General features: G+C 71.6%; 45 protein-coding genes (2 of these 45 running past the window's edge). 12 read left to right on the forward strand and 33 right to left on the reverse strand.

Annotated elements, in window-relative coordinates; genetic code table 11:
- Positions 1–2,552: the beginning of a HAMP domain-containing protein gene (locus EMA17_RS19835; RefSeq protein ID WP_126638407.1), read on the reverse strand. It extends 3,142 nt beyond the left edge of the window; 2,552 of the gene's 5,694 nt are visible here — the first part of the coding sequence; it begins with the start codon at positions 2,550–2,552; its stop codon lies beyond the left edge, outside the window.
- Positions 2,553–2,870: 318 nt separating this feature from the next.
- On the opposite strand from EMA17_RS19835, the gene EMA17_RS19840 reads away from it, so the two are divergent.
- Positions 2,871–5,393 (forward strand): SpoIIE family protein phosphatase, encoded by a 2,523-nt coding sequence (locus tag EMA17_RS19840; protein WP_126638408.1) that lies wholly within the window; start codon positions 2,871–2,873, stop codon positions 5,391–5,393.
- Between the two features lie 352 nt (positions 5,394–5,745).
- On the opposite strand, the gene EMA17_RS19845 is transcribed toward EMA17_RS19840, so the two are convergent.
- The 6 genes from EMA17_RS19845 to EMA17_RS19870 form a co-directional block, all read right to left on the reverse strand.
- Positions 5,746–6,267, reverse strand: coding sequence for a GNAT family N-acetyltransferase (locus EMA17_RS19845; RefSeq protein ID WP_126638409.1), 522 nt, complete (start codon positions 6,265–6,267; stop codon positions 5,746–5,748).
- A gap of 19 nt (positions 6,268–6,286) precedes the next feature.
- The gene (locus tag EMA17_RS19850; RefSeq protein ID WP_126638410.1) at positions 6,287–7,207 is read right to left on the reverse strand and encodes a type IV toxin-antitoxin system AbiEi family antitoxin domain-containing protein; all 921 of its coding nucleotides are present in this window, start codon (positions 7,205–7,207) and stop codon (positions 6,287–6,289) included.
- A gap of 172 nt (positions 7,208–7,379) precedes the next feature.
- Positions 7,380–7,811 (reverse strand): peptidoglycan-binding domain-containing protein, encoded by a 432-nt coding sequence (locus EMA17_RS19855; protein WP_126638411.1) that lies wholly within the window; start codon positions 7,809–7,811, stop codon positions 7,380–7,382.
- Between the two features lie 500 nt (positions 7,812–8,311).
- On the reverse strand, positions 8,312–10,000 hold the full coding sequence (locus EMA17_RS19860) for a ribonuclease J (protein ID WP_126638412.1): 1,689 nt from the start codon (positions 9,998–10,000) through the stop codon (positions 8,312–8,314).
- A 127-nt stretch (positions 10,001–10,127) separates the two neighbouring features.
- Complete coding sequence (dapA, locus tag EMA17_RS19865; RefSeq protein ID WP_126638413.1) at positions 10,128–11,027, reverse strand: 4-hydroxy-tetrahydrodipicolinate synthase; 900 nt, start codon at positions 11,025–11,027, stop codon at positions 10,128–10,130.
- A gap of 368 nt (positions 11,028–11,395) precedes the next feature.
- Entirely contained in the window at positions 11,396–12,118 is a 723-nt protein-coding gene (locus EMA17_RS19870; RefSeq protein ID WP_126638414.1) for a hypothetical protein, read from the reverse strand.
- A 174-nt stretch (positions 12,119–12,292) separates the two neighbouring features.
- Between EMA17_RS19870 and EMA17_RS19875 the strand changes: the two genes are divergently transcribed.
- Positions 12,293–12,838 (forward strand): GNAT family N-acetyltransferase, encoded by a 546-nt coding sequence (locus EMA17_RS19875; protein ID WP_126638415.1) that lies wholly within the window; start codon positions 12,293–12,295, stop codon positions 12,836–12,838.
- A gap of 170 nt (positions 12,839–13,008) precedes the next feature.
- Positions 13,009–13,737, forward strand: coding sequence for a TetR/AcrR family transcriptional regulator (locus EMA17_RS19880; protein WP_160161473.1), 729 nt, complete (start codon positions 13,009–13,011; stop codon positions 13,735–13,737).
- 9 nt (positions 13,738–13,746) lie between these two features.
- Here EMA17_RS19880 and EMA17_RS19885 read toward each other — a convergent pair whose 3' ends face one another.
- From EMA17_RS19885 to eccD, 6 genes are all read right to left on the reverse strand, one after another.
- Entirely contained in the window at positions 13,747–14,205 is a 459-nt protein-coding gene (locus EMA17_RS19885) for a hypothetical protein (RefSeq protein WP_126638417.1), read from the reverse strand.
- A 5-nt stretch (positions 14,206–14,210) separates the two neighbouring features.
- A complete protein-coding gene (dapB, locus tag EMA17_RS19890; protein WP_126638418.1) occupies positions 14,211–14,963 on the reverse strand; it encodes a 4-hydroxy-tetrahydrodipicolinate reductase in 753 nt (250 codons plus the stop codon).
- Between the two features lie 123 nt (positions 14,964–15,086).
- Positions 15,087–16,448 carry a M16 family metallopeptidase gene (locus tag EMA17_RS19895; protein WP_126638419.1) on the reverse strand — a complete coding sequence of 454 codons (1,362 nt, stop codon included), beginning with the start codon at positions 16,446–16,448 and terminating at the stop codon, positions 15,087–15,089.
- Positions 16,445–18,670, reverse strand: a complete 2,226-nt coding sequence (locus EMA17_RS19900) for a polyribonucleotide nucleotidyltransferase (RefSeq protein ID WP_174861397.1) — start codon at positions 18,668–18,670, stop codon at positions 16,445–16,447. The genes EMA17_RS19895 and EMA17_RS19900 overlap by 4 nt, the downstream gene beginning before the upstream one ends.
- Positions 18,671–18,996: 326 nt before the next feature.
- Positions 18,997–19,284, reverse strand: a complete 288-nt coding sequence (rpsO, locus tag EMA17_RS19905; RefSeq protein WP_020553079.1) for a 30S ribosomal protein S15 — start codon at positions 19,282–19,284, stop codon at positions 18,997–18,999.
- A 144-nt stretch (positions 19,285–19,428) separates the two neighbouring features.
- Positions 19,429–20,829, reverse strand: coding sequence for a type VII secretion integral membrane protein EccD (gene eccD / locus EMA17_RS19910; RefSeq protein WP_126638420.1), 1,401 nt, complete (start codon positions 20,827–20,829; stop codon positions 19,429–19,431).
- Between the two features lie 272 nt (positions 20,830–21,101).
- On the opposite strand from eccD, the gene eccCa reads away from it, so the two are divergent.
- The 3 genes from eccCa to EMA17_RS19925 all read left to right on the forward strand — a co-directional run bounded on the left by eccCa (position 21,102) and on the right by EMA17_RS19925 (position 28,606).
- Positions 21,102–25,052, forward strand: a complete 3,951-nt coding sequence (gene eccCa, locus EMA17_RS19915) for a type VII secretion protein EccCa (RefSeq protein ID WP_126638421.1) — start codon at positions 21,102–21,104, stop codon at positions 25,050–25,052.
- Between the two features lie 172 nt (positions 25,053–25,224).
- Entirely contained in the window at positions 25,225–25,626 is a 402-nt protein-coding gene (locus tag EMA17_RS19920; protein WP_126638422.1) for a hypothetical protein, read from the forward strand.
- 1,693 nt (positions 25,627–27,319) lie between these two features.
- Positions 27,320–28,606 carry a S8 family serine peptidase gene (locus EMA17_RS19925; protein ID WP_126638423.1) on the forward strand — a complete coding sequence of 429 codons (1,287 nt, stop codon included), beginning with the start codon at positions 27,320–27,322 and terminating at the stop codon, positions 28,604–28,606.
- Between the two features lie 65 nt (positions 28,607–28,671).
- Here EMA17_RS19925 and EMA17_RS19930 read toward each other — a convergent pair whose 3' ends face one another.
- The 7 genes from EMA17_RS19930 to eccB form a co-directional block, all read right to left on the reverse strand.
- Positions 28,672–29,118 (reverse strand): hypothetical protein, encoded by a 447-nt coding sequence (locus EMA17_RS19930; RefSeq protein ID WP_126638424.1) that lies wholly within the window; start codon positions 29,116–29,118, stop codon positions 28,672–28,674.
- A gap of 65 nt (positions 29,119–29,183) precedes the next feature.
- Entirely contained in the window at positions 29,184–30,887 is a 1,704-nt protein-coding gene (locus tag EMA17_RS19935) for an alpha/beta hydrolase (protein ID WP_160161475.1), read from the reverse strand.
- 2 nt (positions 30,888–30,889) lie between these two features.
- The gene (locus EMA17_RS51870) at positions 30,890–31,471 is read right to left on the reverse strand and encodes a hypothetical protein (protein WP_160161476.1); all 582 of its coding nucleotides are present in this window, start codon (positions 31,469–31,471) and stop codon (positions 30,890–30,892) included.
- A gap of 104 nt (positions 31,472–31,575) precedes the next feature.
- Positions 31,576–32,832, reverse strand: coding sequence for a type VII secretion-associated serine protease mycosin (gene mycP, locus EMA17_RS19940; protein ID WP_126638426.1), 1,257 nt, complete (start codon positions 32,830–32,832; stop codon positions 31,576–31,578).
- A gap of 226 nt (positions 32,833–33,058) precedes the next feature.
- Entirely contained in the window at positions 33,059–33,346 is a 288-nt protein-coding gene (locus tag EMA17_RS19945) for a WXG100 family type VII secretion target (RefSeq protein WP_026218771.1), read from the reverse strand.
- A 136-nt stretch (positions 33,347–33,482) separates the two neighbouring features.
- Positions 33,483–33,788 carry a WXG100 family type VII secretion target gene (locus EMA17_RS19950; protein WP_020553087.1) on the reverse strand — a complete coding sequence of 102 codons (306 nt, stop codon included), beginning with the start codon at positions 33,786–33,788 and terminating at the stop codon, positions 33,483–33,485.
- Between the two features lie 276 nt (positions 33,789–34,064).
- On the reverse strand, positions 34,065–35,543 hold the full coding sequence (gene eccB, locus EMA17_RS19955) for a type VII secretion protein EccB (protein ID WP_126638427.1): 1,479 nt from the start codon (positions 35,541–35,543) through the stop codon (positions 34,065–34,067).
- Positions 35,544–35,710: 167 nt separating this feature from the next.
- On the opposite strand from eccB, the gene eccE reads away from it, so the two are divergent.
- The 3 genes from eccE (at position 35,711) to EMA17_RS54155 (ending at position 41,993) form a co-directional block, all read left to right on the forward strand.
- Positions 35,711–36,997 (forward strand): type VII secretion protein EccE, encoded by a 1,287-nt coding sequence (gene eccE / locus EMA17_RS19960; protein WP_246126774.1) that lies wholly within the window; start codon positions 35,711–35,713, stop codon positions 36,995–36,997.
- Between the two features lie 40 nt (positions 36,998–37,037).
- The gene (locus EMA17_RS19965; RefSeq protein WP_126638428.1) at positions 37,038–37,868 is read left to right on the forward strand and encodes a hypothetical protein; all 831 of its coding nucleotides are present in this window, start codon (positions 37,038–37,040) and stop codon (positions 37,866–37,868) included.
- 204 nt (positions 37,869–38,072) lie between these two features.
- A complete protein-coding gene (locus EMA17_RS54155; RefSeq protein WP_246126775.1) occupies positions 38,073–41,993 on the forward strand; it encodes a MinD/ParA family ATP-binding protein in 3,921 nt (1,306 codons plus the stop codon).
- Between the two features lie 52 nt (positions 41,994–42,045).
- Here EMA17_RS54155 and EMA17_RS19975 read toward each other — a convergent pair whose 3' ends face one another.
- The 9 genes from EMA17_RS19975 to rimP all read right to left on the reverse strand — a co-directional run bounded on the left by EMA17_RS19975 (position 42,046) and on the right by rimP (position 51,668).
- Positions 42,046–42,996 carry a bifunctional riboflavin kinase/FAD synthetase gene (locus tag EMA17_RS19975; protein ID WP_126638429.1) on the reverse strand — a complete coding sequence of 317 codons (951 nt, stop codon included), beginning with the start codon at positions 42,994–42,996 and terminating at the stop codon, positions 42,046–42,048.
- A gap of 234 nt (positions 42,997–43,230) precedes the next feature.
- Positions 43,231–44,124, reverse strand: coding sequence for a tRNA pseudouridine(55) synthase TruB (gene truB, locus EMA17_RS19980; protein ID WP_126638430.1), 894 nt, complete (start codon positions 44,122–44,124; stop codon positions 43,231–43,233).
- Positions 44,121–45,251: a DHH family phosphoesterase gene (locus tag EMA17_RS19985; RefSeq protein WP_246126776.1), complete on the reverse strand. Its 1,131-nt coding sequence runs from the start codon at positions 45,249–45,251 to the stop codon at positions 44,121–44,123. The genes truB and EMA17_RS19985 overlap by 4 nt, the downstream gene beginning before the upstream one ends.
- Positions 45,248–45,742: a 30S ribosome-binding factor RbfA gene (rbfA, locus tag EMA17_RS19990; protein ID WP_126638431.1), complete on the reverse strand. Its 495-nt coding sequence runs from the start codon at positions 45,740–45,742 to the stop codon at positions 45,248–45,250. Before rbfA ends, EMA17_RS19985 begins: the two co-directional genes overlap by 4 nt.
- Before the next feature lie 166 nt (positions 45,743–45,908).
- A complete protein-coding gene (locus tag EMA17_RS19995; RefSeq protein WP_078977441.1) occupies positions 45,909–46,202 on the reverse strand; it encodes a DUF503 domain-containing protein in 294 nt (97 codons plus the stop codon).
- A gap of 224 nt (positions 46,203–46,426) precedes the next feature.
- Entirely contained in the window at positions 46,427–49,600 is a 3,174-nt protein-coding gene (infB, locus tag EMA17_RS20000; protein WP_126638432.1) for a translation initiation factor IF-2, read from the reverse strand.
- 98 nt (positions 49,601–49,698) lie between these two features.
- Positions 49,699–50,067: a YlxR family protein gene (locus EMA17_RS20005; RefSeq protein ID WP_126638556.1), complete on the reverse strand. Its 369-nt coding sequence runs from the start codon at positions 50,065–50,067 to the stop codon at positions 49,699–49,701.
- Between the two features lie 8 nt (positions 50,068–50,075).
- Positions 50,076–51,098 (reverse strand): transcription termination factor NusA, encoded by a 1,023-nt coding sequence (gene nusA, locus EMA17_RS20010; protein WP_078977439.1) that lies wholly within the window; start codon positions 51,096–51,098, stop codon positions 50,076–50,078.
- 3 nt (positions 51,099–51,101) lie between these two features.
- Entirely contained in the window at positions 51,102–51,668 is a 567-nt protein-coding gene (gene rimP, locus EMA17_RS20015) for a ribosome maturation factor RimP (RefSeq protein WP_126638433.1), read from the reverse strand.
- Positions 51,669–51,900: 232 nt separating this feature from the next.
- Here rimP and EMA17_RS20020 point away from each other — a divergent pair, with 232 nt between their 5' ends.
- The 3 genes from EMA17_RS20020 to EMA17_RS20030 are packed head-to-tail and all read left to right on the forward strand — an operon-like array spanning position 51,901 to position 53,767.
- On the forward strand, positions 51,901–52,371 hold the full coding sequence (locus tag EMA17_RS20020; protein ID WP_126638434.1) for a hypothetical protein: 471 nt from the start codon (positions 51,901–51,903) through the stop codon (positions 52,369–52,371).
- Positions 52,368–52,853, forward strand: a complete 486-nt coding sequence (locus tag EMA17_RS20025; protein ID WP_126638435.1) for a ferritin-like domain-containing protein — start codon at positions 52,368–52,370, stop codon at positions 52,851–52,853. The genes EMA17_RS20020 and EMA17_RS20025 overlap by 4 nt, the downstream gene beginning before the upstream one ends.
- The gene (locus tag EMA17_RS20030; protein ID WP_174861398.1) at positions 52,850–53,767 is read left to right on the forward strand and encodes an aminoglycoside phosphotransferase family protein; all 918 of its coding nucleotides are present in this window, start codon (positions 52,850–52,852) and stop codon (positions 53,765–53,767) included. Before EMA17_RS20025 ends, EMA17_RS20030 begins: the two co-directional genes overlap by 4 nt.
- 64 nt (positions 53,768–53,831) lie before the next feature.
- Here the strand turns inward: EMA17_RS20030 and EMA17_RS20035 are convergent, their stop codons facing one another.
- From EMA17_RS20035 to EMA17_RS20050, 4 genes are all read right to left on the reverse strand, one after another.
- Entirely contained in the window at positions 53,832–54,359 is a 528-nt protein-coding gene (locus EMA17_RS20035; RefSeq protein WP_126638436.1) for a GNAT family N-acetyltransferase, read from the reverse strand.
- Positions 54,360–54,423: 64 nt separating this feature from the next.
- Complete coding sequence (locus EMA17_RS20040; RefSeq protein WP_371863021.1) at positions 54,424–55,281, reverse strand: GNAT family N-acetyltransferase; 858 nt, start codon at positions 55,279–55,281, stop codon at positions 54,424–54,426.
- A gap of 102 nt (positions 55,282–55,383) precedes the next feature.
- Positions 55,384–56,880 (reverse strand): alpha/beta hydrolase, encoded by a 1,497-nt coding sequence (locus EMA17_RS20045; protein ID WP_160161477.1) that lies wholly within the window; start codon positions 56,878–56,880, stop codon positions 55,384–55,386.
- Positions 56,877–57,671: the 3' portion of an alpha/beta fold hydrolase gene (locus tag EMA17_RS20050; RefSeq protein WP_126638438.1), read on the reverse strand. It continues 486 nt past the right edge of the window; only the last 795 of its 1,281 coding nucleotides appear in the window; the start codon falls outside the window, past its right edge; its stop codon occupies positions 56,877–56,879. Before EMA17_RS20050 ends, EMA17_RS20045 begins: the two co-directional genes overlap by 4 nt.

Raw genomic sequence — 57,671 nt, forward strand, 5'->3', positions numbered from 1 at the left:
GCCATGACGTTGACGTTGTCGGTCAGGTCCTTCCAGATGCCGGAGACCCCGCGCACCCGCGCCTGCCCGCCGAGGCGGCCCTCGGTACCCACCTCGCGAGCCACCCGGGTCACCTCGTCGGCGAACGCGGACAGCTGGTCGACCATCGTGTTGACGGTCTCCTTCAGCTCCAGGATCTCGCCCCGGGCGTCGACGGTGATCTTCTTGGACAGATCGCCCGTGGCCACCGCCGTGGTCACGTCGGCGATGCTGCGCACCTGGCCGGTCAGGTTGCCGGCCATCACGTTGACCGACTCGGTGAGGTCCTTCCAGGTACCGGAGACGCCCTTGACGTCGGCCTGCCCACCGAGGCGGCCCTCGGTACCCACCTCGCGGGCCACCCGGGTCACCTCGTCGGCGAAGCCGGAGAGCTGGTCGACCATGGTGTTCACGGTGTTCTTCAGTTCGAGGATCTCGCCTCGGGCGTCGACCGTGATCTTCTGCGACAGGTCGCCCCGGGCCACGGCGGTGGTCACCTGGCCCAGGCTGCGCACCTGTTCGGTGAGGTTTCCGGCCATCGAGTTGACCGAGTAGGTCAGGTCGCGCCACACCCCGGCCACGCCGAGCACCTGGGCCTGCCCGCCCAGGCGGCCCTCGGTGCCCACCTCGCGGGCCACGCGGGTGACCTCGTCGGCGAACGCGGACAGCTGGTCGACCATCGTGTTGACGGTGTTCTTGACCTCCAGGATCTCGCCGCGCGCGTCCACGTCGATCTTCTTGGACAGATCGCCGCGCGCGACCGCCGTGGTCACCTCGGCGATGTTGCGGACCTGTGCGGTGAGGTTGCCCGCCATGAAGTTCACCGAGTCGGTGAGGTCGAGCCACACGCCCGCGACGCCCGGCACCACCCGGGCCTGGCCGCCGAGACGCCCCTCGCCGCCGACCTCGCGGGCGACCCGGGTGACCTCGGAGGCGAACGCGGACAGCTGGTCCACCATGGTGTTCACGGTGTTCTTGAGCTCCAGCATCTCGCCGGAGACGTCGACCGTGATCTTCTGCGACAGGTCGCCCCGGGCCACCGCCGTGGAGACCTGGGCGATGTTGCGGACCTGGCCGGTCAGGTTGCCGGCCATCACGTTGACCGAGTCGGTCAGGTCCTTCCAGGTGCCCGCCACGCCGGAGACCTGTGCCTGGCCGCCCAGGATGCCCTCGCTGCCCACCTCCCGGGCGACTCGGGTGACCTCGGAGGCGAACGCCGACAGCTGGCCGACCATGGTGTTCACGGTGTTCTTGAGCTCCAGCATCTCGCCGGAGACGTCCACGGTGATCTTCTGCGACAGGTCGCCCTGGGCGACCGCCGTGGTCACCCCGGCGATGTCGCGGACCTGCGCGGTGAGGTTGAAGAAGGCGGTGTTGACCGAGTCGGTCAGGTCCTTCCAGATGCCCGCGCCGCCGGGGACCTGGGCCTGGCCGCCGAGCCGGCCCTCGAAGCCGACCTCGCGCGCCACGCGGGTCACCTCGGAGGCGAACGTGCGCAGCGTGCCGGTCATCGCGTTGATCGTCTCGGCGAGTTGGGCCATCTCGCCGCGCGCGGACACGGTGATGGTCTGCGACAGGTCGCCGTACGCGACCGCCTTGGTCACCTGGGCGATGTCGCGGACCTGGGCGGTCAGGTTGCCCGCCATGATGTTGACCGAGTCGGTGAGGTCCTTCCAGGTCCCCGAGACGCCCTCGACCCGGGCCTGGCCGCCCAGGCGGCCCTCGGTGCCCACCTCGCGGGCCACCCGGGTCACCTCCTGGGCGAAGCCGGAGAGCTGGTCGACCATCGTGTTGACGGTCTCCTTGAGCTCCAGCATCTCGCCGGCCACCTCGACGGTGACCGTGCGGGACAGGTCCCCCTTGGCCACGGCGGTGGTCACCAGGGCGATGTCGCGCACCTGCAGGGTCAACCGGCTGGCCATCGTGTTGACCGAGTCGGTGAGGTCCTTCCAGCTGCCGGAGACGCCGCGCACCCGGGCCTGCCCGCCGAGCTTGCCCTCGGTGCCGACCTCGCGGGCCACCCGGGTGACCTCGTCGGCGAACGCGCTGAGCTGGTCCACCAGTCCGTTGGCGGTGCGGCCCATGCGCAGGAACTCGCCACGCAGCGGCTGTTCGGCGATCCGCAGGTCCATGCGCTGGGACAGATCGCCCTCGGCGACCGCGGCCAGCACCCGGCCGACCTCGACGGTGGGGCGGACCAGGTCCTCCACGAGCGCGTTGGCCGCGTCGATGCTCGTCGCCCAGGCACCCTCGCCCGGGCCCGGATCCAGCCGCTCGGTGAGCTTGCCCTCCCGACCGACCACCCGACGCACCCGGGCCAACTCGCCGGACAGGTGCTGGTTGCGCTCGACCATGTCGTTGAACACGACGGCGATCTCGGACATGATCCCGTCGCCGGAGACCGTCAGGCGTTTGCGGAAGTTGCCGTCACGGACACCGGTCAGCGCGGCCAGCAGACGCCGCAGATCCTGCTCGTCGTGCCGGCCCTGCCGGACGGCCGCAGTCCGCGCCTGCGCTGGGGAAGCCTTCGCCATCTCGCATTTCCTCCGCCGGACCGATTCGCCGCGACCGCCCGTGCCTCCGGCCGCTTGCCGTCCACAGTCTTTCACTCACGGGGTTGAGAGCAGAGGCGGTCCGGGAGGATGGTGCTTGTCATCCGGAAAGTGCGGGCTCGAAAGGCACGCTCGGACGGGACATCTGTCGAAATCGTGATCGATGCGTCACTGTTTGGAAGGGGTCCGCCCGATCGTCCGAAACCGATAGGGTGCGAATCTGCCGGACTGTGGAGCCGGATTCGTCACCGCAGCCGCCGTTCGTCGCAGATGCGGGAGTGTATGGATCAGGGAACGAGCATGCTCATCACTGCCCGGATGAGCGCTGCCTTCGCACCCGAGGGCAGGTCCGTGGCGGCCGCACGCTCGTTCGTCCGCAAAACGCTCACCGACTGGGACGCCGGCGACGTGGTCGACGACGCCGTACTGCTGACCAGCGAGTTGGTCACCAACGCGATCGTGCACGCGGGCACCTCGGCCGAGGTCTCGTGCGTGCGCTACGACGGCGGCGTCCAGATCGAGGTCACCGACCACTACCCCAGCCGCGAACTGCCGGAGCCGGCGACCGGCTTCGACGACGGCGACGAGAGCGGCCGGGGGCTGTTCCTGTCCGCGTCGCTGGCCTCGGCGTGGGGCGTCGAATACGCCAAGAACGTCAAACGGGTGTGGTTCCGGCTCGAACTGCCCGATCCGGTCTCGGCGACCAGTTCGGCCGGGCCGCTGCTGCCCGCCAACGCGCTGCCCGACGCCGCGGTGCCGGTCCACGTGGCGGTGGTGCACGCCGACGCCTCGCGCAAGGTGACCCACTGGAGCCCCGAGGCGGCCCGGTTGTTCGGTCTCGGTGACTCCGAGGCGATCGGCATGGCGCTAGGCGACCTGGTCGCCTGGCCGCAGACGCCGGGCACCGAGCTGACCCTGGACGAGATGCTGGAGTTGTCCCGCTGGCAGGGCGGGTACGACGTGCGCGCCGCCGACGGGGTGGCCACGCGCGTCTTCGCCTCGCACGTGCGGCTGCGCGACGCCGACGGCGACCCCGCGCTGGTCGCGCTCCTGGTGCCCGCGCAGGCCCGCGCGCTGCTGGAGAACCGGGACGCCTCGCGCGGTCGCACCGGGGCGGCGATCCCGGTGGACAGCGAATGGGACGGGATCGACGGGCTGAGCCGACTGGGCCTGGAGGACCTGCTCCAGCGCGCGGTCGAACGTGCCCGCGACCTGCTCGACGCCGACGCCGCGTTCGTGCTGCTGGCCACCGACGACGAGAGCGAGATGGAGGTACGCGCGACCACCGGCCTGGCGGGCGCGGTGCACCGGCTGTCGCGGGTGCCGGTGGAGACCTCGGTGGGCCGCTACGGCTCGGCCCGGATGCCCGCCGTGCACGAGGACCTGGTGGCCGGGCCCGACGCGGTGCCGATCCTCCACGAGACCCGGATGCGCTCGGCGGTGACCGTGCCGCTCAAGGTCGAGGGCCGGCTCACCGGCACACTCGGCGTCGCCTCGGAGTCGGCGGCCCGCTTCGACAACGACGACGCGGCCCGGCTCCAGCGCGCCGCCGACCGGGTCTCGCTGACCGTGGAGAGCGCGCGCCTGTCCGAGTTGGAGCGGGTCCGGCGCGGCTCGCTGTCCTTCCTCGCCGAGGCGTCCGACCTGCTGGCCGGCACCCTCGACCCGGAGATGACGCTGGCCATGATCGCCCAGATCGTGGTGCCGCGGCTGGGCACCTGGTGCGCGGTGCACACCGGCGAGTCGCACGCGCCGGTGCTGAGCGTGGTGTGGCACGCCGACGAGATGCGGATCGACGACCTGCGCGCGCTGCTGGACCGCGCCGAGGCGCCGCGCGCGCAGCCCACGCCCGGTGCCCGGCGCTGGCTGGGCCTGCGGTCCCTGGACCCGGAGGTGGTCCGCGAGCACACCGACCTGGTCACCGGCGAGGCGGTCACGCTGCCGCTGGTCGCCCGGGGGCGCGGCATCGGCATGCTGACCTTCGGCATCCTGGCCGGCGACCGGTTCCGCCGGGACACGCTGGAACTCGCCGAGGACCTCTCCCGCCGCGCCGCGCTGGCGATGGACAACGCCCGGCTGTACTCCGAGCGCAACGCGACCAGCCAGGCCCTCCAGCGCAGCCTGCTGCCGCCGGAGCTGCCCAAGGTGCCGGGGGTGGACGTCGAGGTCGTCTACCAGGCCTCCGGCGAGGGCAACGAGGTCGGCGGCGACTTCTACGACCTGTTCACCATCGGCGAGGACAAGTGGGGCTTCGCCATCGGCGACGTGTGCGGCACCGGCCCCGAGGCCGCCGCGGTCACCGGACTGGCCCGCCAGGCGCTGCGGTTGCTGACCCGCGAGGGCATGTCGGTGCCCGCCGTCCTGCAACGGCTGAACACCGCGATCCTGGACGAGGGCCCGCGCAGCCGGTTCCTGACCCTCCTGCACGGCCACATGACCCACCGCGACGGCGGCGGCGTACGCCTGAGCCTGGTCTCCGCGGGCCATCCGCTCCCGCTGCGCCTGCGCCCCGACGGCACGGTCGACGCGGTGGCCACCCCGCAACCGCTGCTCGGCGTACTGGACGAGGTCGACCTGGTCCTGGAGACGGTGGACCTGGACCCGGGCGACGTCCTGGTCTGCGTCACCGACGGCGTCACCGAACGCCGCGAGGGCACCCGCATGCTCGGCGACGACGGCCTGGCCGAGGTCCTGTCCGGCTGCACGGGCCTGACCGCCGGCGCGGTGGCGGCCCGAATCCACCGCGCGGTCGAACAATTCGCCGAGGAACAGGCCCGAGACGACATGGCCATCCTGGTCCTACGAGTCTCCGGCGACGACTGACCCCCGCCCACCACCGACAAAACCCGCAGCCACGAAGCACCGTTCGCCGTCGCCCCGCCCCGGCACGGCACGGCACGGCACGGCACGGCAGCCGACCACAGGCGGGACGGGCCCGAGCCACAACCCACCTCGAACGCCGGTCGCCCGGCCCGCTCCGCCCCGCACACCGGTCCAGGCCGGCACGGGACGCGCCGCACCGCGGACCGGCCCCGCGCGCAAGCCGCGGTGAGGGCGTGAGCCGGCGCCGAGCCGAGGCCGCTGTCGGGTCGGGCACGAGCCGGCCCCCGGGCGGACGGCACGGCGGGGCGGGTCGTGGAACGGCCCCCGGGCCGCTGCGTCGGGCTCGCCGGGCTTACGTGGGGGTCGGGGTGGGGCGGGTTGTGGACCAGCGCCGTTCGCCTTCCTGCCAGGTTTCGGTGGGGGTCAGGGCCGCCGCTTCGGCGACCGCGGCGGAAGCCGTGTTGGCCGGGTGGATGTGGGCGCGGATTTCGTCGATGCCCCGGGCCCGGAGCCAGGTCACCCAGGCGACCGCCGCCTCCTTGGCGATGCCCCGGCCCTGCCAGGGACTGCCCACCACCCAGGCCACGTCCGCGATCGGACCGGGACCCACCGTGGCCTGGACCGTGCCCACCAGGCACCCCCGGGACCGCAGCCGGATCACCCGGTTCAACCAGACCACGTCGGGATCCGGCGACCCCTTCGCCCACCGCGTATAGCGCGCCCGCAGCGCGTCCACATCCTCCGGCTCGCCACCGATGAAGGTATGCAGAGCCGGATCGCCCAGCACCCGCGCCATCTCCTCGGCGTGACCGACCTCGACCGGGATCAACTCCAGCCGATCGGTGACCACCGGCCCCGCCTCGTCCACGTTCATCGCCGCAGCATGCCGGCGTTCACGCGGCGATGTCGCCGCGATTTCGCCGCTCCCGCAACCGCAACTCCGATCCGATGCGGGCGACCGTGGCCGCCGGCCGCTCCCGTGCCTGGAGCGTCGGGCAGTGCAGCACGAGCCAGCTCTGCCCGGCGATGCTCCGAGGCCGCGCCCTGACCCACTGCCGGTCGTCGGTCAGCTCCACCCCCACCCGCTCCCCCGGCCAGGCGAGCGCGAAGCGCCGCAGGACCCGACCGAACGCCGACCGGATCTCCCAGCCGACCTCGGCCGCGGGCAACCCGGCGTCACGCAGCGCCAGCCGCAGCCGGGTCTCGTCCTCGCCCGCGCTGCGCCCGTCGGCCAGCCGCACCACCTCGGCGAGCCGATGCCGCCCCGGATGACCGGCGTAGCGCTCGACCAGCGCCGCCAACGCGTCGGGCGCGATCAGCCCGGCCCGCAGGAACCCGTCGAGCACCACCACGCCGGTCTCCCGATCCGAGGTCCGGACCAGGTCCGCCGCGGTCCGGGCGGGCGAGGTGACCGGAATCCCGGCCCGCCACACCGTCTCCCCCGGTCCGAGCGCCATGATCCGCGCCCGGCAGCCGTGCCGGCGGGGCAGAGCCGCCCCCACCGGCACGACCACCTCGATCGGCGCCGCGCGCCGGGTCTGCGTCCGGGGCCGCGCCGGAACCCGCACGCCGTGCAACCTCGCCGCAGTGCGCCCACAGACCACGGCCCCGCGGGGCAGAACCATGACCGCGGCCCGCGCTCGCACCTCCGGCGTGTCGTCGACGTGCGCGCCGACGTAGACCCCGTGTATGACCCGACGCACGTCGCCGTCGCGCACCAGGCGTCGGACGACCGACCGGCCGACCCCGTGGTGGGCCGCGACGGCGAGGGTGAAGGGCCGGGACAGCAGTGCGGAAAGATCGGTCGGCGTCATGCGGGCCAGTGTGCGCGCGCCCCCTCCACGCGCGCCGTCCGTCGTCCACAGCCCCCGGGATGGGTGTGACCATCACACCCGACCTGTGTACGACTTCGGCCCGGCCGCCCCCACGACCCGACCCCGGCCGACCCGCCGACGCCCCTTCCGCCTCCCGCCCGGCCCGCACCCGCTACTCGGTGCCGGTGTGCTCCGCCTGCCGCCCGCATCCCTTCTTCGCGCGATAGAGCGCCTTCCAGGTGGCCTCGTTCGTGACCCCCGACGGATCGAGGCCGTTGCACTTCTGCACCCACCGGACCCCGTCCGCGGTGGCCGCGTCGAACACCCCGGTCTCCGGCAACTCGCCGGGGGCTCCGGACCGCGTGTCGATCAGGCACTGCACCTGGGCGACCGCGTCGTCCCGATCCCCCTCACGCAGCTCCGGCCGGTTGTCCTTCGCCACGTGGTCGCAGCGCGGGGCGGCCGCCGCCGGCGAGACGGGGCCCGTCATCCCCGCGCCCAGACCCAGCGCCGCACACGAGCTCAGCGCGAGCGCCGCGACCCGCCCGCGCCGCGTCCGCCCGAACCCGGCGACCACCCGCCGCCCGGGCACCGAAATCGACACGCCCGACGGCGCCGGCGGCGGAGCGCCCCGTCGTGGGCCGCCGCAACGCCGGTTCCGCTGTACCGCATACATGTGTGCTCCTGACTGCCGATCCTGTCGACCGTGTCGACCTGTCCAGCGCCCGGAGAGCGGGTGCCCTCCGAACACGACCGACGTTAGGAGCCGGCAGCCGAGCCACCCATAAGTACGAGAACCCGACCTTCACACCACGAAAATGCCACAAATCACCCATATCACCTCCGTTTCACGCCACTGTCACCCTCCCCCGCGCCCCGACCGCCCCGACCGGCCTGACCGGCCCGCCGGCCCGACAACGCCGACCACGCCCAGCCCCCACCACCACCCCGCACATCCGGTCGACAACCCGCCACCCCCACCGACCACAAACGCCGACTCCCCACCCCGAACCACGCCCGGCCGCCCCCACCCCCTCCCCGAACCACGTGGGGCCCGCTACGAAGATTTCGTAGCGGGCCCCACGCAAAACGGTCGACGAGGTCTCAGACCTCCACCACAACCGGCAGGATCATCGGCCGGCGCCGATAGGTGTCCGACACCCACTTGCCCACGATCCGCCGCACCTGCTGCTGCAACTGATACGGCTCCGCCACCCCGTCGGCGGCCGCCTTCTGCAGCATCTCCTCGATCTTCGGGATCACCGCGTCGAACCGGGCGTCGTCGATCCCCGATCCGCGCGCCGTGATGGTCGGCCCGCCGACCACCTTGCCCGAGCTGGAGTCCACGGCGAGGAACACGGACACGAAGCCCTCCTCGCCCAGGATCCGACGGTCCTTGAGCGAGGACTCGGTCACGTCGCCCACGGACAAACCGTCCACGTAGACGTACCCGGCCTGCACCTTCCCGGTGATCTTGGCGACACCGTCGACCAGGTCGACGGTCAGCCCGTCCTCGGCGAGGACCACCCGGTCCTTGCGCACCCCGGTCTTGACGCCCAGATCGGCGGCGGCGCGCAGATGACGCCATTCGCCGTGCACGGGCATCAGGTTGCGCGGGCGCGTGAGGTTGAAGAAGTACAGCAGCTCACCGGCCGAGGCGTGGCCGGAGACGTGCACCTTGGCGTTGCCCTTGTGCACGACCTTGGCGCCCCATCGGGTCAGCCCGTTGATCACCCGGTAGACCGAGGTCTCGTTGCCCGGGATCAGCGAGGACGCGAGCACCACGGTGTCGCCCTCGACGATCCGGATCTGCTGGTGCGAACGGTTGGCCATCCGCGACAGCGCCGCCATCGGCTCGCCCTGCGAGCCGGTACAGACGAGGACCACCTCGTCCGGCGGCAGGTCGTCGAGCGTCTTGACGTCCACGACCAGACCGGCGGGGATCTTCAGATAGCCGAGCTCCCCGGCGATCTTCATGTTGCGCACCATCGAGCGGCCGACGAAGGCGACCTTGCGCTCGTAGGCGTACGCGGTGTCGAGCACCTGCTGGATGCGGTGCACGTGGCTCGCGAAGCTGGCCACGATGATCCGCTGGTCGGCGTCGGCGAAGACCCGGTCCAGCACGCCCGCGATGTCCCGCTCGGCCGGGATGAAGCCCGGGACCTCGGCATTCGTGGAGTCCACGAGCAGCAGATCGATGCCCTCGGTGCCCAGCCGGGCGAACGCCGGCAGGTCGGTCAGCCGGTTGTCCAGCGGCAACTGGTCCATCTTGAAGTCGCCGGTGTGCACGACGGTGCCGGCCTCGGTGCGGATCGCCAGCGCGAGCGCGTCCGGGATCGAGTGGTTCACCGAGATGAACTCGCACTCGAACGGCCCCAGCCGCTCGATGTCGCCTTCCTTGACCTCGAGGGTGTACGGCCGGATGCGGTGCTCGGTGAGCTTCGCCTCGATGAACGCGAGGGTCAGCTTCGACCCGATCAGCGGGATGTCGGCCTTCTCCCGCAGCAGGTACGGGACCGCGCCGATGTGGTCCTCGTGCCCGTGGGTCAGGATGACCGCCTCGATGTCGTCGAGGCGATCCCGGATCGAGCTGAAGTCCGGCAGGATGAGGTCGACTCCGGGCTGCTCCTCCTCGGGGAACAGCACCCCGCAGTCGACGATCAGCAGCCGGCCGTCGAACTCGAAGACGGTCATGTTTCGGCCGATCTCGCCGAGGCCACCCAACGGGGTGACCCGAAGGCCGCCCTTGGGCAGCACCGGCGGCGGGCCGAATTCGGGGTGGGGATGGCTCAAGTTCTCTCCTCGCCACGTGCCGCCGTCCGGCCGATCGATACTCGGCCGGACGGGAACGCGCAAAAGCTCGTGTTCGGCCCGAGCGGGTGTGGTACCCGCCCGGGGCACTACTTACAGATATTCCTGTTTACAGCTCTACCCCACCCGCCGAAAGATCCTGCCTCAGCTGCGCGATCTGTGCCTCGTCGGCCTCGATCAGCGGCAACCGCAGCGGCCCGGCGGGCAGGCCCTGCAATCCCAGTGCGGCCTTGGTGAGGATCACGCCCTGGGTACGAAAAATGCCGGTGTACACCGGAAGAAGACGCTGGTGGATCTCGCGCGCCTTGGCGACGTCGCCCGCCGTGAAGGCGTCGATCATCGCGCGGAGCTCCGCCGAAACGAGGTGTCCGACCACGCTCACCACACCGACCGCGCCGATGGACAGGAGCGGCAGGTTCAGCACGTCCTCACCGCTGTAGTACACCATGTCGGTGCGCGCCATCACCCAACTCGCCGAGGCGAGGTCGCCCTTCGCGTCCTTGTTCGCCACGATCCGGGGGTGCTCCGCGAGCCGGACCAGGGTCTCGGTCTCGACCGGCACGGCGCTGCGACCTGGGATGTCGTACAGCATCACCGGCAGCCCGGTCGCGTCGGCGACCGTGGTGAAGTGCCGGTACAGGCCCTCCTGCGGGGGCTTGTTGTAGTACGGGGTGACCACGAGCAGACCGTGCGCACCGGCGGCCTCGGCCTGCCGGGCCAGCTCGACCGAGTGCCGAGTGTCGTTGGTGCCCACGCCCGCGACCACGAACGCGCGATCGCCCACGGCCTCCAGGACCGCCCGGACCAGCTGCTCTTTCTCCGCGTCGCTCGTGGTGGGCGACTCGCCGGTGGTGCCGTTGACGACGAGTCCGTCGTTGCCGGCGTCGACCAGGTGGGCGGCCAGGCGCCGGGCGCCGGGGAGGTCGAGCGTACCGTCGGCCGTGAAGGGGGTCACCATCGCGGTGAGGACCCGGCCGAAGGGGGTCTGGGGGGTAGACGTCGGAGCCATGGCCCAAACCGTACCGGGCCCGTACCTGACCTGCGGGTAGCACCCGCCCTATGAGACCTCCACCGCCCAGGAGCCCGCCCCGCCGGCCCGAACGGCACCCGGACGAAACCGGGGACCGGGCCGAACGCGACAAGGGACCAGGCGCTGCCCGCTCGGGGGTTCGAGCAGCGCCTGATCTCTTTCAGTATCGACCACCACGGGCGAAACCTTAGGGATTCTGGCGAAAAATTTCCTATGTCACCCTATGTGCCGATTTGACCACTCGGACGGCTCAACCGGCCTCCGCCCCGCGCCCGACCGCCTCCATCCGCTCCGCGACCATCTCGATCCGGCGTGCGGCGGTGAAGGGGGTGCGGCGGCCGACAGGGCTAACCGCCGCTCGGAGCCGCGCTCGTCCCCGCGCCCGTCGGCGAGGAGCGCGGCACCACCACCGTGCTCGGCTGGGTCGACGGCCCCTCGGCGGGCCGCGTCGGGGCACCCGCCGGCAGCGCCGCGGATGTCGTGAAGGTCACCCTGTCCAGCCGGGACATGTACGGCTGCACCTGGACCTCCAGCCTCCCGACCAGTTCCCTCGGCACCGCGAAGTTGTAGGTGATCACCGTGTCGACGTTCAGCGCGGCCTGATCCGGGCCGCTGCGCGCCGGGCCGACCTTGGCGAGGGCGCACGGCAGCGCGTCCGGCCCCGCGTACAGGGTCACCTGGAACAGGTCGGCGACCAGGTTCGATCCGGTCCGGTTGCCGTAGCGGATCGGGATCGCCACGTCGACCGTCTCGCGCCGCTCGCCGGGCACGGCCGCCGTCCGGGTCACCGCCGGCGCCAAGGCGGTGACGGTCAGCCCGTTCGAGTAGGTGTGCGTCTGCTGCTTCTGTCCGGTCCGGCCGGACGGCGGCGGCGCGCCCGAGGGCGGCGGGGCGGCCGGTACGGAGCCGTCGGTCGGATTCTTGTCGGGCAGGTCCGGCGGATTGCCGGTGGGGCCCCCCGCGGCCGGCTTCGGCTTCTCGTCGTCGATCGTCGGACCCACCATGCAGCCGGTCGCGAGCACCGCGACCACCGCGCACACCGGGGCGATTCGTCGGACCCGGACCCCCATGACCATCCTCCGCTGCCGCGCCCACCAATCCTTGGCCGACAGCGTCGCACGCCGCGCACGGGGGCGAGAGCGCCGGTGGCGCGTGTCGCCCACCGGTGTGTGCGTTCGGCGAGCGGCGGACAGGAAACCGCCGAGCGCGCGAGAATCGGCCGAACTCGACGATGGGGGCACCACATGAGCGATTCCTACGTACGGCCGGCCCACGCCGGAGACGGCCCCGCCCTGGGCTCCGCACACGCCCGGGCCTGGCACGACGCCTACACCGGGGTGCTGCCCGCCGCGGCCCTGGCGGCGGCCACACCCGAGGCGTTGGCCGCCGAATGGGAGGACGCCGCGGTCGCGCCACCCTCACCGCGCCACCGCGTCCTCGTGGCCTGCGCGGGCTCCACCGCGGCCGGCTTCGCGGCCCTCGTCCCCGGCTCGGACGAGGATCTCGACCCGGCCCGGGCGGGCGAGTTGGCGATTCTCGTGATCGACCCGGCCCGACAGCGCGAGGGGCACGCCTCCCGGCTGCTCACCGCGGTCGTCGCGGACGCGGTGTCCGACGGCGTGGACACGCTGGTGACCTGGGTCCTGGAGAACGACAAGCCGCTCTACGACTTCCTGACCGGCGCGGGCTGGGCCGCGGACGGCGCCACCCGCGAACTGTGGGTGGACGAACCCGGCGGCGCGGTGATCCGCCAGGTGCGACTGCACACGGCGGTCTCCCCGACGCCCTGAGCGGAATCCGACCACGTTCGTCGCCCCACCCGGGGTCGATCCGTTTCCGCCCGACGGCAATCCCCGTGACACCGGCGGGAAATCGGCGGGCGAAACGGCCGACGAACACGGTGAAGACCACACCGACGTGCCATTGAAGTGGGTAAGTCAGCCGACTTAACGTGGGCGCCGTGAGCCGAACTCCGACCCGCGAGCGCCTTCTGCTCACCGCCGAGCGGCTGTTCGCCGTACACGGAATCGACGCGGTCTCGCTGCGCCGGATCAGTGTCGCGGCGAGTCAGCGCAACAATTCCGCCGCGCAGTACCACTTCGGCAGCAAAGAGGAATTGATCCGGGCGATCTTCGGCTTCCGGCTCGCGGCGGTCAACGGGCGCCGCGAGGACCTGGTCCGCGCACTGGTCCGGGCCGGCCTCGACCGGGACCCCCGGGCCCTGGCCGAGGCCATGGTGCGCCCGCTGGCCGAGCAGATCGACGTCGGGGGCAGCTTCTACCTGCGCTTTCTGGCCCGGGTGCACCAGCACCCGGGCGCCTCCGCCCACGCGCTGCCGGCGATGGGCCTGGAGGGCAGCTCACCGGAGTTCGCCCACCTGATCGACCTGGCGCTGGGACACCTGCCGACCGCCGTACGGCGCAACCGGTTGCGCCTGGGCGGCAGCCTGGCCGTGCACGCGACGGCCGATCGCGAGCAGCGCGTACACGAGGGGCAGGCGCACGACGTGTTGCCGCCCGCGGCGTTCGTGGAGGACCTGGTGGACGCGGTGGCGGGCATCCTGGCCGCGCCGGTATCGGCCCGGCTGCTCACCGCCCTGGACCCGACCGCCCTGAATCCGACCACCCCGCCACCGGCCGCGCCCCGCACGGCCGGGCCCGCGACACTCGACCGTCCGGCGGGGGTTTGAGGACACACCCTAGGCCGACGCGGCCGGCGCCCGGCCAGCGTGCAGGCGGATCGCGGTCAGCATGGCACGGCGCCCGCGCGCGTTGTCGCGCGCGTCGCCGTAGGCCACGGCCAGCCGGTACCAGCCCCGCCAGTCGTCGGGCGCGGCCTCCACCTCGGCCTTGCGCCGCTCGAACACCTCGTCGGCGCTGTCCCGATCGACCCGCCCGCCGGGGGTGCGGGCCAACTCGTCGGCCGGCAGCCCGCCCTCGGCCTCCAACTCGCGGGCCAGCCGCTGCATCGCGAAGCCGAAGCGCACCTCGCGCCAGATGTACCAGGCGCCCACCACCGGCACGAGCAGGATCGCCAGCCCGAGCACGATGGTGACCGGCTCCCCGTCGCGAATCGCGATCATCCCGCGACTGCCGACGAGGAACACGTAGAAGACCAGAACCGCGATCAGCACGAGCGCGGTGACACGTTGCCTCACGATGCTCAGCCCAGATCGAGGAAGTGTTCCAGGCCCACGGTCAGGCCGGGCGTGGAGACCACACGACGCACCCCGAGCAGCACGCCCGGCATGAAGGACGTGCGCTGGAACGAGTCGTGGCGGATGGTCAACATCTCGCCGTCGTCGCCGAGCAGCACCTCCTGGTGGGCGACCAGGCCGCGCAGCCGGACCGCGTGCACCGGCACGCCGTCGACCTTGCCGCCGCGCGCGCCGTCCGGGTCGTCCACCGTCGCGTCGGGCATCTCCCCGAGGCCGGCGCCCTCCCGCGCCTCGGCGATCAGCTCGGCGGTCCGGCGGGCGGTGCCACTGGGCGCGTCGACCTTGTTCGGGTGGTGCAGTTCGACGATCTCGACCGACTCGTAGAAGCGCGCCGCCTGGGCCGCGAACCGCATCATCAGCACCGCGCCGATGCCGAAGTTCGGCGCGATCAGAATGCCGGTCTCCGGGCTCTTCGCCAGCCACTCGCGCAACTGCGCCAAGCGGTCGGGGGTGAACCCGCTGGTGCCGACGACGGAGTGGATCCCGGCACCCGCGCAGTACTCCAGGTTGCCCATGACCACACCCGGATGGGTGAAGTCCACGGCCACCCGCGCACCCGCCTTCGCGAGGTCGGCGAGGTCGTCGCCCTCGTCGACGCGCGCGACCAGTTCGAGGTCGTCCGCCGCCTCGACGGCACGGCACACCTCGGTGCCCATGCGGCCGGCCGCACCGATCACACCCACCCGGATCGCAGTCATGATGTCGCGCACTCTCCCGTCAGCACAGTTCTTCGCCGCGATCGGCACCGCGGCCGATCGCGGCGCACCACTTCCGCGCCCGCCGACCCGCTCGCGACCCGGCCGGCACGGTTTCGCCGTCGTTCAGGCCGACGCGGCGACGAAGTCCGCGTCGTCGGCGAACGGTCCGACCACGGCCAGCGTGGGCCGTGCGGCGAACAGGACGTTCGCCACATCGTGGATCTCGTCGGCGGTCACCGCGGCGATCCGGGCCAGCACCTCGTCGACGGACAGGTGCTCGCCGTAGACGAGTTCGCTCTTGCCGATCCGGCTCATCCGCGACCCGGTGTCCTCCAGGCCGAGCACGGTCGAGCCGCGCAGTTGGCCGATCGCCCGATCGATCTCGTCCCGGGGCAGCCCGTCGCGCACCACCCGCTCCAGCTCGGTCCGGCAGATCTCGATCACCTGGCGGGCCTTCTTGGGTTGGCAGCCGGCGTAGATCCCGAACACGCCCAGGTCGGCGTAGCCGGAGTGGAACGAGTAGACCGAGTAGGCCAGCCCGCGCTTCTCCCGGATCTCCTGGAACAGGCGCGAGCTCATCCCGCCGCCGAGCGCGGTGTTGAGCACGCTGAGCGCGAACCGCCGATCGTCGTCGCGGGCCAGGCCGGGCATCCCCAGGACCAGGTGGGCCTGCTCGGTCGGCCGGTTGAGCACCCGGACGCTGCCGGCCGAGCGGGTCCCGCGACCGCCGACGCGCGGGGCCGCGGCCACCGCGTCCTCGTCCACCTTCACCTGCGCGAACGCCTTCTTGACCAGCCGCACCACCTTGGCGTGGTCGACGTTGCCGGCCGCGGTCACCACCATGTTCGGCGCCTTGTACCGGCGCCGGTAGTAACCGTTGATCTGGGTCCGGGTGAGCGCGTTGATCGACTCGACGGTGCCCAGCACGGGGCGCCCGAGCGGGGCGTCGCCGAGCATCGCGTCGTAGAAGAGTTCGTGCACCAGGTCGCCGGGCTCGTCCTCGTTCATCGCGATCTCCTCGAGGATCACGCCGCGTTCGGCGTCCACGTCCTCGGAGTCGATCAGCGAGCCGGTCACCATGTCGCAGATCACGTCGATGGCGAGCGGGAGGTCGGTGTCGAGTACGCGTGCGTAGTAGCACGTGTACTCCTTGGTGGTGAACGCGTTCATCTCACCACCGACGGCGTCCAGTTCCGCCGAGATCTCCAGCGCGTCGCGCTTCGCGGTGCCCTTGAACAGCAGGTGTTCGAGGTAGTGCGAGGTGCCGGCCAGGGCGGGGGTCTCGTCGCGCGAGCCCACCCCGACCCAGATGCCGAAGGTCGCGGAGCGCACGGACGGCATGTTCTCGGTGATCACCCGCAGGCCGCCGGGCAGGACCGTGCGGCGGACGGCGCCCACGCCGTCCGCGTCACGCAGCAGGGTCTTCGTGGAACCAGGCCGCTGCGCGGACGCGGCGGCCTGGTTCTTCGACGAGGAGGACGTCACTTGGCGGCAGCGTCCTCGGTGTCCTCGGCGGCGTCGCCTTCGCCCTCGATGACGGGGACGAGCGACAGCTTGCCGCGCTGGTCGATCTCGGCGATCTCGACCTGCACCTTGTCGCCGACCTTGATCACGTCGTCGACGTTCTCGACGCGCTTGCCACCGGCGATCTTGCGCAGCTGCGAGATGTGCAGCAGGCCGTCCTTGCCGGGCATGAGCGACACGAACGCGCCGAACGTGGTGGTCTTGACAACCGTACCCAGGTAACGCTCCCCGACCTCGGGCATCGTCGGGTTGGCGATCGCGTTGATCGTCGCCCGCGCGGCCTCGGCCGAGGTGCCGTCCGAGGCACCGATGTAGATCGTGCCATCGTCCTCGATGGTGATCTCCGCACCGGTGTCGTCCTGGATCTGGTTGATCATCTTGCCCTTCGGGCCGATGACCTCGCCGATCTTGTCCACCGGGATCTTGACGGTGATGATGCGCGGCGCGAACTTCGACATCTCGTCCGGAGTGTCGATGGCCTCCATCATCACGTCGAGGATGTGCAGACGGGCGTCCTTGGCCTGCTTGAGCGCCGCGGCCAGCACCGACGCGGGGATGCCGTCGAGCTTGGTGTCGAGCTGGAGCGCGGTGACGAACTCCTTGGTGCCGGCGACCTTGAAGTCCATGTCGCCGTACGCGTCCTCGGCACCGAGGATGTCGGTCAGGCACACGTACTCGGTCTTGCCGTCGACCTCGTCCGAGATCAGGCCCATCGCGATGCCCGCGACCGGCGCCCGGAGCGGCACACCGGCGTTGAGCAGCGACATCGTGGACGCGCAGACCGAGCCCATCGAGGTCGAACCGTTGGAGCCGAGCGCCTCGGACACCTGGCGGATCGCGTACGGGAAGTCCTCGCGCGCGGGCAGGACCGGCAGGAGGGCGCGCTCGGCGAGCGCGCCGTGGCCGATCTCGCGGCGCTTGGGCGAGCCCACGCGGCCGGTCTCGCCGACCGAGTACGGCGGGAAGTTGTAGTTGTGCATGTAGCGCTTGCGCGTCTCGGGCGAGAGCGTGTCGAGCATCTGCTCCATGCGCAGCATGTTCAGCGTGGTGATGCCCAGGATCTGGGTCTCGCCGCGCTCGAACAGGGCCGAGCCGTGCACGCGCGGGATGACCTCGACCTCGGCCGACAGGGTGCGGATGTCGGTCAGTCCACGACCGTCGATGCGCACCTTGTCGCGCAGCACGCGCTGCCGGACGAGCTTCTTGGTCAGCGAGCGGAAGGCGCCGCCGATCTCCTTCTCGCGCCCCTCGAACGCCGGGAGCAGCTTCTCCGCGGCCAGGTCCTTGACCCGGTCGAGCTCGCTCTCGCGGGCCTGCTTGCCGGCGATGGTCAGCGCGGCCGACAGCTCGTCGGTCACCGCGGCGGCCAGCGCCTCGAAGACGTCGTCCTGGTAGTCCAGGTAGACCGGGAACTCGCCGGTCTCCTTGGCGGCCTTCTCGGCGACCTGGACCTGGGCGGCGCACAGCGCCTTGACGAACTTCTTGGCGGCCTCGAGGCCGTCGGCGACGACCTCCTCGGTCGGCGCCTCCGCGCCGCCCTTGACCAGCTCGATCGTGCCGGTCGTGGCCTCGGCCTCGACCATCATGATCGCCACGTCGCCGTCGTCGAGCACGCGGCCCGCGACGACCATGTCGAACACGGCGCGCTCGAGCTCGGTGTGCGTCGGGAAGCCGACCCAGGTGCCGTCGATCAGCGCCACCCGGACGCCGCCGATCGGGCCGGAGAACGGCAGGCCCGCGAGCTGGGTGGACATCGAGGCCGCGTTGATCGCGACCACGTCGTACAGGTGGTCCGGGTTGAGCGCCATGATCGTCTCGACGATCTGGATCTCGTTGCGCAGGCCCTTCTTGAAGGACGGGCGCAGCGGACGGTCGATCAGCCGACAGGTGAGCACGGCGTCCTCGGACGGGCGGCCCTCGCGGCGGAAGAAGGAGCCGGGGATCTTGCCCGCGGCGTACATGCGCTCCTCGACGTCCACCGTCAGGGGGAAGAAGTCGAGCTGGTCCTTGGGGCGCTTCGAGGCGGTGGTGGCCGAGAGCACCATGGTGTCGTCGTCCAGGTAGACCACGGCGGAGCCGGCGGCCTGCTTGGCGAGCCGGCCGGTCTCGAAGCGGATGGTGCGGTTGCCGAACGTGCCGTTCTCGATGACCGCTTCGGCGAAGCTGATGTCGGGACCCTCCACGGGTGCCCTCCTCGTTCGTTCGAGGGAGGTCCGCGGCGCATGACGCCTGAGGGCCGACCGAGCCGGTCTTCGATCGAAGCACCCGGGTGCGTTACCCGGGGGCCACTACCGAGGACCGGCGCTGGAGGTCGGCGCCTTGGTCGCGACGCGGCGCTCCCAGTGTCTGTCGTTCGTCCTCGTCGTCGGGCTCGCGCGAGGCGCGGCCGACGTCGATTGTCTTGTTCTATCTCACCGCGGATGCCCGCGTGCGGAACACAGCCTACAAAGACCGCGTCCGGATACGGCGAAGGAGCGGCTTGTGCAAGCCGCTCCCCCGTCGTGTGTTGCTAGCGGATGCCGACACCGCTGCGGCGGATGCTCAGGCGGTCGGTCAGCGTGCGGTAGCGCTCGATGTCCTTCTTGGCCAGGTAGCCGAGCAGGCGACGACGCTGGCCGACCAGGAGCAGCAGGCCCCGGCGGCTGTGGTGGTCGTGCTTGTGCTCCTTGAGGTGCGCGGTGAGCTCGTTGATCCGGTAGCTCAGGATCGCGACCTGCACCTCGGGGGAGCCGGTGTCGCCTTCCTTGGTGGCGTAGTCGGCCATGATCTGCTTCTTCGTTGCGGTGTCGAGCGACACGTGTTCTCCCTCTGCAAGGTGGTGAGCGCCACCGGTCTTACTCACGGCGGCGACTGGGCTCACATGGTGCGGGCGTGCGGCCCGTGGGCAGCACGCATCCCGGGCACGCGGCTCCGGGATACGGACAACCCTAGCAGGAGCGCATCAGGCCGTGATGTTCCGCAGCTTGTCGTACAGATCCAGCACCGCCAGGCACAGCGGTACGACCGACACCATCAGCATGCCTTCGAGCACGTCCATCAGCCGCCCCCAGAAGGGGGACAGCCCGCGCGAGGGCACGGTGGTCGCCACGATCGCGAGCAGCGCGCCGACCACGCAGACCAGCGCGAAGATCCAGCCCTGGCGCTCCTTGTCCGCCATGCCGGTGTCCAGGGCCAGCCCGACGAACAACATCGCCAGGCCGAGCAGGCCGGCCGTGTACAGGACGGTGACCTGGGTGGTGTGCCGGAACAGGCGGGCCCGGCACAGGGTGACCAGGGCGAGCACGGCGGTCAGGGTCCGGGCCCACAGGGTGTCGACGCTGCCGAGCACCACGCAGGAGGCGACGAGCGCGGCGGCGCAGGCGCCGGCCAGGCCGCTGAGCACCTCGTGGCCGCGGCGGGCGCGGGCGGCGACGTCGGCGTGGTCGAGGGTGTCGCTCTGGCGGGAGGTCGGCGCGTCGGAGGGCAGGAAGCCGATCGGCAGCCGGGCGAGGCGGGCCGCCCAGGAGGGCAGGAAGGCGATCATGGCGAGGGCGACGGTGCCGGTGACCGCGGCGGCCTCGCGGGGGGCGCCGTCGACGGTGATCAGGCCGAAGGTGGCGAGCGTGCCCAGCGCGCCGGCGCCGGCGCCCGCGATATAGACGGCGCCGCGGGCGGGCAGCAGGGCGGCGATCAGGGTCGAGATCACGAGCACGGCTACGCAGGCGACCAGGAACTGGACCCGGCCCGGGCCCTCCCGTACGGGCGGCTCGATCAGGCCCAGGCCGGCCAGGAACGCGTTCGGCAGCGCGCCGAGGCCGAGCACGGCGCCGCCGGAGTGGTCCCCGTACACCCGGGCGCGCACGCCGGCGACCACGGTCAGCACCAGGGCCAGCGAGCCGCCGACGATGGCGGGCAGCCCGTGCGGCAGGGGGGTCGTGCGCCAGAGCACTACGGCGCCGAGGGTGAAGAAGACGGCCGCGCCGGACAGGCCGGCGATCCGCAACATCTCCGGCGTCCACAGCCGGTTGTCGCCGGTGACGGAGGTGGCCACCGAGTCGGCGACGTCGTCGTACACCGGCGGGGGCGGCGCGTCCGCGAGCGCCGTGAAGCGCAGCAGTTCGCCGTCGCGCACGTGTTGCGCGGCCAGCGTGAGCCCGCTGTCCAGCGCCTCGCCGTCGAGCCTGGTGAGCTGGAAGCCGGTGACCGTGCCGTTGCGCTGGGTCTGCCCCGACAGCCGCAGGATCTCGGGGTACAGCTCCGCGAGCGGGACCTCCTCCGGCAGCGCGAGGTCGACGCGACAGTCCGGTGCGATGACGGTGATCCGGGCGAACCCGGTGGTGACCGTCGTGGTCGTGGAGTTCACCTGTGCAGATCCCCCTGCTTGTAGCCGCCCCGTGTCCCACGGCCCCGAAGGCGCGGGACGACGACTCTATACGCCGGGCTCCACTCGACGGTGGCGCCGCACGGACCGGCCAGTAGTATGCGGCGCACACACAAACGGCCCATCGGCCCACCGTGTGTCATGGAGACGACCCTGACGGGGTGGGTTGACTCACATCACCTGCTCCTTTTCCGTGCTCTGCGGCGGGTTCGATCCGTGTCCGGGAACCTCGCGACGGATGAGGCTGATTCACCTTGACCGTGGTCATCGTCAAGCGCCCGCCCAGGGTGCTGCCTTCTCCTGTCCCGACGGAGGAGATCAAGCTCCAGTCGCCACCCGAGTTGGAGCGCCCGACCGATCAGAACTGGATCATGAGCGTGCTCCCGATGATGGGCATGCTCGGGTCGGCGGGCTTCTTCTTCATGCCGGGCGCACCCAAGATGATGATGGTCATGGGCGGCATGATGATGATCTCGTCGCTGGTCATGGTGGTCGCCAACATCCTCAAGTCGCGCGGCGGCAACCGGGTGCAGATGCTCGACTCCCGGCGCGACTACCTCAAGTACCTCGCCCAGCAGCGCAAGGAGGTCCGACGGACCGCCCGCAAGCAGCGCGACGCGCAGTTGTGGACGCATCCGGATCCGGGCCAGTTGTGGTCGGTGGCCGCGGGCGAGCGGCGGATCTGGGAACGCCGGGCCGGTGACGCCGACTTCGGGCAGATCCGGGTCGGGGTGGGTCAGCAGCAGTTGTCCACCCCGCTGGTGGCGCCGGACACCGCGCCGTTGGAGGAGTTGGAGCCGCTGTGCGCGGACGCCATGCGGCGGTTCCTGCGCACCCAGGCGACGCTGGACGATCTGCCGATGGCGGTCTCGCTGCGCTCCTTCTATCACCTGACCGTCTCGGGCGAGCCGGAGCGGGTGTATGGGCTGACCCGGTCGATGCTGGGCCAACTCGCGGTGCTGCACTCCCCCGACGACGTGCGGGTCGTGGTCGCGTGCGACACGAACTCGCTGCCGCGCTGGGACTGGCTCAAGTGGCTGCCGCACACGCAGCACCCGTCCCAGTCGGACGGCGCGGGCTCGGTCCGGATGATCGCGGGCGACCTCGGCGAGATCGAGGAGTGGCTGGCCGAGGAGTTGGCCGGCCGGTCGCGGTTCGCGGCCGGCGCGCAGCCGGTGCTGGACCAGCCGCATCTGGTGGTGGTGCTCGACGGCGGCGGGGTGCCGGCCAACTCGCTGCTGGCGGGCGCGGACGGGCTGCAGGGCGTGACCATCGTCGAGGTGGTGCCCGGGCCGCTGGACGAGTTGCGCGGCGGGCTGGCGATCATCGCCGAGGAGGACCGGCTGACGCTGGAGTCGACGGCGGGCGCGTACGAGGGGGTGCCCGACTTCCTGTCGGCGGGCGACGCGGAGGCGCTGGCCCGCAAGCTCGCGCCGCTGCGGTTGTCGGCGAACGACGACGACGAACCGCTGCTGGCCAACCTGGACTTCACCGACCTGATGGGCATCGGCGACGCGGCCCAGGTGGACGTGTCGCAGACCTGGCGGCCCAGGCCGCCCAACGACCGGCTGCGGGTGCCGATCGGGATCGGCCAGAACGGCGAGCCGATCATGCTGGACATCAAGGAAGCGGCGATGGAGGGCATGGGTCCGCACGGCCTGTGCGTCGGCGCGACCGGTTCCGGCAAGTCGGAGCTGCTGCGCACCCTGGTGCTCGGGCTGGCGACCACGCACAGCTCGGAGATCCTGAACTTCGTGCTCGCCGACTTCAAGGGTGGCGCGACCTTCTCCGGGATGTCGGACATGCCGCACGTGGCGGCGGTGATCACCAACCTCTCCGACGACCTGACCCTGGTCGACCGCATGCGCGACTCGATCACCGGTGAGCTGAACCGGCGCCAGGAGTTGCTGCGTTCGGCGGGCAACTACGCCAACATGCACGACTACGAGCGGGCCCGGGTGGCCGGCGCGGCCCTGGAGCCGCTGCCCTCGCTGGTGATCATCATCGACGAGTTCAGCGAACTGCTGACCGCCAAGCCGGACTTCATCGACATGTTCATCCAGATCGGCCGCATCGGCCGATCGCTCGGCGTGCACCTGCTGCTCGCGTCGCAGCGTCTGGAGGAGGGCCGGCTGCGCGGGTTGGACACCTACCTGTCCTACCGGATCGGGTTGCGCACCTTCTCCGCCGCCGAGTCGCGCGCGGCGATCGGCGTACCCGACGCGTACCACCTGCCGTCGGTGCCGGGCGCGGGCTACCTGAAGTTCGACACCGAGTCGATGGTGCAGTTCAAGGCCGCGTACGTGTCCGGCACGTATCGGGCCTCGGACCGGGTCCGGCGCAACCGTACGGGCTCGCCGATGCCGGTGCTGTTCGACAGCCGCTGGACGGCCGCGAACATGTGGAACCGGCAGCCGGACCTGCCGCCGGAGCCCGAGCCCGAGCCGGACGTCGACAGCGCGCTCGCGGACACCGTGCTGGACGTGATCGTGCGGCGGATGGTCAACCAGGGCCCGCCGGCGCACCAGGTGTGGCTGCCGCCGCTGGCCGAGTCCAACTCGGTCGACCGGATGTTGCCGCCGCTGCGGGTCACCGCGGAGCGCGGGTTGAGCTCGCCCGAATGGGGGGCGAACGGGCGCCTCGTGGTGCCGTTGGGCCTGGTGGACAAGCCGTTCGAGCAGCGCCGCGACGTGATGTACGCGGACCTGTCCGGCGCGGCCGGCCACGCGCTCGTGGTGGGCGGCCCGCGCAGCGGCAAGAGCACGCTGATGCGCACCATGATCACTGCGTTCGCGCTCACCCACACGCCGGCCGAGGTGCAGTTCTACGTCCTGGACTTCGGCGGCGGCGGGATGGTCGCGCTGAACGATCTGCCGCACGTGGGCGGGGTGGCGGGCCGGCTCGACGCCGAGCGGGTGCGCCGGATCGTCAGCGAGGTCAAGGGCATCCTGGATCGGCGCGAGGAGATGTTCCGGGTCAACAACATCGACTCGATCGACACCTTCCGCCGACGCCGTGCCGCGGGCACGCTGCCGGACGAGGCGTGGGGCGACGTCTTCCTGTTCGTCGACGGCTGGTTGACCCTGCGCAACGACTTCGACGCGCTGGAGGCCGAGGTCACCGACATCGCCACGCGCGGTCTGGGCTTCGGGGTGCACGTGGTGCTCTCCGCGTCCCGGCATCCGGAGATCCGGCCCGCGCTCAAGGACCAGATCCAGACCCGGCTCGAACTGCGGCTCGGCGAGACGATGGAGTCCGAGGTCGACCGGCGGTTGGCGGCGAACGTGCCCTCCGGCGCGCCCGGTCGCGGTCTGTCCCCGGACAAGCTGCACTTCCTGGCCGCGCTGCCCCGGATCGACGGCTCGTCGGCGGCGGAGGACCTGGGCGAGGGCATGGCGGCGATGGTCGGGGCGATCAAGGCGGCGTGGGCGGGCCCGCCCGCGCCCCCGGTGCGGGTGCTGCCGATGTTGCTGCCGTACGAGCAACTGCCGACGCCGGCGCAGGTGTCCGGTCGGGGGATCCCGATCGGTGTGGACGAGCAGACGCTCAGCCCCGTGTACCTGGACTTCAACGTCGACACGAACTTCGTGCTGTTCGGCGAGAGCGAGTCGGGCAAGACCAACTTCCTGCGGCTGCTCTCCCGGGGCATCGCCGAGCGGTACACCCCGGCCGAGGCACGGATCATCGTGTCCGACTACCGGCGCACGCTCCTGGACGTGGTCCCGGAATCGCACCTGCTGGAGTACGCGGCGGCGGCGCCGGCGCTGACCTCGTTCATGGGCGAGATCCGCGGCGGCATCGAACGGCGGCTCCCGGGGCCGGAGGTGACGCAGGAACAGCTGCGCAACCGGAGCTGGTGGAGCGGCCCGGAACTGTTCCTGCTGATCGACGACTACGACCTGGTGGCGTCCTCCAGCGGCAACCCGGTGGGCAGCATCGCCGAGTTCCTGCCGCTGGCCCGCGACGTCGGCCTGCACCTGATCATCGCCCGCAGCAGCGGCGGTGCGGGCCGCGCGCTGTACGAGCCCGTGCTGCAAAAGCTCCTCGACCTGGGCACGTCCGGCCTGATCCTGTCCGGCAACCGGGACGAGGGCGCCCTGATGGCCAACGTCAAGCCGACCCAACTCCCGCCGGGGCGTGGGCAGTTGATCACCCGACGGCGGGGCGTGGAGCTGATCCAGACGGCCTGGCTGCCGGACAACTGACGTCGGTATGCCGAAGTTCCCATCCGAATAGTTATAACGGAACGTCAGCCTCCTCTTGCGGTCCGCTGACCATTCGTGGATCAATGGTCAGCGCCGCGACGCGCAGGCGTGTCCGACGTCCGCCGGGGAGGGTCGCGGCCGAAGGTCACCAAGCCCGGGGGAAACGTTGGCTATGGCGGGATCCGGTTTTCAGATCAGCCTGGAGATGCTGGAGAAGTTTCAGGGGGCGTTGGAGGGAGTACTCGCCGATCTGGTCGGCGAGGATCCGGGGGCGAACGCGGCCGAACACGGGATCGGCGCGACCGACTTGGGCGTGTCCTTCGCGGAGGCCCCGATGATCGGCGGGGTGATCCAGGAGACCGCCACCCGATTGCGCGCGCTGATCGCCACACTGCACGACCAGATCACGGCGATGAAGTTGTCGATCAAGGTCAACGGCGCGAACACGGCCGACGTGGACGACGACACGCGCCGCGCGCTGAACGAGATCATGGCGCGGATCGGCCAGGGTGGACAGAAGCCGGTGACGACGGGGTCGACAACCAAGCCGGGTGGCAGGGTGGACCTGGAATGACACGACTACACGAGTCCGGCGTCGTGGGGGGAATCTGATGGTGCACGCGGACGGCGCGCCGACCGGGGGACCGGGCGGCGGCACCGACTTCGAGGGATACACGCTCGAACAATTACAGGCGATGATCGCCGGGGCGAACCCCTCGGCACTGGGCGTCTACGCCGACAAGCTGCACGGAACCGCACAACGCATCCAAACGGCCACCGACGGCCTCACCAAGTGCATCCAGGCCCTCAGCGGCGCCTGGGAGGGCCCGGCAGCGGAAAGCTTCCGAACGTGGGCCGGCGGCGTAACAGCCGCCGCCGCAGGCCTGGGCGACTACGTCTCGGCAGCCGGCACCCACGTCAACCACGTAGGCCAGCAAATCTTCGTAGCCAAGATGCGCATGCCGCAGGTGCCCCCGACAGTCCTGGCCACAGCCAACCAGGGCCCGGTAGCCGTCGTCTCAGCCGCCACAAACCCACCCCCAGGCGGCGCAGACCCCATCAAGGCCCACCAGGAAGCCAAAGCCCAGGTAGACGCAGCCCACCAAGAAGCAGTAACCCAAATGCGCACACTGGCATCGACCTACCGGGTAGCAGCAGCAGACCTAAAAGCTTTGCCTGCACCAGAATTTCCTCCACCACCGACCAACTTCGACCCGTCCTACGAGCAGACATCAGCCATTGACGGCCCTGGTGGCAGTCGCTCGTCCAACGCGGGCCCTTCCGGCGCCGTCCCGGGATCCGGGACGACCGGGAGGCCCAAGCAAGCTCCGATGAGCTCTGGCGCCTCGAAGCCCGGAATCTACTCGGCCCCGTTTGGATCTGTGCCTGGGTCAGTAAGTCCGACTGGCACTGAAGGTGGGGTAGCGCCGTACATTCCCCAGTCAACAAACCTGCAGGGGAATGGTCCCCTGACTGCATCAGATCCGACGAACGCTACCTGGGTCCCACCAACCTCCGGGGGCGGATCAAGTTCCAACAGCCACGTACTCACAAGCACTGCTCTGTTTCCAGACGGAAACCCTGTGAACCCTGCTGGTGGCGGTCGAATCAGCGGATTCCCTGGAACCATCGCGCGCAGCAGCGAAGGTCCGAACGTCAATCCCGGCAGCGCTCCGCGTGGTGGAAGTTCCGGAGGCGCAGTCACGCGCAGCGGAGGCACGCCGACCGGCATCCCCGGTGGCAGCACTGTTCCTGGGTCCACACCACGCGGGCCTAGCGTGCCCGGCGGTCGAGGTTCGTTCAGTGCGAGTCCAGGAGGGCCAGGAATTTCTTCCCCAGCTCAAGCAGCGACCCCCGGCACTAGTTCCAGCGCACGCATGCCGGGGATTCCTGGGGCCGCCGGAGCAAGTTCGCTACCGCCTCGGGAACGCGGCGGGGCGCCCAGTCGCAGACTGGCCAACTCGCGGGGTGGTTCAATCGGCAACGCATCGGGAAGTCCCTCCAACCGCAACTCACCGAGGTTGCAGGCTCTGGCAGCAGAGAGCGAGTCCTCCGGCACCGCGACTCCTCAACATCCCACTGGACAACCCGGTCAACGAACTCCGTTTACAGGAGGCGCACGATCCGAGCAGGTGCGCCGCCGCACGCCGCGCTCCGAGGAGGCGGACGACAATCCGTGGGATGGCCCCCGTCAACCCGGCGTCGTCCCACCGGTCATCGACTGATCAGCGCCCCTAAACCCGCCTTGGGAAGGACATCACAGCCGCATGAGCGGACGCCCCTACCGAGCCCAGCGTCTATTCGTCCTGCTCGGTACGCTGCTGGTACTCCTGGTCGGCCCAGGCTTTTTGGCATCAGCTCACGCCACGTCCGTACGCTCACAACAGTGGTATCTGGATAGCTGGAAGATTGACGAGGTCTGGAATACCACACGCGGGGCCGGGAGTATCGTCGCCGTGGTCGACTCCGGCGTGGACACCACTCACCCAGATCTAACTGGCCAAGTTCTGCCCAGCCTCAGCACGCCTGGAGATCGCGAGGGTCATGGCACGGGTATGGCGAGTTTGATCGCAGGCAGCGGACGTTCTGGCAACGGCGAGGGTGTTTATGGTGTCGCGCCAGCTTCGAAAATCCTGCCGTTCCAGGCGGTCTCTGGAATCTTCGGTGGAAATGATCCGAATTCTCTGGCGAACGGTATCAAGCTCGCGGCCGACTCACCGGCACGGATCATCAATCTCTCGGTCAGCTCATCGCAAGATTTTCCCGCTGCGCGCGAAGCTGTCTCATATGCGCTGGCTAAAGGAAAGCTGGTGATCGCAGCCGGAGGCAACGCTCCTAAGGAGCGTGATAATTCCCCTGTATATCCAGCCTCTTACCCCGGTGTCCTAGCCGTCAGCGCAGTAAATCGAGAAGGGAAACCAGCAAGTAATAGCGTACGAGGATCGTGGATTTCACTGTCAGCACCAGGTGAAGAAATTCCCGGTGCGTGCGCGGCCGAAACACGCTATTGCCTCAGTGTCGGATCCAGCGACGCAGCGGCCCTAACGTCCGGGGTGGCGGCGCTTGTGTGGTCGGTGCATCCGGATTGGACTGCCAATCAGGTCATTCGGCGGCTGATCGATACTGCCAACCGGCCTACCGAGCCGGTTCCCTCCGACACCTTCGGCTACGGGGCCGTCAGCCCCCGCAAGGCCCTTGCCGCCACCGACACGCCCGGGCCGGCCGACGTAAATCCGCTGGTCGGCGTGCGTGGGGACAAGCCGAGTGCGCCGCCGACGGCCGCCGCGTCCAGTGCCCCGACCGCAGCGGCCGCCCCGCCCACAAGCACCGCGCCGCCGGCGACCGCCACCGGCAGGTCCGACGACGGCAACAACCTTCTCGTCCCGATCCTCATCGGCACCGCAGCCGTCGTCCTCCTCGCCGCCGGCGCCACCATCGTCACCATGCGCCGCCGCCGAACCCGCGAACTCGCCTACCGCCAAACCCCCGTCGCGCCGCCCTGGCCCACCCCGCCGCCGCCCCACCCCCAAAGCCGCACGTACGACGGGTCGTAAACCGGTCCCCCGAAGGACGTCCCCACGTTCGTGCTCACGGCAAGCACGCGACGGCGGCGATCCGCCTACCCCGAACCCCCGCCCGGTTTCGCAAAGCAAGGGGAAGTCACCCAGACCGTGATCTGCTCGGGTGGCGACGTACTGCTCACCAGGATCCGAAAACCATCGGCCTCGTTGGTCCCGGAAACCTTCCCTCCCGGGCTCTCCGGAATGTCATAGATCTCGTCCCGCACAACCTTCACCCCCTGCGCCGTAAATGCATCGCGGACTCGGCGAAGGACCTCCACCTGGTGCGTGGGCGCCACGATCACGTTGTACATGTGCAGCAGCGAATAGGAATCGGCGTCGGAAACGCTTCCGTCGGGACTTTCACAGGGGCCGTCCTTGGAGGAGACGCCCTGTGGTGTGATCGGGGCACCGATGACGTCCAGCACGGCGCGGGCATGCCGCTCCGCGGTCGCCCGAGTGTCCTCCAGCGACTTGACGCGCAACGGCTCGTCGTTTTTCGACATATCTCCTCCGCATGCTGAACCAAAGACGACCAGACCGAGCACCAGAGCCAGGATTCGACCGGTCCTCATGACTTCGGCGCAGTCGGGAGCCGGCCGTGTTCGAGTTCCGGACGGCGAGCAGGGTTGGGATCGTCGTAGAGCCCCATGATCACTCTTGCCTGATTCTCGAGACTCGAGCCCGGTTGATCGCCATTCATGTTCCAGTAGCTACTGTGATCGCCCGGTGATGCCACGAGCCGATTTCCACCGAATTCCTTGTCGTGCGGCAGAGTCTTCCCGTGCTCGGCCTGCCATCCGGCGTGGCTTGCCGCGCCCAGTCCGGGTATTCCGTCGTCGCCCGCGACCTCGGCCCAAAAGTGGCGAGGATCGATGTGCAGGTCATCCGCGCTGTCGGTGTGCGTTCCGGGGCTCCCCGCCACGATCATGTCGTCGACGGCTATGCCATTGCCCTGCCGCCCGGCATCGCCCAAGAGAGAAGATCCATAGCTGTGTGCGACGACACTGATGTGATGGTCCGTGGATTGAGCACGCAGGCCACCGACGAAGGAATCGAGACGCGGCGCTCCCTCCGCTGATCGATCCCAGCCGACGACGCTGGAGACTTTCGATTCCCAAGGCTTGTCGATCCCACCGAAGGAAGCTTCGGGCGCGTCGTAGTCCAGCCAGAAAACCGACGCCACATCACCCGTTTGGGGAGTCAGTCGGTCGGAAGCATCCTGAATCTTGTCGAGGCGCTTCATCTGCCCCTCCAGACCGCCCGCCACGTCGGTATTCGTACCGGGCACCAGGATCGCGGTGTTCCGCGCCAGGTCCGGATTTCCGATCGACATGACCACCTGCCCGTCGAGAAACTTGTTGCCGAACTTCAGCAACAGTCTTCCCGAGTCGTCCGCGGCACATGTTCCATTCTTCGTCAATGCCGATTGAATAGCCTGGAGATTCTTGATCTCCCGGAATTCACTCTCACTCGTCGGCCGTCCCGACAAATCGGCCAGTCGTGCATCGAGCGCCCTCCGATTCGCCTTGTCACGGTCGGTGGCCGGAATCCCGTCCAGGCTCCCGATCTCGTGGGGATAGCTGCTCAGGTAGAGGCTCCGCTGCTCCTCGGTCAGCCCTCTCCACCAGGCTGCCGATCGGACCGGGTCCATGTCCTTCGGAAGGCCGTTCACACCACGGAGAGCGGCGACGCGTCGAGCGTCCTCCTCGGCGTTTTCCCACGAGTTCAGCGCGGTCGCCGCGACATCCGAGGGATTGAGCACGGCCGGCACTCCGGCAAGCTTGTCATCCACCTCGCAGGCCTGACGAATGATCGCGTCCAGGCGCCGCTTGTATTCATCCAGCAGGGCTTGCGTTCCGGCCGGATCGCCGGACACGGCCCCTCCGCCCTCCGCGCCGGGAGGTGCGGCGACATTGAGGACGTAGCTTCCACCGGAATCCGAGACCTTTATCCCGGCCGCCTCCGCCTCCCGCAGGGCAGTCAACAGGGCGGTCTGGATGACAGGCATCTCGGCCGCTGCCTGATCGGCAGCGGATCCGATCGACCGGGCCTGCATCGCGGAGAGGGCAATCTGTCGAACGACACGTTCGAGATCCTTGTCGGCGGTCTGCGCCGACATACCTTTCCACCCGGCCTGCTCGACCACGTCGTTGACGCCGGTCCGAAAAGATATCTCCAAGTCGTGCAGGCGGGTGGTCGCCTTGTTCCAGGCAGCGGCAAACTCACGCCACCCATCGAACTTCGCATCCCTGAGTTCGACGAAGCCGACCATGTCTAGGACGCCCCGCCGAACATCGTCTTCAATTCGGTCTCGTTGTCCCGATACTTTGTCCGAGTGCGATATATTTTGTCGGCAGCCGCCTGGGATCCATTCGCCAGTCGCATTATTGCCGCCGACCACTCCCGGCTCAGTTCGCCCATCTGGAATCCGGTCCTGAACCCCGGCGTCCCGGGCGGTGGGCCATGACCCACATCTCCACTCACGGCCTTGAGATCCTGGCCTATGGAAACCGCTCTGGCGGCCGCGGGAGCAAGTTTTTCGATATCTACCGTGAAGCTGTTCCCCGGAGAGGAAAGGACCGGAGACATGGTCTCGGGTAAGGCAGGGCGCGCTTCGGAGCCGCTGAGAATCTGATTCATCCCGGGCCCGTTCCATTCACCGTCCGGGTTGTCGGCGAACTTGGAGCCGCCATCGAACAGAGCCGGATCGGCACCTCCCGGAACCACGGGTGGCCGAGGCGCGGGCGGAGCAGAGAGGAGTGGATTCGCAGGCGGGCGGGCGGCCGGGTCGGTGCGAAAATATTCGGGCGAGAGAACCCGGTTTATATTCGTGTCCGGGATGCCGTGCTCAGCCATTCTCACTCCGATGATCGGGGGTAAAGGAACCGCTTGGCGTGCCGACGACGATTCCGGCAGGGTCGAGCGGCCTTGGAGCCGAGTGCCGAGTGCCGGATGCCGGTTCAGGGGGTCGGGGGGCGGTTGCGGGCGTCGCGGATGACGATGGCGCCGCAGATCACCACGATCGTGAGGCCGATCGCGACGAAGAGGATCACCGAGGCCTTGCGGCGGTCGCGGTCGGCTCGGGAAGGGCCGTGGGCCAGCGGGGCCACGTTGACCAGTTCCGTGCTGCGGTCGACCTTCGGGTCGGGGACCGGGACGGAGCCGGGAACCCCGGTGAAGGCGAGGGCGCGCAGGGGGTCGACCACGCCCCAGCCGACGCCGTCCACATGGCCCGGGGCGGTGCGCTGGGCGGTCTGTTCGATCAGGGTGATCACCTGGGCCGCGGTGTAGTTCGGGTGCGCCGAGCGGATCAGCGCCGCGACGCCCGCCACGTACGGCGTCGCGAACGAGGTGCCGTCGCCCCGGCAGTGGCCGCCCTTGGGGACCGTCGACCAGATGTCCACGCCGGGCGCCATCACGCCCACATACGGCTTGTTCTGCGAGAACGGCGCCCGCTCGTTGTTGCGGTCGGAGGCGCCTACGCCCAGCACGCCCGGATACTTCGCGGGCCACGAGTCGAGGTTGTCCTTGTCACCGGAGTTGCCGGCCGCGGCCACCACCACGACCTGCTTGGCCAGCGCGCGCTGGATCGCCTCCCGCAGCTTCGCGCCCGGCTCCTGCCCGCCCACGGTGTCCTGCGAGATGTTGATCACCGAGGCGCCCCCCGCCACCGCGAAGTCGATCGCCTGGGCCAGGGTGTCCTCGTTGCCCTTGGTCGCGTCGCTGCCGCCGTTCTGCCGGATCGGCAGCAACATCGCGTCGGGCGCGATGCCGGCGAAGCCGGTCTCCAGCCTGGGGGTGAGCCGCTCCCCCGGGCGGGCCGCGATGATACCCGCGGCCATCGTGCCGTGGCCGTGGGTGTCGTCGGTGCCGTTCGCCTTGTCGTCGAAGAAGTCCTTGCCGGCCACGATCCCGGGCGCCAACTGCGGGTTGTCGTCGTCTATCCCGCTGTCGATCACCGCGACCGTGACACCCCTGCCGGTCGCCTTCTGCCACAGCTCGTCGAGCAACACCCGTTGCAGCGGCCACGGTTTGCCGGGCATCGGCTTGGACGGGTACTGGCAGTCGCTCCCCGCGAGCAGCGCGGTGTCCACCCGGACACGGTGCGCCGAGTCCGCCGAGGCGTCGCCCGCCGCCCCCGCGCCCACCGATCCGGCGGGAAGCACCAGGCCCAGCGCCAGAAGGGGTGCCGCCCACCGTCGCCGCACGGGTCGCATCGGTTCGTTCGCCTTCCGGATCACCGTCCGCCCGGCCCCGGTCCACCGGGCGGGGCGGTTCGTCTTCTGGGTGTCCCCGGCCCCCGTAAGACCGATGACGGACGCGGGAGGAGGCGGGCACGAGCCCGCCTCCTCACATCACGTCACTCGTTCACACACGCGCCAACGCACACACGCACGCGCGCACTTCGCCGACGACGCACCGCGCCGAGGAACGAAGCCGCGACTAGTGCCACATCTTGGCGTTCGACGCCTCGGTCTGGCGGTACGCGTCGGCCGCGCGCATCAGGCCGTCGGCGATGCCGTTGAGCGCGTCCTGCAGTCCCTGCGCGTTCTGGTCCCAGCTCGCCTGCTGGACGAGGTAACCCTCGCGGGCGTCACCGGACCACGACTCGGTGACCGGCGAGATGTCCCGCTTCAGACCCGACTGCATGTCGGCGAGACGGGCGTTGAGGGCACGAATATCGGCTGCGGCCTGTTCGAGCGCGGCGAAAGTGACAACTACCTGCGACATGCTTTCTCCCCAGTGTCGGATGACGGGCGTACGACCGGGGCATCGCCCCGAGCGCCACGAGAGCGGACTCGACCGTCGGCGACGGGGGCGACCAGGCGCACGGCGACGACGGCACGAATCCCGGAACGAACCTCGGTCAGAACATCAACTTCGAGATGTTGCCGGACACCGTCGTCTCGGTCTGGTCGTACGAGTTGGCGTTGTGGCCCATCGCCCCGGAGATGGCGTCCAGAGCGCGCTTCACCCCGAGCGCCTTCTGTACGGCCTGCTCCTGCAGCGGGTCGAACTGGTTCCTGGCAGCGCCCTGCCATTGACCCTCGATCGCGTCGACCTTGCGGTTCATCTCCTGGATGGCCGCCTCGAGGTCGGTCGCGACACCCTGAACCTTCTTCGACAACTCCGCCAACATCTGCGGAGTGATCTTGAACGCTTCACCTGCCATGTTTCACCATCCCCCATGAGACAGACGTGCGCGAGGGAAGGTTCGTGTCACCCGTGTCGGGTGCCCCCGCACCAACGTCACCGTTGCGACGTCGTGGGAACTCTAACCGCAACCCCGGACGCCGCCCAAGCGACGCACTACGCAAGGTTACGGAACCTTGACCCGGTCGATACCACTGCGGGTCTTGTGCAATGCGCAGGTCTTCAGTGGTGCTTTCGGGTCGGTTCGTCGCCTCACACGACTCTCTCGACGCTACCCCAACTCTCGCACCCAGGCTCAGGAACCCTGTGGCTTTTTGGCATCGACCGTACTCAATTGCGGCCCCCGCGACACCAGTTCCGACCACGCCCGAGGCAACGCCTTGACCTCCACACCCTTGTACCCCAGACGCTGCTTCGCCTCGCTCTCCTGCCCGGACTGCGCCTGCGCACCGCCGGTCTGCGCCTCCTCCGGCACGCTGTAGCGCAGTCCCGAGTCCGCCACCAGATACATCGGACCGCCCTCCCCGGGCGTACCGGTGACCTCCCGGTACAGCGCCCCCGCGCCGGGCTTGACCCACACCCCGCCCATGCCGTCGACCAGTTGCTCCGGCGACCGGGTCCCCGCGGACTGCGTGGTCACCGGCTGCGTTCCGCGCCAGTCGTCGGCGAAGGTGTTGCACACCACGTTGCGCGGCAGTTCCAGGTCGTTGCGGGACATCCGGTTCATCGGGGTCGGCGGAATCTCCGGCCACCCCTTGTCCGCGGCGTAGGTGCGGTCCTGCACCACGGCGGTGCCGAGCGTGCCGATGTTCACCGGGAACGCGTTCGGCGTCGTGTTGCCGTACGCCTCCTTGACCCTCGGGTTCGTGGTGAGCAGAACGGCGGTCAGCTCGCTGATCGGCATCACGCCCTCCCTGGTGACCACGTAGTTCTGCCGCTGGGCACCACCCTCGGCCCGCAGCACGATGCCGATCCTGTTGTACTCCGTGGCCAGCGGCAGCGAGGTGGGCTTGCCGTAGTCGGCCGGCAGCGGGTGGTCGATCACCCCGCCGTCGATCAGCGTGGCCAGCCACGAGTCGCTCATCGGCTGCGCCGGTATGCCGACCAGGTTGAGCGCGCCGATCACGGTCGGCGCCTCCACCGCGTAGCGCTTGCCCTGGTAGACGAGGTACTTGCGCTGGTTGCGGTCCTGGACGAACAGCCCCTGCCCGGGGACGAGCGGCCCGTCCGCCGGGGCCGCGCCGATGAACACGCTGCGCTGCGGCTCGCCGGCCGGGTCGGGCCGACCGTCCTTGCCGATCGCCGGACGCTCGCACACGGTCCAGGACTTGCGCCCCCGGATCTCCTTGGCGGTGGGCAGCCGATCCGGCGCGTTCGGAATACCCAGCGGCGCACCGTGACTCACGCTGTTGAGCTGCTTCTCCGGCACCATGTTGACCTTGAAGTTGCCCGGGTCCAGGAGCAGTCGGCCCGACGCGATGTTGAGCACCGGGTGCAACTTGCCGTCGAGGAAGACGTATCGACTGGCCGAGTCGCGGCCCACGATCAGACTGCTCTTGTCCTTCCAACCGGGCGGCGTCCCGGGCTTGATCAGACCGACGACCCCGAACCCGGCCAGCACCAGCATCGCGACCACGATGCTGGGCGTGACCATCCGCATCGGCTTGGGGGCGTTCTCCTCGGTCCCACCGCCGGGAGCGGGTTGCAGGAAGGCCGCGACCATGCGGCGGCGCGCGAAGATGTACGCCTCAAGTTGCTCGCGGCGCGATGCCATCGTTCTCCCCGTGATCGACCGAACGCTCCGGCTGACGGTTCTATCACCGTCGCGGTCGCAGGGTCGCGGCCAGACCCCCGGCCCCGTACCGTACGGTGTGCCGCACCCGTTGTGACAGTCGGGCGACGGCGTACGGGGACAAGTCGTGACATGGGGGATCTACAAACGTGGCCGCACCCGCGCCGGTAGGGACGCATCGGCAGACCCGCCCACCCGCACCACCCGACGGGACGTCACCACCGACGCCGCCCCAACGCGCCTCGCTGCGGGTACATCCGCGCGCGGGCCGGATCGGCGGCGTGCTGGTCCAGCAGATCGTACTGATCCAACTCGCGGTGCTGCTGGTCGCGATCGGCCTGGCCACGAACCCCGTGGCGCTGATCGGTCTGGGTGCCGTGGCGATTCTGCTGGTGCTGCCCGCGCTCGTGCGGCTGCGCGGTCGGTGGCTCGCGCAGTGGTTGCCGATCGTGTACGACTTCCGCCGCAGGCGTCGGATGCCGGCCGTGCCGGACGACGCGGACCCGGTCCTGGTCCCGGTGTTGGAGTGCGCGCCGCGGTTGGCCACCACCTCCGTCACCGACCGCGACCGCCGCTCGATCGGCCTGATCGGCGACGGCACCTTCCTCACCGCCGTATTGCTGGTCACCTCGCGCGACGAACCGCTGCGCCCCTCGCGGGCCCAACGCCCGCTGCCGCTGCCCGCGATCGTGAGCACGCTCGACGTGGACGACGTGACGCTGGCCTCGGTCCAGGTGGTGCAGCACACCCAGCCGGCACCGGCCACCCACCTGCCCGAGGAGGCGCTGGCCACCCGCTCGTACCGGCAACTCGTCGAGCAGGGCCTGCACGACGTGCCCGCGCTGCGGTTGACCTGGATCGCGCTGCGCTTCGAACCCGAGCTGTGCGCGGGCGCGGTGGCCGCGCGCGGCGGCGGCGAGGAGGGTGCCCAGCGGGCGCTGCTGCGCGCGGTCAACCAGCTCGCCGGCAACCTGACCGGCGCCGGTTTCGAGGCCCGGGCCCTGGACGAGGCCGAGTTGGTCCAGGCGCTCGCCACCTCGTGCAGCGTGAACCGCACCACGCGCCAGTACGGGCGCGGCGGGCGGCGGACCACCGAGTCCAGGCGCGCGTGGCGCTGCGACGACCGGTGGCACACCACGTATTGGGCGAACCGCTGGCCGCAGCTGACCCAGGGGCGGACCTCCGACCTGGTGGGCGCGCTCACCGCGACCCCGGCGATCGCCACCACCTTCGCGCTGACCGCCACCCACGGGGTGGGCGGGACCACCGCGCTCACCACGCACGTGCGAATCGCCGCCCGCTCCGGCAGCGAACTGGCGGACGTGACCCGACAACTGGAGCGCCGGGCACGGTCCGAGCGGATCGGGCTGACCCGGCTCGACTGGGAGCAGCAGCCGGCCCTGCTGGCCACACTGCCGCTCGGCGGCCTGTCGTGACGAAGCGTCACATGTGCCCGCGTACGGGGAGGATCCATCTGTGAGCACGACCAACACCGGCCGCGGCCGACGCCGGGCGCCGAACGGGCGCAATCCGGCCCCCATTCCGACGCCGACGCCGAATCCGACCCCGGGGTCCGGCACCCCCGCCCCGCGGCCGGCGCGGCGCAAGGGCCTGGCCCGGTTGATCGGCCCGCGCCACGAGCGGCATCTGCTGACCGCCGCCCAGTTGCCCGCGCTCGGCCTGCCGGTGGGCGACGACGGCGTGGTGATCGGGGTCGACGCGGATCGTGATCCGGCGGTCCTGGGCCTGTTCCGGCCCGAGCCGCTGGAAGTGGCGTTCGTCGGCGGCGCGTACGTGGTGCAGATCATCGCGCTGCGGGCGGCGGCGATCGGCGCCCGGGTGGCGATCGAGTCCGGCCGCCCGCAGCTGTGGTCCGCGATGGCCCAGGCCGCGGGCGGCGCGCAGCCGTGCGTGACGGTGCATCAGGTGGGTCGGCTCGGCCCGCAGGGCCCCACCCCCGGCAGCCCGGTCCTGGTCGTCCGCGACTGCGGCGCCCGACCGCCGCGCAATCGGCTCGCGCCGGCCGCCTGGCAGACCACGCTGACCCTGCTCCCCTTCCTCGACCCGGCGCAGGCCCGGCAGCGGATCGGCGCGGGCGTCGGGCTGATCGGCGTCCAGCGGGTCTCGCCGATGGAGGCGCAGGCCGCCGCGACCGTGCTGAGCCTGCCCGGCGAGGACGAGGCCGCGCTGCCCACGCTCGCCGACGAGCTGACCCTGTGGAGCACCAGGAAATCGCGCAAGTACGTGATGCTGACGCCCACTCGGGCCGAACTCGACCTGCTCGGGCCGCCGCGCCGGGTGGACTGACCCGGTGTCCGGGCGCACCGACCACGCGGTTCCGAACACCGCCTCGGCGTGAACAGTGGACGGACCGGCGACGACCGCCGACGCCGCTGACTACGCTGTGAGGCTCGTGTAGGGGGCAACCTCGACCCTGGTCGGGGTACGGCCGACGGCGGCGCCGTGTGCTCTGATGCCGAGCCGCCTCCGGACGATCGGAAGGACCACACCGTGAGCAGCGAGCAGGACGGCGCACACATCGAGGCGGGGGCGGACGAGGAAGAGGAGTGGTCGGGACCCGACTTCACCATGCCCTCGTGGTACACCCACCAGGACGGCGGCGCGCCCGCGCCACCCCCGTCCGGGGTCCGTGCGCCCGCACCACCGGGGCCGAGCCAGGCGCCCCGCTACGGCAGTGAGGACCCCACGCTCGTACCGCCCGCCCGCACGCCGGACGCGCCCGCGCCGCTGCCGTACGGAGCGGACCACGGCGGCGCGCACCCGGCCGGACCGACCGCCGGCGCCCCGGGGCCGTACGGCTCCGGCGCGCCGGTACCGCCGCCCGCCGGCCCGCCCGGAACGGGTGCCCCGACGCACGAGCCCACCCACCGACCGCCGGCCGGCGACCCCCGCGCGCACGACCCCCGCACACACGAGCCCGCGCCCCCGGCGGACCCGGCCGCCGTCGACCACGGCGCGCACCGCCCGGCCGGGCCCGGCGAGGCGCACCCGAACACCGCGCCGCCGGCGCCGTACCGCGTCGACGCGGGCGCGCCCGCGCCCCAGACCCCGCCGGCGTTCGGCGCGGGCTCGGGCTCGGGCTCGGGCGAGCCGACCGCGGTCGTCCCGCCGCAGTACACCCCGCACGAGCCCGCCGCCCCCCTGCCGTACGGCGGCCGACCGCCCGCCGCGCAGGACCGCCCCGGCCCGACCTTCGCCCCCGGCGACCAGACCATGGTCATGCCGCCGGTGATCGATCAGGACCGCCCGGGCCCGGCCGCACCGCCGTCGGTCGAGGACAACCGACCGGAACAGCCCTTCACCCCCGGCGACCCGACGACGGTCGTGCCCCCGTCGCTCGACCGGGACCACCCGGGCACGCCCGTGCCGACGGACGACCGGACGACGGCCGTGCCGCCCTCCCACGACCCGCACCGCCCGGAGCCGACCTTCACCCCGGGCGACCCGACGATGGTCGTCCCGCCGTCGTTCGACGGAGGCCGGCCCGAAGCCACTCCCCCGGCCGACGACCGCGCCGCCGTCGTCCCGCCGCCCGGCGACCCGAACCACCCCGGCCCGGCCGTCACGCCCGGCGACCCGACCGTGGTCGTACCGCCCTCCTACGACCCGGGCCGCCCGACCGCGGAGCCGGCCGAGCCCGGTCCCGCCGACCCGCCCGCCGGCGCCCCGGTCGACGCGGCCCCGCACGGCCCGGAGCACCCGGAGCCGATCGAGCCGCCCCGCCCCGACGTCGAGGCCGACTCCGCGGCCCCGGATCAGTTGCCCGCCGGTCCGCCCGGCGAAGCCGCCCCGCGGCCCGACTCCGCACCCGACCGTGCCGACGACGCGCCCCCGGCGGCGACGGACCGCCCGGACGCGTCCGCGCCGTTCGACCCGCAGGACGTGCCCACCACACCCGCCGGCGGCACGCCGATCCCCGGCCTCTCCGCCGACGGACCGGCCCCGGAGGCCCCCCAAACCAAGCCCGCCGACACACCCGCGCCGCCACCACAGGCACCGCTAGGCCACGACCGGCACCCGCAGGCGGAGCCGTACGCGCCCCACGCCGCCGAGGCGCATCCGCCCCGGGGACCCGAGGCGCCGGAGACGCCGCAGCCACCGGCCGCCGACCATCCGCAGCAGCCCCAGCCCCCCGCCCCGCCGGCCGCCCCCGCGCAACAGCCGCCCGCCGGCGCCTACCCGCCCTACGGACAACACCAGCAGCCGCCCCCGCCCCAGGGCGGGCCGCTGCCCTACCCGCAGTACCAGGGCCCCGCACACCCGGGCGCCCCGCAGCAGCCGTATCCGGGGCAGCCCCAGGGCGCGCCGACCCCCGATCAGGCGACCCGGCTGATCCCGCCGGTCACCGACGACATGGCCGCACCTCCCGGCGTCCCGCAGCAGGGCCCGCCGGCCGGCGCCCCGCCGCGCCCGATGACGCCCCCGCAGGGTTCGCCGCTGCCGCCGCCGGCCTGGACCGGCTCCGCCCCCGGCCACGGCGAGGCCTGGGGCGGCTCGGCGCCGCCGCCGACCGGACAGCCGCTGCCGCCGCCGAGCGGTGAGCCGATCGCGCCCCCGCAGCGGCAGCGCGACGAACGGTCGTGGATGCGCCGTGCCTTCGGCGGCGGCAACGACCAGGCCGCCGCACCGGAGCAGCACGGCGGCCCACCGCCGTACGCCCAGGCCCCCGGCCCGTACCAGCAGGCCCCGGGCCCGTACACCCAGGGCACCCCGCCGCACGGCGCCCCCGGCCCGCAGGCCCACGCCCCGTACCCGCAGCCCGATCCGCAGCAGGGCGGGCCCAACCCGTACGCCCAGGCGCAACCGGGTCAGCCGCCCTACGGCCAGGCACCCCCCGGCCCCCAGGGACCGGAATACGCCCAGGGCGCCCCCTACGGACAGCCGAACCCCGGCCACCAGCAACCGCCCTACGCCCAGGGCACCCCACCCCAGGGCGCCCCGGCCCCGCAGCAGCCCGCGTACGGCCAACCCCCCGCCGCCGCCCAGTCCCCCGAGGCCCAACCGCCCTACCAGGGCACGCCCCCACACGGCGCCCCGGACCCCCGGACGACACCGGGAGCACAGGAACAGCCGGGACAACCGGGTTACCCCAACCACCCCACGCCCCAACACCCCGATCCGGCCGCCCCATACGCCGCCCAACCCCCCGAGGCGCCCCAGCCCCACCACCCGGGCACCCCGCCCCAGGGCAACCCGCAGCCCCAACAGCAGTCCTGGTCCCCCGACGGCGGCGGCGCCCCGGCCCGCACCGTCGGCGGCGCCCCCCTCGGCTACACCGCGGCCGTCGAACTGACCAGCGATCGCCTGCTCCGCAAGCAACCGCAACCCCGTCGGCAGACCCCGCGCTTCCGGCTCGGCGGCAAGTCCGCCGACGCCCGCCGCGCCGAACGCCTCGAACGCATCCGCACACCCGTCCTGGGCTGCTACCGGATCGCGGTGATCAGCCTCAAGGGCGGCGTCGGCAAGACCACGACCACCACCGCCCTCGGCTCGACCCTGGCCACCGAGCGCCAGGACCGGGTGATCGCCATCGATGCCAACCCGGACGCCGGCACCCTCGGCCGTCGGGTCCGCCGGGAGACCGGCGCGACCATTCGCGACCTGGTCAACTCGATGGCCCACGTGCACAGTTACATGGACATCCGGCGGTTCACCTCGCAGTCGTCCAGCGGCCTGGAGATCCTGGCCAACGACGTGGACCCGGCGGTGTCGACCACGTTCAACGACGACGACTACCGCTCGGTGATCGACCTGCTGGGCAAGCAGTACCCGATCATCCTGACCGACTCCGGCACCGGCCTGCTCTACAGCGCGATGCGCGGAGTCCTCGACCTGGCCCACCAGTTGATCGTGATCAGCACGCCCAGCGTGGACGGCGCGACCAGCGCCAGCACCACGCTCGACTGGCTGGTCGCACACGGCTACGCCGACCTCGTGGCCAACAGCATCACGGTGATCTCCGGGGTCCGCGAGACCGGCAAGATGGTCAAGACCGAGGACATCGTGGCCCACTTCGAGACCCGCTGCCGCGCGGTCGTGGTCGTCCCCTTCGACGAACACCTGTCCGCAGGCGCCGAGTTGGACCTCGACATGATGCGCCCGAAGACCCGCGAGGCGTACTTCGAACTCGCCGCGCTGGTCGCCGAGGACTTCCACCGCACCCAGCCCGGCGAGCAACACCAGCAGTGGCAACCGCAGTATCAACAACAACCGCAGCAGCCCTATTACGGTCAGCCGCAACAGCCGCAGCCGTACCCGCAGCAGCAGCCATACCAACAGCAGCAACAACACCCGCAACAGCCGCACCCACAACACCAACAACAACCGCAGCACCCGCAACAACCACAGCCCCAACAGCCGTACTACCAGCAGCCTCCGCCCGGCGACTGGCAACCACCGCGACAGGGCTGAACGCACGAGGGCCGCCCCGGAGAAATCTCCGGGGCGGCCCTCGTCGGTTCACTCAGCCCGCGGCGTCGAGATCCGTCGCGTCGATCAACTCGCGCGCCCGCTTCACGTCCCGCGCCATCTGGTCCAGCAGGTCCTCGACCGACTCGAACCGCACGGTCCCGCGCAGGTATTCGAGGAAGTCCACGGCGACATGCACCCCGTACAGGTCCAGGTCGGTCCGGTCCAGCGCGTACGCCTCGACCCGACGCTCCGTACCGTCGAAGGTCGGGTTCGTCCCGATCGAGATCGCCGCCGGCAACCGCTCGCCGTCGATCACCAACCACCCCGCGTACACCCCGTCGGCCGGGATCGCCGTATACGGAAGCACCTCGAGGTTGGCCGTCGGGTAGCCCAGTTCACGCCCGCGCTGGTCCCCGCGCACCACCACGCCCTCGACCCGGTGCGGCCGGCCGAGCAGTTCGGCCGCGCCCGCCACGTCGCCCTCGGCGACCCGGGCCCGGACCACGGTGGACGAGAAGGTCACCTCGCCGGAGACGAACAGCTCCGGCTCGACGACGGTGAAGTCGTTCGCCACGCCCAACTCCTCCAAGAGGGCGACGTTGCCCGTCGCCTTGTGGCCGAAACGGAAGTTGCGTCCCTCGACCACCACTGCCGCGTGCAGCGTGTCCACCAGCACCTGACGGACGAAGTCGACCGCGCTCTGCCGGGAGAATTCGAGGGTGAACGGAAGAACCAGGACGGCCGCCACCCCGAGGTCCGCCATCAGCTGCGCGCGCCGATGGTGCGGCGTCAGCAGCGGCGGATGGCTCCCCGGGCGGACCACCTCGCTGGGGTGCGGGTCGAACGTGACCACGACCACGGGCAGACCGCGCTCGCGACCGATCTCGACCGCTCGGCCGATCGTCCGCCGGTGTCCGCGATGCACACCGTCATAGGACCCGATCGTGACGACGGAGCGTCCCCAATCGCTGGGGACGTCCTCCAAGCCCCGCCAACGCTGCACCGTAACCGCTCCTCGTTCTCCGTGGTGTGTCGCGGGTCCAGCCTCCCACGTACCGGCGCCCACCCGGCCCCGACCCCGCCGTGGCGACGATCACCCCGGGTCCGGGCCCACACCCGGGCGAGCCCCGGGTCCGACCGACAACCCGAGCCCACGACCCGAGCCGACAACCCGAGCCCACGGGCCCGCCCCACGGCCTCGGCTCACGAACACCGCCGACGAGCCGAGCCCACAACCTCAGCCCACGAACACCGCGAGCGGCCGGGCCACGCCCCCGCTGTTCTCCACCAGCGCCAGGAAGGTCCCATCCGGCCCGAACACACCCACCGGCCCGGACGCCTCGTCCGCCGGCAGCCGCCCGCCGTGCGAGACCGCCCGCGCCTCGTCCTCGCTCACCTCGCGGCGCGGGAAGGCCGCCGCCGCCGCGTCGGCGATCGGCAACACGCCGAAGGACTCCTCCAGCTCCTCCAGCGTGCGAGCCCGGTCCAGACCGTACGGACCGACCCTGGTGCGCCGCAACGCGGTCAGGTGGCCGCCCACACCGAGCCCGGCGCCCAGATCCCGGGCCAGTGCCCGGATGTAGGTGCCGGACGAGCAGGTCACCCGCACGTCCAGGTCGATCGTCTCGCCCTCGCGACGGGTGGCCAGCACCTCGAACGCGGAGACGGTGACCGGGCGGGCGGCCAGTTCGAACTCCTCGCCGGCCCGCACCCGCGAGTAGGAGCGCTTGCCGTCGATCTTGATCGCCGACACCTTCGAGGGCACCTGCATGATCGGCCCGGTCAGCTCGGCCACTCCCGCCGCGATCGCGGCGTCGCCCACGTGCCCGGCCGGGGTCGAGTCGGTGACCTCGCCCTCGGCGTCGTCCGTCACCGTGTTCTGGCCGAGCCGGATCGTGCCGTCGTAGCCCTTCTCGGTGAGCGCTAGGTGGCCGAGCAGGCGGGTGGCCTTCTCGACACCGATCACCAGGACGCCGGTGGCCATCGGGTCCAGCGTGCCGGCGTGGCCCACCCGACGGGTGCCGGCGATCCGGCGCAGCCGGCCCACCACGTCGTGCGAGGTCAGTCCGGCCGGCTTGTCCACGATCACCAGACCGTCGGGCGGCGGGGGTCCTGCGTTGCGGCGCTTCACGCGTCGTCTCCCGGGGTTGCCTGCGCCGGGGCGACCGGCAGTAGTGCGTCGGCGAGGAGGTCCCGGAATCGGGCCACCACCTCGGCCGGTGGATCATATGCGGTGAAGCCGGCCGCGAACGCGTGTCCGCCGCCGCCGAAGGCGGCACAGACCCGTCCCAGGTCCACCGCGCCCTTGGACCGCGCGGAGGCGCGCAGCGCGCCCTCGTCGTCCTCCTTGAGCACCAGCGCGACCTCGGCCTCGCCGCTCTTGCGGACCACGTCGATCACGCCCTCGATCTCGTCCAGGCGGATCCCGTGCGCGGCCCGCTCGGCGCGGGTGATCACCGTGGACACCAGGCCCAGTCCGCCGGCCGCGCCGGTGTCGAGCCGGGCCCCGGCGAGGGCGGCGGCGAGCACCTTGAGGTAGCCGAACCGGCAGGTGTCCCAGATCGCCCGCTGGATCAGGTCGTGCCGTATCCCCGTGGCCATCAGCCGGGCCGCGAAGGTGTGCGTCTCGGGCGTGGTCCCCACGTACTTGAACGAACCCGTGTCGGTGACCAGGCCGGTGTACAACGCGGTGGCGATGTCGGCGGTCAGCGTGGCGCCGAGCCGGGTGATCAACTCGTCGGCGAGCACCGCGGTGGCGGGCGCGTCGATGTCGATCAGGTGGTGGGTGCCGAACCGGGTGTTGGAGGCGTGGTGGTCGACCACCAGGAGCGCCCCGGCCGCCTTGGCCCTGCCCTCGAGCAGGCCGAGCCGGGCCGAACCGGCCGCGTCGAAGACCGCGACCAGCTCCGGCTCCTCGGGGACCTCGGTGTGCGGCACCAGCAGGTCCTGACCGGGCAGGAACTCCAGCGAGGACGGCACCACGAGGGGGTCGTCGCCGTAGGAGACGCGCACGCTCCGCCCCAGCTCGCGCAGCGCGAGCCCGACGGCGAGCGCCGAACCCAGCGCGTCGCCGTCGGGACTGACGTGTGCCAGCAGGGTGATGTCCTCGGCCGTCAGGAGCAGGCGTACCGCCTCGTCCCAGTCGGCCGCACCCGGCGCGGTCGGCGGCCTCGTCTCCGCGTCGGAACCACCGCCGGTCCGCGGCTTCGCTCCCGCGGCCGGACCGGAGTCCCGGTCCGCCGCCACGCCTGGTGTCAAGGTCGGTCGCCCTCCTGTGTGTCCGCCTTGGTCCGCGCCGCCGACTCGTCGTCGGAGTCGTCGGCGTCGCCCGCGGCCGGGGTCCGATAGGGGTCCGCGTCACCGGCGTAGCCGGCGCCCGCGGCGGTTGAGCGTACCGCCGCATCGGCCTGCTGTGCCCGGGCGAGGAGATCGTCGATGAGTTTGGCGCTGTCCGGAAGGGCGTCGGCGACGAACGTCAGCGACGGGGTGTGGCGCACGCCGGTCTGCCGGCCCACCTCGCTGCGGAGCACGCCCTTGGCGCTCTCCAGCGCGGCGGCGGTCGCCGCGCGCTCGATCTCGTCGCCGTAGACCGTGTAGAACACGGTCGCCTCACGGAGGTCACCGGTCACTCGTGCGGCGGTAATCGTCACGAACCCCAGACGGGGGTCCTTGATCCGGCGCTCCAAGGTCTCCGCGACCACGACCTGGATGCGGTCCGCGAGTTTGCGCGCCCGCGCGGTGTCGGCCACTGATCCTCCTGCGATTGCTCGGCATTTCGGCGGGGTTCCCCGCGCCCGGGATCACCGGGCGCGAGGCCGCTCTCGTTCTTCTTCCCTGCGACTGCGACGACCACGGCCGGGGCCGCGGTCGGGGGCCACGACCACGGCGACCGCGACCACCGTGGCCGCCGGTCCGTCAGTCGTCGTCCCCGTACACCCTGCGGCGTGCGGAGAGCAGATCCAACTCGGGCCGACCGGCGACGAGCCGTTCGCAGCTGTCCAACACCTCGGCGCACCGCTCGACGGTCGCGGAGACCACCGCGACCCCGATCACGCTGCGCCGATGCAAATCCTGATGCTCCACCTCGGCGGCGGCAACGGCATTCTTGCGCTGAAGGTCCGCCAGGATGGGGCGGATCAAAGATCGTTTTTCCTTCAACGAGTGCACATCGCCGAACAACACATCGAGGCTGATCGTTCCCACAAACATAGGCGACGGGCCTGGCCGGCCCGGGAGGCCTCGGGTCGGGGCCACCGGGGCCGCCGACGAAAAGAACCGGGCACGCACGTCGCGGCCCGGACACCACCACACTGCTCCGCGACGCGGCGGATCCGCCCGGTGCGCACCGGGCGGATCCGCCGCGTCGTCTCGGTGGGTCCGAGCGCCTTCGACCACCGGATCGGCGGCCGCAGGCGCTCGAACGCCCTACCGGATCAGCCTCGCGGCTTCTCCCGCATCTCGAACGTCTCGATGACGTCCTCGACCTTGATGTCGTTGAACGAACCGAGGTTGATACCGCACTCGAAGCCCTCGCGGACCTCGGTGACGTCGTCCTTCTCGCGGCGCAGGCCCTCGACGTTGAGGTTGTCGGCGACCACGGCCCCCTGCCGGATGATCCGCGCCTTGGTGTTGCGCTTGATCGTCCCGCCGGTGACCATGCAGCCCGCGATGTTGCCGAGCTTGGAGGAGCGGAACACCGCGCGGATCTGCGCCGTGCCCAGCTGGACCTCTTCGAACTCGGGCTTGAGCATGCCCTTGAGCGCGGCCTCGATCTCCTCGATGGCCTGGTAGATCACCGAGTAGAAGCGGATGTCGACGCCCTCGCGGTCGGCCATCGTCCGCGCCCGGCCCTCCGGCCGGACGTTGAAGCCGATGATGATCGCATCCGAGGCCATCGCCAGGGTGACGTTGGACTCGGTGATGGCACCGACGCCGCGGTCGATGATCCGCAGCTCGACCTCTTCGCCGACGTCCAGGTTGAGCAGCGCGTCCTCCAACGCCTCCACCGAACCGGAGCCGTCGCCCTTGAGGATGAGGTTGAGCTGCTGCATCTCGCCGGCCTTGAGGGCCTTGTCCAGGTCCTCCAGCGAGACCCGCTTCGACCGACGGGCCAGGACCGCGTTGCGCTCCCGGGCCGCCCGCTTCTCGGCGATCTGCCGCGCGGTGCGCTCTTCCTCGACCACGAGGAAGTTGTCACCGGCGCCGGGCACCGAGGTCAGGCCGAGCACCATGACCGGACGCGACGGCGCGGCCTCGGTGAGGTTGTTGCCGTTCTCGTCGATCATCGCGCGGACGCGGCCGTAGGCCTCGCCGACCACGATGGCGTCGCCGATGCGCAGCGTGCCGCGCTGGACCAGGACGGTGGCGACCGGGCCGCGGCCCTTGTCGAGGTGACCCTCGATCGCGATGCCCTGGGCCTCCTGGTGCGGGTTGGCGGTGAGCTCCAGCGCCGCGTCGGCGGTCAGCACGACCGCTTCGAGCAGGTCGTCGATGCCCATGCCCTGCTTCGCCGAGATGTCGACGAACATCGTGTCGCCGCCGTACTCCTCGGCCACGAGCCCGTACTCGGTGAGCTGGCCGCGCACCTTGGTCGGGTCCGCGCCCTCCTTGTCGATCTTGTTGACCGCCACCACGATCGGCACGCCCGCGGCCTGCGCGTGGTTGAGCGCCTCGATCGTCTGCGGCTTCACGCCGTCGTCCGCCGCGACCACGAGGATCGCGATGTCCGTCGACTTGGCGCCGCGGGCACGCATGGCGGTGAACGCCTCGTGACCGGGGGTGTCGATCAGGGTGATCTTGCGGTCGACGTCGTTGACCGTGGTCGCGACCTGGTAGGCACCGATGTGCTGGGTGATGCCGCCGGCCTCGCCCGCGATCACGTTCGTCTTGCGGATCGCGTCGAGCAGGCGGGTCTTGCCGTGGTCGACGTGACCCATGACGGTGACCACCGGCGGACGCGCCTCGAGGTCGTCCTCGTCGCCCTCGTCCTCGCCCCATTCGAGGTCGAAGGACTCGAGCAGCTCGCGGTCCTCCTCCTCCGGGGAGACGATCTGGATCACGAAGTCGAGCTCGGCCCCGAGGGTCTGCAGCTCGTCGTCGCTCACCGACTGCGTCGCGGTCAGCATCGAGCCCAGGTTGAACATGATCTGGACCAGTGCCGCCGGGTTCGCGTTGATCTTCTCCGCGAAGTCGGTGAGCGAGGCACCGCGCGACATCCGGACGACCCGCCCGTTGCCGCGAGGAGCCATCACGCCACCGGCGGACGGAGCCTGCATCTGGTCGAACTCTTGACGACGCTGACGCTTCGACTTGCGCGCGCGGCCCGGACGCCCACCGGGACGACCGAACGCGCCCTGCGTGCCGCCGCGACCACCCGGGCCACCACGACCGCCGCCGCCGGGACGACCGGCGAAGCCGCCGCCGCCACCGGGACGACCCGGAGCGCCGCCGCCGCCACCGCCGGGACGGGGACCGCCGAAGCCGCCACCGCCACCACCGGGACGACCGCCACCGCCGCCGGCACCCGCCGGACGACCGCCGCCGCCACCGGGACCGGGACGACCGGGCGCACCGCCCGGACGGCCGGGACCACCCGGGCCACGCGCGGGCGCCGGACGGTTGGGCATCATGCCCGGGTTGGGACGCGGGCCACCGGGGCCCGCGCTACCGCCCGGACGCGGACCCGCGGGACCACCCGAACCACCCGGACGCGGGCCGGCGGCCGCAGGACCCTGCGGACGCGGCGGCATGCCGCCCGGGCTGGGGCGACCGCCGCCGGCGGCCTGCGGCCGCGGCATGCCGGTGCTGCCCGAGGTGAAGGGGTTGTTTCCCGGACGCGGGCCGGCGGGACGCGCGCCACCCGGACGGGGGGCACCACCCTGACCGGGACCACCGGCACGAGGACCACCGGCGGACGGTGCGCCGCCGGTACGCGGACCGGACGAACGCTCGCCGCGCTCGGGACGGTCACCACGCTCGGGACGACCACCGGGGCCGCCCTGACCGGGACCACCCGGACGCGGACCCGGACGGCTGCCCGCCGCCGGACCCGAGGAGGCCGCGGCGGGACGGTCCGAACGCGGACCACGCTCGGCGGGACCGCGGTCGCCCTGGCCACGCTCGGCCGGACCGCGGTCGCCGGGACGCGCGGCCGGACGCGGACCCGGAGCGGGCGCGCCGCCCGGACGCGGACCCGACTGTGCCGCGGGACGCTCCGCCTGACGCGGGGCGGCCGGAGCCGCCTCCGCGGCCGGCGCGGCCGGCACCACGGGCGGGGCGGTGCTGCCCTGGGGGGCCGGGCGCGGCGTCGGGCGCGGGCCCGGCGTCGGCGCACCCGCCGGGCGCGGGCCCGGAGCGGGGGCAGGACGCGAGGCGCCCTGCGGGGAGGGGGCACCCTGCGACGCACCGGGCGAGGCCGGCGGACGCGGGGCGCGGCGGGTGGGCCCGCCTTCCGTCTTGAGTGCTTCCGTCAATTTGCGAACAACCGGCGCCTCGATCGTCGAGGACGCCGAACGAACGAACTCACCGAGTTCTTGGAGCTTGGCCATGACGACCTTGCTCTCGACTCCGAACTCCTTGGCGAGTTCGTATACCCGGACCTTTGCCACGTCGCTCCTTCTGGTCCGGGGTTGGTCGTCCGCCGGACCGTCACTACCGCATGTCTGTACTCATCGCGTACTCATCGAGTGCTCATCGCAATCTCGACCTACTTCCGACTCGCGAGGTACCGCTTCGCTGGACCTGTCCGACCGACCTCTGACAACCCATCACCGCTCAAAAAAGCACGCAGTGGTGCCGAGTCCAGCGGCCCCGGCACGCGCAAAGCCCGAACGAACGCCTTGCGGCGCTCCGCCTGGGCCAGGCACTCCGGATCGGGATGCAGATGCGCTCCCCGCCCGGGCATTCGGCCGCGGGGATCGGGGACACAAACGCCCTCGACCGCCACGACCCGCAATAGGTCGGCCTTGGCCGCACGCTGCCGACAACCTACGCACGTTCGGCACGGGGAAGCGGTGATTTTCCGCTCCTCCGACCTTGTACGAGGGCATGCTCGGGCACGCCTGCGACCAGACATGTTCAAGTCTACCGCTCCTCACCGCGGCCTGGTTCGGTCGACCGTGTCCGGTCGTCCGAATCGGTGGTCTCGGTGTCCGGCCGGATGTCGATGCGCCATCCGGTCAATCGCGCGGCAAGTCGGGCATTCTGTCCCTCCTTGCCGATCGCCAGCGAGAGCTGGTAGTCGGGCACCGTCACCCGGGCGGAGCGCGCGGCGAGATCCACGATCTCGACCTTGCTCACCCGTGCCGGCGACAGCGCGTTGGCCACCATCCGCGCGGGGTCGTCCGACCAGTCGACGATGTCGATCTTCTCGCCGTTCAACTCGGCCATCACGGCACGCACACGCGCGCCCATCGGCCCGATGCACGCGCCCTTGGGGTTGAGCCCGGCGCGCGTGGAGTAGACGGCGATCTTGGAGCGGTGGCCGGCCTCGCGGGCGATCGCGGCGATCTCGACGCTGCCGTCGGCGATCTCCGGGACCTCCAGCGCGAACAGCCTCCGCACCAGGTTGGGGTGGGTGCGCGAGAGCGTGATGGACGGCCCCTTGGGCCCACGCCGCACCTGTACGACATAGCAGCGCAGGCGCATGCCGTGCGCGTACCGCTCGCCCGGCACCTGCTCCTGGGGCGGCAGGATCGCCTCGATGCGACCCAGGTCCACCAGGACGTTGCGGTTGTCCTTGCCCTGCTGGACCACACCGGCGACGATCTCGCCCTCACGGCCGGCGAACTCGCCGAACGTGATCTCCTCCTCGGCGTCGCGCAGCCGCTGCAGGATCACCTGCTTGGCGGTGGTCGCCGCGATCCGGCCGAAGTCGTCCGGGGTGTCGTCGAACTCGCGCACGCGCTGACCGGCCTCGTCGGTCTCGGTCGCCCATACGGTGACGTGACCGCTTGCCCGGTCCAGTTCCACACGCGCCTTGGGCAGGCTGCCCTCGGTGCGGTGGTAGGCGATCAACAGGGCCGACTCGATGGCCTCGACCAGGAGGTCGAACTTGATCTCTTTTTCGCGCTCGAGCCCGCGCAGGGCGCTCATGTCGATGTCCACGTCCTACGCCTCCTCGTCCATGGTGTCGTCCGCGTCGGTGTCGTGCTCGACACCGGTGTCCTCGTCGTCCTCGTCGTCCTCTTCGGTCTCGGCGGTCGCCGCCGAGTCCTTGCTCTTGCGGTTGAACTCGACCTGCACGACGGCCTTGGCCACCTCGTCCCAGGTCAACCGCCGCGGCGTGCCGTCGACGTCCAGTTCCACACCCTCCGCGTCGCTCGCGCCGATCCGGCCGGTCACCGTGCCGCCGTCGTGCAGGTGCACCAGGACCAGTCGATCGGCCGCGCGGCGCCAGTGCCGCTCCAGCGTCAGCGGGCGGTCCACGCCGGGGGTGGTGACTTCGAGCAGGTAGGGCAGCGAGCCGAGCACGTCGCTCGGGTCGAGCACGTCGGAGACCGCGCGGCTGACCTCGGCGACCTTGTCCAGGTCGACGCCGCCGTCGGCGGCCACCATCACGCGCAGCACGCGCCGTTTGCCGGCGGGAGTGAGGGAAACTTCCTCGAGATCCACGCCCAGGGTCGATACCACCGGCTCCAGCAACTCCCGCAGCCGGTCCAACGTGGTGGTGCTCATCCGGGTGACTCCTCGGCTGCGTGTGCTGTTGTCTCAGGTGCGTCGACCGCCGGAGGGCGGGTCGGGGGAGGACAACAGTATCCGGTCCGGGAGCCATCTCGCGCACGTCCGCCCGGCGTACGCGGGTTGTCCGCCGGATGTCCGGCGGGCTCCACAGGCCCGGCCATGCGGTAGCGTCCGACACGGCCGGAGGCGGCACGGACATCACGGACGAGGTTCAGGAGCGGGACGCATGCGCGACGCGGGGCCGACGCGACGGGCCGTCCTCGGCGCCGTGACCGCGGCGACGATCGCCGCCGCGGTCGCCGGTTGCGACGACGGCGGGGGTTCGGACCAGGGGCGGCGCAAGGCCGACGACGCGGCGCGCGACCGGGCGTACGCGGCGACCGGGGCATTGCTCGCGCACTATGACGCGGTGGCCGCGCGACACGCCCCGTTGGCCGAGCGGATCCGGCCGCTGTCGGTCGAGTTGCGGCAACACCTGACCGCGTTCGCCGGTCGCGCGACACACCCCGCGCCGCCCCCCGGGGCCGCGCCCGACGACCTCGCCGCGGCGACCACCACGATCGCCGACCGGGCGCAGCAGGCCTCGGACGAGCGACTGGTCGACCTGGACCGGGTCTCCCCCGATCTCGCCCGCCGACTGGCCGCCTCCTCGGCGTGCCTGGCGGGACACGCCCAACTGCTTCGGAGCACATCGTGAGTACGCCGCGTCCGGCCCCGTCGGGGACCGCCGCCGTCGAGGTGAAGGCGTTGCGCGACGCGCTGGACGCGGAACACGCGGCGGTCTACGGGTACGGCATCGCGGGCGGGCGGCTGACCGGCGCCGCCCGGACCCAGGCGCGGACCGCGCTGGACGCGCATCGGGCCCGGCGGGACACGATCACCCGGCTGATCACCGACCGGGGTGCGACCGCGCCGCCGGCGGCGCCCGCGTACACCGTGCCCTTCCCGGTGGCCACGCCGGCGGACGCGACCCGGCTCGCGGTGTACCTGGAGGACGGGGTGGCGCTGCGTCTCGGCGCGCTGGTGGCCGCGGCCGGGGCGCCGCTGCGGGCGGAGGCTGCGGGCTGGTTGCGCGAGGCCGCGGTGTGGGGGGTGCGCTGGCGGGGGGCGAGTACGCCCTTCCCGGGGTTGCCCGAGGAAGGTGGTTCGGGAACGGCGACGGCGGGGGGCCGCACGTGAACGATCGGGTCGAGGTACCGGAACGGCTGACGCGGACCGCGCTGCGCTGGTGCGGCGAGGAGGCCGCGCGGGCATGGCTCGCGGGGCTGCCGGACACGGTCGCGGAGTACGCGGCGCGCTGGGATCTGACCGTGGAGCGGCCGATCATTCCCGGCGGCGCGCTGAGCCTGACCTTCCTGGTCCGCCGGGCGGACGACACGCCGGCCACGCTCAAGTTGGGCTTCGTGGATCGCTACACCGCGCACGAGCCGACCGCGCTCGCGCTGTGGGACGGCGCCGGCGCGGTGCGGTTGCTGGAGGCGGATCCGGCGCGCGGCGCGTTGTTGCTGGAGCGGCTGCAACCGGACGTCTCGCTGCGCTCGTTGGCGGAGGATCGGGCGATGCTGGAGGCCGCGGAGGTGGTCCGCCGGTTGTGGGTGGCCCCGCCCGCCGACTGCCCGATCGAGCCGGTCGCGGAGCGAGCCGGGCACTGGGGCGAATCGATCCCGCGGCGCCACGCGGACCTGGCCGGACCGTGCCCGAAGGCGCTGGTCGACGAGGCGGTGGCGTTGTGCGCCGAACTGGCCGCGTCGCAGCCGGAGGTCGTGGTGCTGCACACCGACTGCCACCACGGCAACGTGCTCGCGGGCACTCGGGCGAAGTGGCTGGCGATCGATCCGCGGCCGATGCTCGGCGAGCGGGCCTTCGACCTGGGGCCGCTGGTCCGGGACCGGATGGCCACGGTGGTCGCCGAGCCGCGTCCGCAGGCGCTGGTGCGGCGGCGGGTGACGTGGTTGGCGAACGCGCTGGACCTGGACCCCGAGCGGGTGCGCGGATGGGCCCTGGTGCAGGCGCTGGCACTGGGCCTGTGGTGCCTGTCGGTCGACGATCCGGCGGGCGAGGACCTGCTGTCGGTCGCGGAGTGGCTGTCCTGAGCCGCACCCGCGCGACCGGCGCGCGGCGGTGCGGTCCGGCACGGCGGGATCGGGCGCGGCGGCGTCACGCGAACGGCAGGATGGCGCCCATCACGGTGTAGGGCCGGTTGTTGCCCGGGAACAGCACCGGGCGGGCCAGGTCGACGAAGCCCAGGCCGCGGTAGAGCCGGCGCGCCGGGGTCTGCTCGTCGATCGCGGAGAGCAGGATGTGCGAGCGGTCCTGGCCGCGGCACAGCAGGCCGATCAGGGTGCGGCCGATGCCGTGCCCCTGCCAGCGCGGCAGCACGTGCAACTCGCCGACCACGAACGACTCGTCCAGCCAGGCCCGATGGCCCTCCCGGGCCAGGTGCGGCTCGATCACCAGACTCCACCACTGGTCGGTGAGGTTCGGATAGCCGTAGCCGAAGCCGACCAGGCGACCGGCGCCGTCGAACGCGCCGAGCGAGCGCACCCCGGCGAAGGTCGCGTGGCGGCGCATTATCCGCTGCCGGATCGCGATCTCGTCGTCGGCGAGCCCGAACGCGTGGGCCTGTACCTCGACCGCCTCGTCCGCGTACGCGGCGAGGTCGACGACCCGGCACGTCCACTCCATCAGCACACGCACTCCATCGGGACGAGACGGCGGCGGCGCGTCGGGACAACACGCTCGTGCCGCATCAGAACAACACGCTCATGAAGGCGCCGGTCTCGGCGAAGCCGACCCGCCGATAGGCCGCGCGGGCGGGGCCGTTGTAGCTGTTCACGTACAGGCTGGCCACGGGCGCGACCTCGGCGAGCGCGTGCCGCAGCACCGCCGCCATGCCGATCTCGGACAGCCCCTCGCCGCGCCGCTCCGGGGCCACCCACACACCCTGGATCTGGCACGCGTGTCGGGTGACCGCGCCGATCTCCGCCTTGAACACCACCCTGCCGTCCTCGATCCGGGCGAACGCACGGCCGCCGGCGATGAGTTCGGACACCCGTGCGCGATACAGCGTGCCACCGTCGCCGATCAGGGGCGAGACGCCGACCTCCTCGGTGAACATCGACACGCACGCGGGCATCACCAGATCCAGCTCGTCCGGCCGCACCCGGCGCACCAGCGGATCCGCGGGCACCTCGGCGGAGGGCCGGCCGGCGACCATCAGCGGCTGCACCGGGCGCACGTCGCGGGCGGGTCCCCAGGCGGGTTCGAGCAGCCGCCACAGACCGGCCGCCGCCTCGGCGGGGCCGACGATCGACGAACAGCGCCGCCCCTGGCGCCGGGCACGTTCGGCGAAGGAGCGTATCGCGTCGGGCCCGGCCTCGACCGGGACCAGGTTCGCCCCCGCGTAGCACAGCGAGGTGAGCAGGCCGCCCTCGTAGTAGCCCCACAGCTCGCCGCCCAGGCGCCACGGATCGACACCGGCGAGCCGGACCCGGGACGCGACGAAGACGTTGGTGACCGGGTCGCGGTCGAGCAGCGCCTGGACGGCGGACAGGTCGGTCCCGTCCAGGACCTTGGTGGAAACCGAGCTCAGCACGTGCCTCACCATGCCATCGGGCGGACCTTGGGGAAATGCCGGTTGTTGCGGCACCACCCTATGCAGGTCCAGGCCGTATGTGCCGCCCGGGAGGCAGGGGGATCGGCGGGCGGGTCAGCGCGGCAGCCTCGGCACCCCCGGCCGGCGCGTCACGGGCGCCTCCGGCGCGGCGGCGTCGCACTCGATGTCGTTCGCGGGCAGGGTCCCGTCGACGAGGTACCCGGTGGCCCGGTCGTCCACGCACGGGCCGTCGACGAGGTAGTGCCCGTGGTTGCCGTTGCCGCGCACGGTCAACAGCCGCGAGGAGGGCAGCGCGTCGTGCATGCGCAGCGCGCCCTCGTAGGGCGTGGCCGGGTCGCCGACGGACTGGATCAGCAGCACACCGGGCAGGCCGGCCCCGTCGATCCGGGTCGGCGGCGCGGTGTTGGTCTGCAGGTACAGGCACGCCCCCGGCGAGGCGATCGCCGCGCCGAGCGCGCCGTAGCGGGCCCGGAGCCGGACCATGTCCGCGTCGAAGACCCGCTCGTCGGCCGGGAAGGGGGCGTCCGCGCAGGAGACGGTCTGGAACACCGACTCGAAGTTGACCTCCTCGCCGGTCGCCTCCCGCCGGGCCGCGACCAGCGCCGCCGGGTCACCGGAGGCGTAGTCGGCGAGCGCGCCGGCCAACCTGGGCCAGTCCCGGTCGGTGTAGAGCCGGCCGATGGTGAACTGGTCGAGTTCGACGCCGCCGAAGACGCCGTCGGCGGGCTCCGCCACGAGCCGGGCGCGCAGCACGTCCCACGTCGCCAGCACCCGGGCCGCGCTCGTGCCCAGGTGGTAGCGGTCGTCGCGGTCCGCGGCCCAGCCCGCCCAGTCGCGCTGACGTGCGGAGAAGGCGCGGGCCTGGAGGAAGCCGGTCCCGTACCAGACCTCGGTCGGGTCCACCACGCTGTCCAGGAGCATCCGGTGCACCCGCCGCGGGAACAGTTGTCCGTACACCGCGCCCAGGTAGCTTCCGTACGAGTAGCCCAGGATGCTCAGCCGCTCCGCGCCGAACGCGGCCCGGACCAGGTCGAGATCGCGGGCGATGTCGCGGGTGGTGAGGTGCGGCAGCAGGTCGGGCGCGGAGGTCCGGCAGCCGTCGGCGAACGCGCGGGTCGCGGCCAGGTGCGCGGCGCGACCGGCGGGCACGGCCGGATCGGGCCTGGGCCCTCGGCCGAAGGTGACCGGGTCGGTGCAGACGACCCGCGTGCTGGTGCCGCGCCCGCGCAGGTCGAAGCCGATCAGGTCGTAGGCCCGGCGCAGCCGCTCGGGCAGGCCGCCGGCCAGCGCGGCCATCGAGCCGACGGAGGAGGCGCCGGGGCCGCCGAAGTTGACCACCAGGACGCCCTGGTATTCGGCCCGGCTCCCGGTGGCCGGCACCCGGGAGACGCCGACTCGGATCCGGGCGCCGTCGGGGCGGGTGTGGTCGAGCGGCGCGCCGATGCTGCCACAGCGTTCGCCCGGCGCGGTGCCCGTCGGGCAGGCGCCCCACGTGATCGGCTCGGTGCCCGCGCGGGCCGGCGCGGGGGCGGCGGTGAGCGCGGCGGCGGTGAGCGCGCCGGCCAGGAGGGCGCGGACGGCGCGGGTCACGATGCCTCACAGGTGGTGTCGCGGCCCGCCGAAAGCGTGCCGTCGGTCGGGTAGGCCGCGGCGGCGGCCGGGACGCAGTCGTCGGGCTGGAACGCGAGGATCCCGTGGTCGCCTTCGCCGAGCACGGTGATCAGGTGCGAGGAGGGCAGCGCGTCGTGCGGCGCGTTCGCCCCGGCGGGCGGGGTCGCCGGATCACGGGTGCCCTGGATGAGGGGCACCGGCGGCAGGTCGTGGCCGTCGATGCGCGTCGGGGTCCGGGCCGGCACCGGCCGGAGCGCACAGGGCGCGTTCGGCCAGGTATCGGACCAGGCGGTGAGCGGGGCGGAGGCGTCCACGGCGCGTGCGGCGAAGTCGGGCCGGGTCCGCGAGTTGTACAGGGTTCGGGCGGCGAGGTCGTAGAGCTCGGCCGGGCCGACCGCGTCGGCGAGGGCACGGGTGCGGGCGGCGGCGAGCACGCGCGTGAGGATCGGGTCCGGGTCGGCGCCGGAGGCGTCGAGGAAGTCGCGCCGGCGGCCCTGGAAGGCGATGTCCTGACGCAGGTTGGAGCCGTACCAGACCTGGTCGGGGCGCGGGTCGACGATGTTGTCCGGGATCATCCGGTCGACCCGCTCGGGGAACGACTGCCCGTGGACCGCGCCGAGACAGGGGCCGTAGGACCAGCCGATGAAGGAGAGTTTCGACCGGCCGAGCGCGGCGCGGACCAGGTCCGGGTCGCGGGCGTTCTCCAGGGTGCCCGGGTGCGGGAGGAGGTCGCCGGCACGCTCGGCGCGGCCGCGGGCATGGGTGCGGGC

It is taken from the genome of Embleya hyalina, from assembly GCF_003967355.1.
In the GTDB taxonomy this organism is placed as follows: Bacteria; Actinomycetota; Actinomycetes; order Streptomycetales; family Streptomycetaceae; genus Embleya; species Embleya hyalina.

Excerpts from the sequence above, each read along its gene's own strand:
- EMA17_RS19840 (WP_126638408.1), top strand. The coding sequence starts at position 2,871 with ATGCTCATCACTGCCCGGATGAGCGCTGCCTTCGCACCCGAGGGCAGG.
- EMA17_RS19845 (WP_126638409.1), bottom strand. The coding sequence starts at position 6,267 with ATGAACGTGGACGAGGCGGGGCCGGTGGTCACCGATCGGCTGGAGTTG.
- EMA17_RS19850 (WP_126638410.1), bottom strand. The coding sequence starts at position 7,207 with ATGACGCCGACCGATCTTTCCGCACTGCTGTCCCGGCCCTTCACCCTC.
- dapA (WP_126638413.1), bottom strand. The coding sequence starts at position 11,027 with ATGGCTCCGACGTCTACCCCCCAGACCCCCTTCGGCCGGGTCCTCACC.
- EMA17_RS19870 (WP_126638414.1), bottom strand. The coding sequence starts at position 12,118 with ATGGGGGTCCGGGTCCGACGAATCGCCCCGGTGTGCGCGGTGGTCGCG.
- EMA17_RS19875 (WP_126638415.1), top strand. The coding sequence starts at position 12,293 with ATGAGCGATTCCTACGTACGGCCGGCCCACGCCGGAGACGGCCCCGCC.
- dapB (WP_126638418.1), bottom strand. The coding sequence starts at position 14,963 with ATGACTGCGATCCGGGTGGGTGTGATCGGTGCGGCCGGCCGCATGGGC.
- EMA17_RS19920 (WP_126638422.1), top strand. The coding sequence starts at position 25,225 with ATGGCGGGATCCGGTTTTCAGATCAGCCTGGAGATGCTGGAGAAGTTT.
- EMA17_RS19925 (WP_126638423.1), top strand. The coding sequence starts at position 27,320 with ATGAGCGGACGCCCCTACCGAGCCCAGCGTCTATTCGTCCTGCTCGGT.
- EMA17_RS19930 (WP_126638424.1), bottom strand. The coding sequence starts at position 29,118 with ATGTCGAAAAACGACGAGCCGTTGCGCGTCAAGTCGCTGGAGGACACT.
- EMA17_RS19935 (WP_160161475.1), bottom strand. The coding sequence starts at position 30,887 with ATGGTCGGCTTCGTCGAACTCAGGGATGCGAAGTTCGATGGGTGGCGT.
- EMA17_RS51870 (WP_160161476.1), bottom strand. The coding sequence starts at position 31,471 with ATGGCTGAGCACGGCATCCCGGACACGAATATAAACCGGGTTCTCTCG.
- mycP (WP_126638426.1), bottom strand. The coding sequence starts at position 32,832 with ATGCGACCCGTGCGGCGACGGTGGGCGGCACCCCTTCTGGCGCTGGGC.
- EMA17_RS19945 (WP_026218771.1), bottom strand. The coding sequence starts at position 33,346 with ATGTCGCAGGTAGTTGTCACTTTCGCCGCGCTCGAACAGGCCGCAGCC.
- EMA17_RS19950 (WP_020553087.1), bottom strand. The coding sequence starts at position 33,788 with ATGGCAGGTGAAGCGTTCAAGATCACTCCGCAGATGTTGGCGGAGTTG.
- eccB (WP_126638427.1), bottom strand. The coding sequence starts at position 35,543 with ATGGCATCGCGCCGCGAGCAACTTGAGGCGTACATCTTCGCGCGCCGC.
- EMA17_RS19995 (WP_078977441.1), bottom strand. The coding sequence starts at position 46,202 with ATGTTTGTGGGAACGATCAGCCTCGATGTGTTGTTCGGCGATGTGCAC.
- EMA17_RS20005 (WP_126638556.1), bottom strand. The coding sequence starts at position 50,067 with ATGTCTGGTCGCAGGCGTGCCCGAGCATGCCCTCGTACAAGGTCGGAG.
- rimP (WP_126638433.1), bottom strand. The coding sequence starts at position 51,668 with ATGAGCACCACCACGTTGGACCGGCTGCGGGAGTTGCTGGAGCCGGTG.
- EMA17_RS20020 (WP_126638434.1), top strand. The coding sequence starts at position 51,901 with ATGCGCGACGCGGGGCCGACGCGACGGGCCGTCCTCGGCGCCGTGACC.
- EMA17_RS20035 (WP_126638436.1), bottom strand. The coding sequence starts at position 54,359 with ATGGAGTGGACGTGCCGGGTCGTCGACCTCGCCGCGTACGCGGACGAG.
- EMA17_RS20040 (WP_371863021.1), bottom strand. The coding sequence starts at position 55,281 with ATGGTGAGGCACGTGCTGAGCTCGGTTTCCACCAAGGTCCTGGACGGG.